28 protein-coding genes and 1 pseudogene (1 of these 29 only partly in view) are annotated in these 57,535 nt (G+C 44.2%); 6 read left to right on the forward strand and 23 right to left on the reverse strand.

Translation table 11 applies throughout. The annotated features are described in order from the left end of the window. The 11 genes from tssE to NB463_RS11780 all read right to left on the reverse strand — a co-directional run. Positions 1 to 120: the beginning of a type VI secretion system baseplate subunit TssE gene (gene tssE / locus NB463_RS11730; RefSeq protein ID WP_258515995.1), read on the reverse strand. The gene continues 291 nt to the left of window position 1, outside the view; 120 of the gene's 411 nt are visible here — the first part of the coding sequence; its start codon is at positions 118 to 120; the stop codon falls past the left edge of the window. 61 nt (positions 121 to 181) lie between these two features. Next, positions 182 to 1,657, reverse strand: a complete 1,476-nt coding sequence (gene tssC, locus NB463_RS11735) for a type VI secretion system contractile sheath large subunit (RefSeq protein ID WP_005392635.1) — start codon at positions 1,655 to 1,657, stop codon at positions 182 to 184. An 8-nt stretch (positions 1,658 to 1,665) separates the two neighbouring features. Then, a complete protein-coding gene (gene tssB / locus NB463_RS11740) occupies positions 1,666 to 2,172 on the reverse strand; it encodes a type VI secretion system contractile sheath small subunit (protein WP_006741091.1) in 507 nt (168 codons plus the stop codon). A gap of 26 nt (positions 2,173 to 2,198) precedes the next feature. Then, positions 2,199 to 3,767 carry a type VI secretion system protein TssA gene (tssA, locus tag NB463_RS11745; protein WP_258430849.1) on the reverse strand — a complete coding sequence of 523 codons (1,569 nt, stop codon included), beginning with the start codon at positions 3,765 to 3,767 and terminating at the stop codon, positions 2,199 to 2,201. Next, the gene (locus NB463_RS11750; RefSeq protein ID WP_258515996.1) at positions 3,754 to 5,754 is read right to left on the reverse strand and encodes a serine/threonine protein kinase; all 2,001 of its coding nucleotides are present in this window, start codon (positions 5,752 to 5,754) and stop codon (positions 3,754 to 3,756) included. The genes tssA and NB463_RS11750 overlap by 14 nt, the downstream gene beginning before the upstream one ends. A 237-nt stretch (positions 5,755 to 5,991) precedes the next feature. Then, entirely contained in the window at positions 5,992 to 6,936 is a 945-nt protein-coding gene (locus NB463_RS11755; RefSeq protein ID WP_065645835.1) for a hypothetical protein, read from the reverse strand. Beyond that, positions 6,929 to 7,921: a DUF2169 family type VI secretion system accessory protein gene (locus NB463_RS11760; protein WP_065645834.1), complete on the reverse strand. Its 993-nt coding sequence runs from the start codon at positions 7,919 to 7,921 to the stop codon at positions 6,929 to 6,931. Before NB463_RS11760 ends, NB463_RS11755 begins: the two co-directional genes overlap by 8 nt. After that, the gene (locus tag NB463_RS11765) at positions 7,902 to 9,221 is read right to left on the reverse strand and encodes a hypothetical protein (protein WP_258432235.1); all 1,320 of its coding nucleotides are present in this window, start codon (positions 9,219 to 9,221) and stop codon (positions 7,902 to 7,904) included. Before NB463_RS11765 ends, NB463_RS11760 begins: the two co-directional genes overlap by 20 nt. Positions 9,222 to 9,315: 94 nt before the next feature. Next, positions 9,316 to 9,798, reverse strand: coding sequence for a hypothetical protein (locus NB463_RS11770; protein ID WP_064376245.1), 483 nt, complete (start codon positions 9,796 to 9,798; stop codon positions 9,316 to 9,318). Positions 9,799 to 9,800: 2 nt separating this feature from the next. Then, positions 9,801 to 11,879, reverse strand: coding sequence for a type VI secretion system Vgr family protein (gene tssI / locus NB463_RS11775; RefSeq protein WP_258432234.1), 2,079 nt, complete (start codon positions 11,877 to 11,879; stop codon positions 9,801 to 9,803). A 72-nt stretch (positions 11,880 to 11,951) separates the two neighbouring features. Next, complete coding sequence (locus NB463_RS11780; RefSeq protein WP_005373415.1) at positions 11,952 to 12,470, reverse strand: Hcp family type VI secretion system effector; 519 nt, start codon at positions 12,468 to 12,470, stop codon at positions 11,952 to 11,954. Between the two features lie 456 nt (positions 12,471 to 12,926). On the opposite strand from NB463_RS11780, the gene tssH reads away from it, so the two are divergent. Both tssH and NB463_RS11790 read left to right on the forward strand, forming a co-directional pair. Then, positions 12,927 to 15,605, forward strand: coding sequence for a type VI secretion system ATPase TssH (gene tssH / locus NB463_RS11785; protein ID WP_258432236.1), 2,679 nt, complete (start codon positions 12,927 to 12,929; stop codon positions 15,603 to 15,605). Then, on the forward strand, positions 15,592 to 17,223 hold the full coding sequence (locus NB463_RS11790) for a sigma-54-dependent Fis family transcriptional regulator (RefSeq protein WP_258432232.1): 1,632 nt from the start codon (positions 15,592 to 15,594) through the stop codon (positions 17,221 to 17,223). The genes tssH and NB463_RS11790 overlap by 14 nt, the downstream gene beginning before the upstream one ends. A gap of 83 nt (positions 17,224 to 17,306) precedes the next feature. On the opposite strand, the gene NB463_RS11795 is transcribed toward NB463_RS11790, so the two are convergent. The 4 genes from NB463_RS11795 to NB463_RS11810 all read right to left on the reverse strand — a co-directional run bounded on the left by NB463_RS11795 (position 17,307) and on the right by NB463_RS11810 (position 35,598). Continuing rightward, positions 17,307 to 22,052 carry an OmpA family protein gene (locus NB463_RS11795; protein WP_053807885.1) on the reverse strand — a complete coding sequence of 1,582 codons (4,746 nt, stop codon included), beginning with the start codon at positions 22,050 to 22,052 and terminating at the stop codon, positions 17,307 to 17,309. Then, a complete protein-coding gene (locus NB463_RS11800; protein ID WP_053807886.1) occupies positions 22,049 to 23,176 on the reverse strand; it encodes a hypothetical protein in 1,128 nt (375 codons plus the stop codon). Before NB463_RS11800 ends, NB463_RS11795 begins: the two co-directional genes overlap by 4 nt. A 72-nt stretch (positions 23,177 to 23,248) precedes the next feature. Continuing rightward, positions 23,249 to 25,000 (reverse strand): hypothetical protein, encoded by a 1,752-nt coding sequence (locus tag NB463_RS11805; protein ID WP_258432230.1) that lies wholly within the window; start codon positions 24,998 to 25,000, stop codon positions 23,249 to 23,251. Between the two features lie 767 nt (positions 25,001 to 25,767). Continuing rightward, positions 25,768 to 35,598: a tandem large repeat gene (locus tag NB463_RS11810; RefSeq protein WP_258515997.1), complete on the reverse strand. Its 9,831-nt coding sequence runs from the start codon at positions 35,596 to 35,598 to the stop codon at positions 25,768 to 25,770. A 381-nt stretch (positions 35,599 to 35,979) separates the two neighbouring features. Between NB463_RS11810 and NB463_RS11815 the strand changes: the two genes are divergently transcribed. Continuing rightward, positions 35,980 to 36,957: a M23 family metallopeptidase gene (locus NB463_RS11815; protein ID WP_258431536.1), complete on the forward strand. Its 978-nt coding sequence runs from the start codon at positions 35,980 to 35,982 to the stop codon at positions 36,955 to 36,957. Between the two features lie 248 nt (positions 36,958 to 37,205). Here NB463_RS11815 and NB463_RS11820 read toward each other — a convergent pair whose 3' ends face one another. Further along, positions 37,206 to 38,135: a LysR family transcriptional regulator gene (locus NB463_RS11820; protein WP_258431526.1), complete on the reverse strand. Its 930-nt coding sequence runs from the start codon at positions 38,133 to 38,135 to the stop codon at positions 37,206 to 37,208. Positions 38,136 to 38,489: 354 nt separating this feature from the next. Between NB463_RS11820 and NB463_RS11825 the strand changes: the two genes are divergently transcribed. Together NB463_RS11825 and NB463_RS11830 are read left to right on the forward strand one after the other, a co-directional pair. Beyond that, the gene (locus NB463_RS11825) at positions 38,490 to 40,142 is read left to right on the forward strand and encodes a 2-oxoacid:acceptor oxidoreductase subunit alpha (RefSeq protein ID WP_258431527.1); all 1,653 of its coding nucleotides are present in this window, start codon (positions 38,490 to 38,492) and stop codon (positions 40,140 to 40,142) included. Continuing rightward, positions 40,132 to 41,130, forward strand: a complete 999-nt coding sequence (locus NB463_RS11830) for a 2-oxoacid:ferredoxin oxidoreductase subunit beta (RefSeq protein ID WP_258431529.1) — start codon at positions 40,132 to 40,134, stop codon at positions 41,128 to 41,130. The genes NB463_RS11825 and NB463_RS11830 overlap by 11 nt, the downstream gene beginning before the upstream one ends. Positions 41,131 to 41,313: 183 nt before the next feature. Here the strand turns inward: NB463_RS11830 and NB463_RS11835 are convergent, their stop codons facing one another. Further along, positions 41,314 to 41,958 carry a CatB-related O-acetyltransferase gene (locus tag NB463_RS11835; RefSeq protein ID WP_258431530.1) on the reverse strand — a complete coding sequence of 215 codons (645 nt, stop codon included), beginning with the start codon at positions 41,956 to 41,958 and terminating at the stop codon, positions 41,314 to 41,316. 94 nt (positions 41,959 to 42,052) lie between these two features. Next, positions 42,053 to 43,204, reverse strand: a pseudogene (ampC, locus tag NB463_RS11840) (class C beta-lactamase). Between the two features lie 359 nt (positions 43,205 to 43,563). On the opposite strand from ampC, the gene pdxR reads away from it, so the two are divergent. After that, the gene (pdxR, locus tag NB463_RS11845) at positions 43,564 to 44,967 is read left to right on the forward strand and encodes a MocR-like pyridoxine biosynthesis transcription factor PdxR (protein ID WP_258431531.1); all 1,404 of its coding nucleotides are present in this window, start codon (positions 43,564 to 43,566) and stop codon (positions 44,965 to 44,967) included. A gap of 351 nt (positions 44,968 to 45,318) precedes the next feature. On the opposite strand, the gene NB463_RS11850 is transcribed toward pdxR, so the two are convergent. From NB463_RS11850 to NB463_RS11870, 5 genes are all read right to left on the reverse strand, one after another. Further along, complete coding sequence (locus NB463_RS11850) at positions 45,319 to 54,033, reverse strand: Ig-like domain-containing protein (RefSeq protein ID WP_258431532.1); 8,715 nt, start codon at positions 54,031 to 54,033, stop codon at positions 45,319 to 45,321. 120 nt (positions 54,034 to 54,153) lie between these two features. After that, on the reverse strand, positions 54,154 to 54,768 hold the full coding sequence (locus NB463_RS11855) for a phage tail protein (protein WP_164665489.1): 615 nt from the start codon (positions 54,766 to 54,768) through the stop codon (positions 54,154 to 54,156). Positions 54,769 to 54,914: 146 nt separating this feature from the next. Further along, on the reverse strand, positions 54,915 to 55,862 hold the full coding sequence (locus tag NB463_RS11860) for a formyltransferase family protein (protein WP_258431533.1): 948 nt from the start codon (positions 55,860 to 55,862) through the stop codon (positions 54,915 to 54,917). A gap of 7 nt (positions 55,863 to 55,869) precedes the next feature. Beyond that, positions 55,870 to 57,168 carry a hypothetical protein gene (locus NB463_RS11865; RefSeq protein WP_258431534.1) on the reverse strand — a complete coding sequence of 433 codons (1,299 nt, stop codon included), beginning with the start codon at positions 57,166 to 57,168 and terminating at the stop codon, positions 55,870 to 55,872. Between the two features lie 103 nt (positions 57,169 to 57,271). Continuing rightward, on the reverse strand, positions 57,272 to 57,535 hold a 264-nt coding region (locus NB463_RS11870; RefSeq protein WP_258515998.1), incomplete at its 5' end, for a hypothetical protein.

Below are 57,535 nucleotides of genomic sequence, written 5' to 3' on the forward strand. Positions count from 1 at the left end.
CAAGTCTGCGAGATGAGAATGAATAGATTCAATCAAATGCTTGTGAGAAACGACTTTCTCGTAACAGTTTTTGGGTTCACCAAGCTCAATCCGCTCTAAAAGGCGATAACCTTTTTCCATCTTCACTCCTACGAAAAAAGCAGCCAGTCTGTACTGGCTGCTTTATGGTTTCAGCAATGGGTTATTGGTCTAACTTACCAACTAGAGACAAGTCGAAGCTTGCACCCATGTACTTGAAGTGAGGACGTACAGACATTGATACTTTGTACCAACCTGGGTCGCCTTCTACGTCTGATACTTCAACCTTAGCAGCACGAAGCGGACGGCGACCACGAACTTCCGCTGGCGGGTTTTCCTGGTCAGAAACGTATTGACGAATCCACTTGTTCAGTTCGATTTCTAGGTCAGAACGCTCTTTCCAAGAACCAATTTGCTCACGCTGTAGCACTTTGATGTAGTGTGCTAGACGGTTGATGATGAACATGTAAGGAAGCTGAGTACCTAGCTTGTAGTTCATCTCTGCTTGTTTGCCTTCTGGCGTGTTCGCAAACACTTTCGGTTTTTGAACTGAGTTTGCAGAGAAGAACGCCGCATTGTCAGAACCTTTACGCATAGTTAGCGCAATGAAGCCTTCTTCTGCTAGCTCGTACTCACGACGGTCAGAAACAAGAATCTCAGTTGGGATCTTAGTTTCGATTTGACCCATGGCTTCAAAGTTGTAAACCGGTAAGTCATGCACAGTACCACCGCTTTGAGGACCAATGATGTTTGGACACCAACGGTACTTAGCGAAAGATTCACTAATTTTTGATGCCATCGCGTACGCAGAGTTACCCCATAGGTAGTTGTCATGGCTGTCTGTTACTTGCTCATCGTAGTCAAACGCCTTAATTGGGTTATCTTCTACAGAGTAAGGTGTACGTAGCATAAAGCGAGACGTACATAGACCTAGGTAACGTGCATCTTCGTGTTCACGTAGACTACGCCATTTAGTGTATTGTGGGCCTTCAAATACTGACTTAAGATCTTTTAGATTCGGTAGCTCTTCATAGCTATCTAAACCAAAGAACTTCGCAGACGCCGATGTAATAAATGGTGCATGAGACATTGCACCCACGTTTGCCATGTACTCCATCAGTTTGATGTCTGGAGACGAAGCCGACATATCGTAGTCACAAATGACTGCGCCAACAGGTTTACCACCAAATTGGCCATATTCACGCGTATAGATTTGTTTGTACAAACCAGACTTCACCACTTCTGGTGCGTCTTCGAAGTCATCAAGAACTTCATCTTTCTTTGCAGAGATCAATTCAATTTGAATGTTCTCACGGAAGTCAGTGTGGTCAACCAGGTACTTAAGGCCACGCCACGTTGATTCAATCGCTTGAACTTCTTCGTTGTGAAGAATTGCATCAACTTGCTTAGACAGTTTTTGGTCAATTTCTGAGATCATCAGATCAACTAAAGACTGATCCACTTTCTCTGTGTTCGAGCTGCTTAGTAGCTCACTGATGAATGCTTCTACGCCGCGTTTTGCAACATCAAAACCTTCATCACTTGGCTTTAAACGAGTTTCGTTAAGAATGCTATCCAGAAGTGAGCCTGATTCAACTAAGGCTGCTTCTTGTTCTGGCGCTTGTGCTTCTGCAGACATGATATCCCTTACTCTTCTTTCGCTTCTTGGTCGTTACCAATGCTTAGTTCATCCAACAGTTTCTTTCTCGCGTCTTCATCTTGAAGTACTGATGCGATCTTCTTGCGGAATGCAGGAACATTACCTAGAGGGCCTTTCAACGCCACCAAGGCTTCGCGAAGCTCAAGTAGGCTGTTTAATTCAGGTACACTTTTCGCGATCGCTTCTGGAGAGAAGTCCTTCATGTTTTGGAACGTTAGATCAACACCGATTTGGCCGCCTTCTTCATCAGAAAGACGGTTTTCAACGTTCACTTTAACGTTTGGAGACATGCCTTCTAGCACTTCGTTAAAGTTGTCTTTATCGATATTGATTGGAGTGCGTTCTTCAATTGGCGTCTCATCTGCACGTGCAGTAAAGTCGCCAACCACCATCATGCTTAGCGGCAGCTCTACGTCTTCTTGCGTATCGCCAGTTGCTGGAACATAACGGATATTAATTCGCTCTTTAGGAGCCACCGAGCCGTCACGTGACATAATTCGTTCCTTATCTAACTCTTTAATTAGTCATAAATTGCTTTCCACTCTTCATACTTCTCAGGTAAAAGATCCTTACTTCTGAATAACTGATGGAGTGTTTTTCGAATCAGGTCTTCTAACTGCGACGATAAGTGGGGTTCCCAGCTCGCGAGATTAAACGCATTTTGTACTTCCCACCCCTTCTCAAGATACGGCAAACACAACGGGTATAATCCAACAGACTGGTAAGCTGCTATCAATTGTAAATACAGCATGAACTGTCCACGCCCTGAGCCATCCAGCTCAAGCTTGCGGGCGAGTTCTGCGGCATATTCCCCTAGATTTTCTAGAGTGATATCCTCCACCAGCAGTGAATCTTCTTCAGCGATCACAACCGTCTGTACGACAGTTTGTGCTGCCGATGAAGTAGCATCTTGAGTAGACAACCAACTCAATGTTGCTTCATCTGCAAATGGTATAGAATTCTTAAAAGAGAGGCGTTCGATGCCCTCCAGTGACTCAACAAACCGCTTTACTTCTTGTTTCACGGCAAGTGCTGCGTCATCAAAACCTAAGTTAGTAAGCATCAAATACACGAAATGGTGGCCTGTGAGCCAAAATGGCGCGTCAGTTAGCGTGCGCTCCAAACGTTTAATCGTGTCGATGTCACTTTCCTGATTGGCTTTGTCGCGGTATTCCGCTTGTTGATCGGACGATACCGCCAAGCTCAATGGCGTTTGATCGTTTTGGTGGTCAGGTAGACCATCAATGTCACCCCAAGTCAGATGACGATAAATTCGGTAAGCCAGCGGATCACTTGGATTCGCATGAAGCATGACTTCCGCGACTTTTTTTAACGTGCGTTTTGAAGCCGTAGGCGATGAGAAATCTGTATCGACATCGACTTCTTTTGCTACCGCTTTCTTAACTGGCGCAGGTTTAGGGGCCGGCGGAACCGTCTTCACCGGTGCGGTTTGCACTTCACTCTGCGCTGGCGTTTCTGCGGCAGCAGGCTGCGTAGCTGGTGCCGCTTGTTCGATGGTAGCGACTGAGTCATCGCTCTGGTCATCGGCAGCTGCTTGTTGAGATAAAACATTGAGCTGCGTGCGAATCTCAAAGAAGTCAGCTTCGGAATCTTGGTAAACATCGTCGTACTGACGCTGCACTTCTTCAATCGCCGAAATACAGCCTGAAACTAATTCCCAAGATTGCGCACTGTCCGCAAGCTTAGTGCTCATCAATTTAAATTGATGGTTCAACCACTCCACCGCACCGTCTCTACCGCGTTTCCGTGTCGGGTAAAGATCATTACCGAAGCAAGCTAACGCCTCATTAAGCAGTTTCAGACCTTGCTCAAAACCTTTGAGCCCGGATTCCTCTGCAAGCGCTCGTACTAAATAGCAAAGTGCTTTTAAATCTTTACTATGATGCTCGAGCACTTCCATCGCATTGGTTTTTACTACATTCCAGTCGACCGTTTCGCCAAATAGTGAGCCGAACTTTTTTACCTCGGCTTCCATCATTTCATAGCAAAACTCGTAACGAGCATCGTTACCCGCAGGAGATTCATCAGAAATCGGTTTAAGAAGGTGATCAGTATCAATGTTGGACAAAATTCGCATCTCCTTCAGTCAAGTAGTCTCTCAATGCACGAGCTACGGCGATGGCACCATTTGCAGGCTTAGAAAACTGATGACTCTGATTAATCGCATCCGACGCCATGCTATCTAGAATTTTTGTGATCTCTGTAAATTTTCTTGGCGCATTTCGTTCTAAATCAGCAAGGGACTCATGCAATTTCTGTTTGTCGAAAATGGATTGCTCCATCACCGTACTAAACAAAATAAATTCGCTTCTTGCGATGATTAAGTCTGTTATTTTTTTTTCTAGTTCTGGCGTATTACCAAAGTAGTCTTTGGCTAATTCAGCTTCTTCAATCGCTTTGGTATAAAAGTGAGCTTCTGCATGTCTATCAATGGAGTCATTAATATTTTCCATCACTCTCTTTGGTAAGATTTGGCTATAGAAATATGCCTGTGACTGGTTTAATAACCACGCCTCTTTCATTTCTTCTTCTGCGAGCTTAGCTTCACCATCTAAAATTAAGTGAGCAATCTGCTTATCACGACTGCCAGCAATGGCAGATACTTTCATGGAATCAACAGAGGCGACATTCAAACCCGACATCACTTTAGTCAGCGTTTCGTCCGCATCAGGAAACAATGCACCATCACGAACGAGTTCCTCTCGCAACGTGACAAGCTCCTTGCGTAAATCCACTAGTGTCTGTGGTAGTCCATCAGCTAAAGCTTGGTAAGACTTCAACTGAGTCTGTTTTTCATTATATAAACCCGAAAGGCTTAATTGCTGAACTCGATACGCTTCTCGGTAGGCTTTAGTTGTATCAACGCTCTGCTCAGTTTTTGCTAATACTTCTTTGATTTTCCATGGCGGCTCAGCCAAAAAAGAAGCAGTATCTGTGGGCGTGATTGTGTGACTGAAAGGTGTCATTTCTTTGGCAAAAATAGCATCCAATGCATCCGAATTTTGCTGATACAAATAACTTCCTGTCATTGCCACCACACTCAACACTAAACTCGCCTCCAATAGTTTGAAGCGTCCGTACGCTGTTTTATCATTCGACTTACAGTGTGTAAGCAGAAGATCCGCATTACGCAAGCTACTGAAAATTGGTGCGTTAGAATTTGAGTTAATCGATTGAGTATCGATTCGTGCTAACTGCTGGGCGAAAGAAATAGCGGTATAGCCATGCCCTCTTGGTTTATTGATGACTTGTTTCAACAACTTCCAAATATGAGCCGGGATCAATGCAGGACGCTTTCGGTCTTTTAATTGTTTATTCCAAGTATCACCAAATATTGAACCCAAAAATAAATGTCCAGCGAGCAAAGCAAGGGAGTAAACATCATCTTGCGGTTCCGCGATGCCAGTTTCGATATAAAGAGGTGAAGCGTAGTTCAAGCTTGCTTCTGCGTAAGGTTCCGTTTCTCCAATATAACGAGCAGCACCGAAATCGATGAGTTTAACGTAATCGCCTTCACTCACTAGCACGTTGGATGGCTTAATATCAAGATGGCAGATGCCTCTTGTGTGCATAAACTCTAAGGCACCAGCGAGTTGATATACCAACCAAGCGATATGGTCGTGACGGAAACCTTTAGAAGAGTGGCGCTCCATTTTTTCTGCTAGTGATTCACCTTGAATCCACTCGTACATCAAATATGGGCGTTCGAATTCGTTGCCGATTTTTATGAAGTTAGCCACGCTCGGATGTTGGGAAAGCTCTAATCGACTCGCTTCGTTAACCAACATTTTGCTCGCAAATTCTGGCGAGTCATCATTGATAACTTTGCAACAGATCTGCTTCTCTGGCTGCCCTTTTTTTGCAAGATGGTAAACCGTTGTCTTACCATTTTTAGAAGGAAGCTTGTCTAATACATCAAACTGTGAAAAAAGCACGTACTCAAGCTTCGGCTTATTTTTTTCTGCTAGCCTTTGCTCATTCAGTTTCTTTTTCTCAATAGCTTTCACAACCAACTGATCGATATATCCTTTGGCTGTACTCTGATTATTAGACACTTAGTACTCTTTCATAGAATAAATATTATTAGAGTTGAATAATATTTTCTTGAACATACTTGTATCAAGGCTAGTATTTAAAACAAACAGTAAGCCTATTATTTTAGTTATTATTACTAACTTATTAGAGTTTTTTACTTACGCTTTCACTGCATGAGTTATACGCTTTTTCATGTTACAAACGTAAACCTAATAATATGAGTGTATTTTCATTGCCATTTGATCGATGAGTGCCTACTAACATTGCAGCAACTGGAGAATCCCCTTGTCACCATGAAAGTCAAACATTAACAACGTGGTTGGTTGTCTAAAATGGCGATCTCTGACCGCAAAGGCGATTAAGGCTAGAGAAGAGCAACTGCCCAACGTGCCCCACAATTCGTTAATAAGCTGCGGTTGTTCTGGATTCGTGAACCGTTCTGCTTTAGCCCCCAGAGCAAAGCCGTAATCTTCCGTGTGCATGCGAAGGTTCGTCATATCGGAATACACTTCACCAAATAAATCGAGCTTTTTACTCGCACGTTGAACAAGTCGAAACATACCTCTTCGGTCTGAAGTATTTAATTCCGTATCAATATAGCCAAGTTGCGCTTGAGGCTTAAGTTTCAATGTCTCTATGGTATTTCTACGGCAAAGAATTAAACCTGCCCCACCCTCGCTCGGAATAACGCCCCATGGATTATTCGTACTCATTACCATCGCATCGTCGATGAGTGTTTGCATCGAATTCACCAAGGAATCGACACTGATACACATCATGGCATCGTATTTATCCAATGATTTCATGGCCTGGAGAACGAAACTAGGCCCACTGGCATGAACGGCATTCACCACAGAGACAAATTCAGCATAGTTACTTTCACCAAGCCATTCTTGCACCTTTACTAGTGAAATAGACGCAGGCACCGCTATAAGTAACGGAATCGGCTTTAAAGAACGCGGCAATTGTTCCAACAATGAATCAAGCAAGTGGGTTATTAACTCACACGTTTTCTCAAACTGCTCAATTTCTTTGGTGTATTCGATTTTTGCGTAAGTAAAACGCTCGATACCATCATCCCCTACACATTGGTCGAATCTTCCTAAATCAGCATACGAAACTGCACTGGCAATATCTAAATTCATACCGGTTGGCGTCATCACTTCCATACCTAGCACGTAACGGCCTGTTGAATTATGCATGCTCACTTACCTCTTCCAACTTAGTGATCGATGTCGACACCAACAAATGCTCTTTACCCTGACAAGGAAACGCAGCGGTGTAACTGATTGATATGGTTTTCTTTTCAGCTTCCACGAATAAGGTGTACATCGCCATATCGGCTTGGTAGCTGTTGTCTTTGAACGTCGCGATTGCGCGATATTTCTCTTTAGGAATTCGGAATGAAAGCGTGTCATCATGGCAGAAGCCACTCATCATCAAACGCTCACCACCATGAAGAAAGCCTTTGCACTGTTGATCAATAGGCGCGCTTTGGAAGAAACGCTTATCAAAATCGAGTGGCAACATTGGCTTGCGATTCTCAATCCAATCGTCATCGAACGTGCCGGCCAGCTTCTGGCGCGCCTCAAAGAACGGAGGCACGGGCCCGAACCCCGCAACGCGTAGTTTTTTCGCGGCGGCACTCCAGTCCTCTCGGGGATAAAAAACCGAGGGTACTTTCTGTTCAAGCAATTCTTTGTTGGAATCGGCAACCCCACCACCTATTCTGTTACGTAAATCACCGCCTACCGCGCAAGTGTAATCAATGTCTTTTTCAATAAATGGGATTGGATTACTCAGCGTGATACTGCCAGCATGCTCAACCCATACGCGTTCCCCGTGAATAGCGAGAGTCTTATCGATATGACCATCAATCAACACGCGACACTCTTGGTATGTCACTGGCTTTTTCGCGTAGCTGCGTGCTTTGCCGTAAACAAGTACATCTGTGTTGTCTTTGGTATACGCGAAATCGTGGTCAACTTTCATCGCAGAGAAGCCTTCTTCGCCCAAATATTGAGGATCATCGAAGATTTCACTTTCACCTAATTCGTGCCAAACCACACCATCGAATTGCCATGTGCGTTTGGCGACCACAACCCAGACTTCATAGCCGTTTTCGTCACGTTGAAAACGACCTTTAAGTGATAGCTCAGGGTGCGCCTCAATATCCCATAACTGCATTGCTATTCCTTAAGTTGAATCGTTCGCTCGCAGAAGGTGCGGCCTTTAAATTGTTGAAGTTCCAGTCTTGTTGATGAATCGGCATTGCCATATCCCAAGGCACGTAGGCTCTGGATTGAATACAGATTTGGCGCCATAGCCAATCGCGGAACAGCATATCAACGTTCGCATCTTGCATCGCCGCTAACGTAGACTCAAAACTCAATGCGTAACCCAAGCGGCTTGGTAGATTTTGGATATATTTTTCATCTTCCACCCACTCATTGAGTAGATCGACGATCTCTTCCCATTCATATTCGACACCAACATCTTGCGGAGTCAGAGGAAGAAGCTTTCCGTAGACGACATACAAAGCTTGAAGCCAAATTTCACCTTCAGCTTCCTCCAGACTTTCCAAGTGCTCGATGATTTGGGGCACCAACTTCCAATCACCACTCAGCGCAAAATCAACAGGTGCTAATGAAGAAGAGAGATCAAACGCCTCAAACTCTTTTAACTCAAGCAACTTGGCATAAGAGAGCACTTGCGCTGATGGTAATCCATTTGGTTCGATGCCAAAGCTCTGACGGAACCAAGTGCCTCTGTCACGTTTGGTAATCAAGCGTTCAAATAGATATTGTTCGCTGCCTGCATTGTCATTAAGCCAATCAATCCCCTCTTTCACGTCTTGTAAAGCGAGTAGTGGCAAAGCAACATGAGAGCTAATGATGCTGGCTTTGTTCCAGCGCTTGATGAGAGAGACGCTTAGTGTTTGACGTACACGTAAGCATTCAAAGTAAAACGCACTGGATGTCGCATTACCCTCAATAAGCTCCGAAAGCGTGCTATCCATAGATTCAACCGGAGATTGCACGGCAACGACCATTGCAGTTTTAGCGTCAATATCTTCGAGCAAACTCAGTCCACACAAAAGGTTATCAAGATCTGAACCTAGCTCTCCTTGTAACATGAGCCAGATATAGATTTCTGGCTCTTTGCTTCTTAATTGATGGAGTAAGCCCGGCGCTAATCGATAAAACGACAAGTACACCTGCTCCAGTTCTTCAATTTGGCGTTCGATCAGCTTGAGATACGCCAACTCACGACTTGGATAACCCCTTTTGTGAATTTGAACTCGCTGCCTGATTAAAAACCCGATACTTTCAGAAGCAATGGACAGCTTTTCATTACAGAAATCCAGCCATGTTACTGGCAACTGGGAAAGGTCGTTCACAGCGCGCTCAGCTTTTGCTAACGCGCCTTCGACTTCTTGATTGGTTATGGGTGCCTTTAGGTGCTCGACACCGATTCTTTGTCGCATCTAGTTATCCGTTATTAGCGTGCCATAACGCGATTGCAATTAGTTAATACAAAGTAATTAGCTAACTCGACGTAAATTAGCTAATGCTAGGTAATTAGTTAATTGCGATCGTTCCGCCTTGAATTTTTTGTGCTTTTTCTGCTTGAGAGGTGACGTACTTCGCTTTAGTGGTAATTCGTCCATCGCGCCCGCTATAGCGAGTTTCTGTCTCACCACTTTTGACTACCAACTCTTGTTCTGTCTCGATAACCATCTTCTTCGCTCGCAATACAAACTCGTCAGAGTCATCCAGAATGGAGAAGAAAATGTCCGTCACAAGAGGCAAGCTTAAGTCGTCGTTCAAAAACTCAACTCGACAACTTAATCGATTATCGATAGCCATTTGCAGTTCAGAACGACGAAAGCCACGTCCCAGTCTCGCAGTGAGTGGCTGCTTAAATGGGTTACCATCAAAATCAACTCGCACACTGCCCGTAGACTCATTGATAGCCACTATTATTCCAAAACGCGAAAAGCAAGCCGTTGATTCGGCTTGCTGCTCTGATATTACTTCTGTTGTAAGAGGTTGTTTTTCCATTGTTAGTTAACCACTACGTTGCCACCTTTCACGACGACTTTGTCACTGCCTTCGATCGTAATAGCCGAGCCTGATAACTTTATTGAACCATCACTGTTCATCACTAAAGAGGAACCACCCGTTTTCAATACAATCTTGTCGCCACTGATAATTTGCGTTGCACCATCGGCTTTATAAGCGGTGTTACCTTTCACTGATACCGTTAAGTTGCCACCAACCGTCTGGTTATCATCCGCACCAATGTCTGAACTCTTAGACGCACCGATAGTAAGGTTACTGTTTTCACCAATATCTAAGTCATCATTTTTACCGATCTTAGTCGTACGGTTATCACCAATTTCTAAGTCAGAATTGTTTTTCACATACTGGGCTTCGTTCGCGTTGTATGTGACGGTAACGTCTTGCTCGACTGTCTCGGTAAACGTACTGTTTACTTGTGTCGTTTTATGCCCATGAATGGTTTCTTTATGGTCACCATGAACTTCATTCGTTTGGTGACGTGCAACCTTCAAGAATTCATCTTGACCGATATCACGGTAACGGTTGTTGAGCACCTTGGTCGACATGTCTTTTTGAGCGTGGATATAGACTTCTTCTTGGTTCGCTTCGTCTTCAAAACTCAACTCGTTGTAACCTGTTCCTTTGTGCGTTTGCGTGCGGAACGTGGTGCGAGTTTTGTTTTCAGGTAAAGAGTACGGAGGAAAATGTAAACCGTTGTAAACTGCGCCCGTAACTAACGGACGATCTGGATCCCCCTCAAGGAAAGTCACTACGACTTCATGGCCAATACGCGGCAAGTACACTGCGCCCCAAGTTGGCGCCGCCATTGATTGGCTTACGCGGATCCAGCAACTTGAGTGTTCATCGTTATCGCCATAGCGATCCCAATGGAACTGTACTTTCACTCGACCAAGTTTGTCGGTGTAAATCTCTTCACCTTCTGGTCCTACAACAACCGCTGTTTGCGGGCCATCCACTACTGGTGCCGCTAGTTTAGGCGCTTTAAATACCACATCACGTGGAATACATGAGAACTGGTTGTAGTAAGTGGTTGGCATACCACTCGCTTCATCTTCATGCACTTGCGGATCTTGCCCTGTGTGCATTACAGACAACATAAGGTAATCGCGGTTGATCTCAGAGCGCGGATGGTCACTGACGTTAAAGCTGTAACCAGATGCTAAGCGCATTACGTCACTGGTTGCTTCCACTTGTTGATTATCGACAATGTGCTCAGACATCCATTCCGTGGTTCTCACCTGGCCCATCAGCGGGTCAACGTATCGTCCAGGATAATCAAACTGCTTGAGATCTTGGTCGAGCTCGCCAGCCTGTGTCATCTCTTGTGGAATTTTAGGGTGTTCGTAGTTGTAATCTGTGTACGTAACCTGTCCCGTTCTAACGCGGTTAACTAACTCGAGATCAGAGATATGTTCGCGATCGGCAACACCGCCACCATCGGCATGATAAACAATCGGCCCAATGTATGAAGCATTTAGTGGCGAGCTTATCAAAGACGCAATCGCGTCATTACTGTCGACAATGACCATCGTATGATTTGAATCGCTATGGTCAAAGTAATACCACATACCGTGTTCAGCCATCATGCGCTGTACGAAGTGCAAGTCAGACTCACGGTATTGCAGAACGTATTCTTTTGGAGGATAAGTACCCGACACTTCAAATCGGTAATCGGTGACTGCCCCATCATCGAGTACTTCTGTGATGATGTCTTGCGCTGACTTTTGCTGGAAAATACGACAATCTTGGCGCTGAGATAAGAACCAAGCTTGAGGAACCAAAACCAATTGATAACGCGAAAAACGACGTCCAGTCCCTAAGTAACGAACTTCATTCACCACGCCGTTGAACACACGCGCAGCCCCAACACCTTGTCCGTAAAGTGTCAATGTTCCAGCTTTACGTATTAACTCATCGAACGAGATATCTGGATCAAGTGAAAGTAATGAGAGATTGATGTGGAAAGGCTTAGATAACTCTTCATGAACATGAAAGCTCTCAACCCGAAATTCATGCCCACACCCAGGCACTTCAAATTTAAATTCTACGTCATTCACCATATCTTTTACCTGATACAAATAATCGAATTAGGGCCAACAATCGTTGGCCCTGAATCTTTACGCGACGAGCAATTAAGCTTCGCGTGGAGCACGCCAGTCGTCGTTACCCGCAGTACCACAGTTTTCGTGAGTTACTTCGATCGCACGGTAAGTGAACTTAAGCACTTCTTCTGTCACGCGGTCAGCTGTTGCTGCGTCTTGACAGTGGTTCATACGAGTTTGGATATCGACAAGTAGCGCATCAATCAATTTGATTGAGTAGTAGTGCTCTTGTTTACCTTGAACTGAAGTACGGTAGAAGCGGATCACACACTCAGGAAGTTTTTCGCCAGATACTAGTGCGTTGAATAGTAGTGGAGATGAGCGATCTTGCACTTTAGTTACAACAAGTGGACGGTGTACACGTTGACCAGTTGGCTGACCACTTTGTGGATCACGTGGAACAGTTAGCACGTGATCAAGTTCTTGTACTAGGAACTCATCAACGTGAGCTTCTTGCCATGTGTTACCTACTGAATCTGCAGAGTAAGTATCTTTAGTAATATGGCCTTGAGTCTCACCTTGGATAGACATATATGCTGGAGTTGGCATCGCTATTTCCTTTTCTAAAATCTGTTTTGTTTAAATCACCAAATCGCTTATCACCGCGACTACTTGGTACAATCAAAGTCCGTGCCAACTTTAAAAATCAAACAAAAACAACAACTTATACAGCCTTGGACATTATTCGATAATATCTTGAGTACAATTTATTGGATAAAAAACCAAAAAGTTGGATTAAGATAATAATAAATTGTTCTAATTTTAAAAAGTGAAAATAACCATATAAAACTGTGTAAATAAAGTCATTAAAACTAATAAATCCGACACTTTTACTATCAATTAATTTAGAATAACAACGCCATTAAAATAACCACAAACATTAATGTCACAATAATCATTAAAAATAACCAACAAACGATAGTCAAAATATCTTGATAAAAAAAGAACGCAATCACTTTTAGTATAATAGCCGCTACCTCTTTTCCTCTAAAGAATAAAATGGCTATGATAAATATAAACCTTTCTTCATTAATTCAGCGTCTACACCCGATTGCAAAAGTGGCATTAGAAGACGCCGCTGCACTTGCAGTCTCTGAAAAAGCAAACGAAGTTCAAATTGAGCATTATTTACTGAGTCTATTAGAAAGGCCAAATAGTGATTTTGACGTCTTATTAAGTCATTTTGATTGTTCTGAGAACTTATTGAGACAATCGGTTCGATCCACACTCGACACCAACGCCAAAGGAAATGGCAGCAAACCTGTTTTTTCTGCTTTATTAATCGAATGGTTACAAGAAAGTTGGCTGGTTTCTTCTTTAGATCTATCCGAAACACAAATCCGCTCTGGCGCCCTACTCCTTACTCTTGTTAGCAATCCTCTACGTTACGGCCAACACGGTTACGCCTCTATCCTTGAAGCCGTAAACCCTGACAGCCTTAAGCGTAATTTTGCAGAGCTAACAAGCCACTCTATTGAGGCGCAAGTCGCGACTTCCGAGAAAACGCAAGCTCGTGAAGATGGTTCAGCGCTGAGCAAGTTCACGACCGACTTTACGGGTAAAGCACGCAAAGGCGAAATCGATCCTGTCTTCTGCCGTGACCAAGAAATCCGCCAAATCGTAGACATTCTTGCTCGTCGACGTAAAAACAACCCTATTGCTGTTGGTGAGCCCGGCGTTGGTAAAACCGCAGTAGTAGAAGGCTTGGCCCTTAAGATTGTACAAGGTGACGTACCAGACAACCTCAAAGGTGTTGAGCTTTACGGCCTAGACATGGGTCTTCTACAAGCTGGTGCAAGCGTAAAAGGTGAATTCGAAAAACGCCTAAACGCGGTATTGGATGAAGTGAAAAACTCGCCAACCCCTATCATTCTTTTCATCGATGAAGCACACACCCTTGTTGGTGGTGGTAACCAAGCGGGCGGCAGCGACGCTGCAAACTTGTTAAAACCTGCCCTAGCACGTGGTGAAGTGAAAACCATCGCAGCGACAACCTGGTCGGAATACAAGAAGTACTTCGAAAAAGATCCTGCCCTCGCGCGTCGTTTCCAATTGGTAAAACTCGACGAACCGTCTCCTGAACAAGCAGCATTGATCATTCGTGGTCTTCGCCCTGCATACGAGAAGTCACACAATGTTTACGTGCGTGATGACGCCATCACTGCTGCGGCAGCACTTTCTGCGCGTTATATCTCTGGCCGTCAACTGCCAGACAAAGCGATTGATGTGCTAGATACGGCGTGTGCACGTGTGAACATCAGCCTGAATGCTATTCCTGCTTCTGTTGAGACCCTTCAGCAAGAGCTTGCAGCTCAACAGCGCGAGCTTGAAGCACTTGAGCGTGATGCTCTGCAGCAAACTGGCGACAAGCACAGCCTTGCTAATATTCCAGACCTAAAACTGGCAATGGAAACAACGAAAGAAGAGCTGGCAGAGCAAGAAGCCCAATGGCATAAAGAAAAAGAGCAGATCCAAGAGATGATTGCTCTACGCTCTCGCTTGCATGAACTGGTCTTTGGCGAAACAAATGAAGAAGAGCTTGTTGCAGACGAAGATTCAGAACAAGAGCAAGACGTTTCTCCATATGCAGAAATGGATGAAGAAGCAGTTCGCATTGCAATTTCAGCCTGCCAAGAACAGCTAGACGCAATCCGCAATGGCAACCCACTGGTTCACTTTGAAGTGGGTCCAGATGAAGTTAGCCACGTGATCTCGGACTGGACTGGTATTCCAATGGGTAAGATGCTTCAAGACGAAGCAGAAACCACGCTAAAACTGAAAGAAAGCCTAACACAGAGCATCAAAGGCCAAGAATACGCTATCGATGCACTGTCTGAAGGCATTCAAACCGCAAAAGCAGGCCTAGGCAACCCAGACGCACCGACAGGCGTATTCCTACTGGTTGGCCCAAGTGGTGTGGGTAAAACCGAAACTGCTCGTGCGATCGCTGATCAAATGTTTGGTGGTGAGCGCTTTATGACGACCATCAACATGTCTGAGTTCCAAGAGAAGCACACGGTATCTCGCCTAATCGGTTCGCCTCCGGGTTACGTAGGTTACGGTGAAGGCGGCATGCTGACAGAAGCGGTACGTCAGCGTCCATATTCTGTTGTCCTGCTTGATGAAGTAGAAAAAGCCGATCCAGAAGTGTTGAACCTGTTCTACCAAGTGTTCGACAAAGGTACGCTGAACGACGGCGAAGGTCGCACCATCGACTTCAAGAACACGCTGATCATCATGACCAGTAACCTTGCGACGCATGAGATTGAATCTTTAGTTCATCAATCCAAAGACATCGATGCAAACATCATCGCAGAAGCTATCCGCCCTACTTTGAACCAACACTTCAAACCGGCGCTGTTGGCGCGTATGTCTGTGCTTCCGTTTGTTCCGCTATCTGATGAAGCAATGACAGAAATTATTCACCACAAGTTGAACAAAGTCTCTCAGCGTCTACAGAGCCATCACAAGTTATCTCTGAGCTACGAAGAAAGCTTGGTCGAGTTCGTACTAGGTAACTGTCGCCTTGCTGAAACGGGCGCGCGTAACATCGACGCAGTTATCAACCGTCAGTTACTGCCTCAGCTATCGACACAGCTATTGGTGCATGACAAGGATGATTCACATACGCAAATCGAAGTGTCTGTCGATGAGCAAGGAACACTAACCTATGCGTTCAGCTAACCATAGCGAACTTAGCAACGCCCTACTTGCGATCAGCCAGTCTTTGGCTGATCGCAGCCAGCTTACCCAAACGTTGGATGCTGTGTTGACCGCGGCGAGGCAAATGACCCTCGCAAAGCACGGCATCATTTATGTTTTGGACCAGACTGGTCAGGCGTTGATTCCAAGTACCGCTCACCATAACGATAAAACGATTGTTTCCCACCCTTGGGAAGCATTGCAGATCGATTCCGCCAGTGAGAACGACCCATTTAACTTTGCCATTCGCAATGGTGAAGTCGTGTTGATCAACGAGCTGTATAAGTACAACGGTTACGACTGCGACAGCATTTATCAAACTGAACAGACGCTTGGATTAAAAAGCGAGAACTTACTGGCTTGGCCTTTGATTGATAGCGAAAGTAAGACTATTGGACTCTTGGTCTTGCTCGATTTAAGTGTTATTGACAATGAGGCTGCATTGACTGAGTTTTGTCGCATGGCGGCGAGTAATATTCGCCAAGCCGTTTGGTTAGAACAATATGGGCAAGTGATTAAAAGCCTCAGTGCCGATAATCAAGCCCTCGTCCGCGAGAACACTCAGCTCAAAAAGCGCACCCAAAAAACCTATCAGGGCCCTATTGCCGAAAGTGAAGAAATGCTCAATGTCTTGAATCGTCTTGATAAGGTGCTATCTCTTCCTGTCGACGTTCTGTTGCGTGGTGAAACTGGGGCCGGTAAAGAGGTGATCGCGAAATACATTCACGAAAACTCTAACCGAGCAGAACAGCCTTTGATCGTTCAAAACTGTGCGGCTATTCCAGAGCAGTTATTGGAATCTGAGCTTTTTGGGCATAAGAAAGGTTCATTCACTGGCGCAGACAAAGACAAGGTTGGTTTGTTTGAAGCAGCCAACGGCGGCACGCTTTTCCTAGATGAGATTGGTGATATGCCAATGCTACTGCAGGCAAAATTGCTGCGTGTGCTGCAAGAACGTAAGGTTCGCCCTGTCGGTGCCAGTAAAGAGATTGAAGTCGACGTGCGCGTAATCGCCGCAACCCACTGTAATCTTATGCAGCAGATCAAAGATGGCGGGTTCCGTGCTGACTTGTTCTATCGCTTGAATGTATTCCCGATTACGCTGCCACCCTTGAGAGAACGTGAATCAGATATTATTCCTCTCGCAGAACATTTCGTGCAGCACACCACCAACACGCTAGGTTTACCGCAAGCACCTGGGTTAAGTGCCAACGTCCGTAAACAGCTCCTTGCCTATCAATACCCAGGTAACGTGCGTGAGCTTAAGAACATCATTGAGCGCTCGGTGCTACTGTCCGATTTTGAAACCATTACTCACATTGAGTTTGGCGAACAAATCCCAGAAGATGTGCCAAATATCGACATGAAAGCAGCCTCACCTACCCCAGACCAACCTGCTTACGAGCGTCAGGTACAAGCGGATTTAGAAGACGCTTCAAAGAGTCTTAAGGACGTTGTCAGCCAATACGAGCGTACAGTGATCATCGATTGCTTAAATGCGTGTAATTGGCACACCAAGAAGGCCGCTGAACAATTGGCACTTCCAATGAGCACTCTCAACCATAAGATGAAGAAATACGACATTTCTGCAGCTGGTTAAGCGAGAAGCGAGAAGCGAGAAAACTTTACTTCAGTTTCCGTTGGTAAGAGAAGAAAAACCGCCCGAAGGCGGTTTTTTTGCATCTAGGAAGGGTTATCAAGTGACTTTTCCAAGGGCTTGGGTGCTTGAGTTACCGCAGGTTGTTTCTCAATCCAATTTTTCAACCATTTCTTGCGTTGAGATTCATTGTACTGCTTCCAAGTTTCAGCCGCAGACTTGTCTACGCCTTCCTCTGTCGACTCTTTCTCAATTAGCCAAGGCATATCACTAAAGAAATTACCTGCCAAAGCACTATCCGCATTTAAAGAAGGAATAGAAATTACAGCATCACGACCAATATCATAGTCATCAACTCCATTTAATCCGACTTGTTTTAGATGAGCAACCGAAAGCTCCAAGTTCGCTTTACCACCAATTACACCACCAAACGGTCTTAGGCCTTTTAACCTAACTCCCGTTGGTGCAACATATTCCAAGTTAAACCTCATGCAGTACATCGTATAGCTTTTGCTCTTAGATAGCTCATTCTCTTTAGTGAGGCTGCTTACTGCTTCACCTATAAACTCACTCATGGCATCAACTTGTTCTCGATGGTTTTCTGAAATAGATTCAGTAAACATCCACTCTTCGTTTTTATGAACAAACTCACCAATATGATACATATCGGTGAAGTAAAGAGGACCTTTAACTGGCTTACCATCATTTCCGTCGAGCGCCAGTTGAATACACATATTCACTGCTTCCCACGACATACCCAAACGTTCATAAAGTGCTTTTTCATGACTTTCACCCAAAATCAGTACATAAATACTGGCAGGATCGTCTTTCTTTTTGTTTCCCCATGAGAAACCATCACGCCAGATATTATCAGCCGATTGGTACCATTTTCTTTCACTGAAAAAGTTCAAACCAGACGCTTTGGTGTCTATAGCCACCACTTGCTGTTTAATGCCATGAAGTATAGGGATGGTATTTTTGTCTCCCTCACTTGCCATTAAGGTAAAACTCTCTACCATAAGGTCCTGTTCACGTAGACGCAGTTGCTGCTCTCCCAAATAGGTATCAAGCAAAACCAGTCTAGTTTCTGTACTTAAAGCGCCAATTTGCAACTCATCTTCGGCATCATCAAACTTCTGCCCCAGACTGTACTCTTGTGGTAAGTAAAAACTATGTTGCCCTTGATTCGTTCTAATTCCCAAGCAGTAACGCATATTTTGGAAGCCTCCGCCTTTTACATAGCGCTTAAAGGAATCCGCTTCTGCAAAATAGTCGCTTGGCTGACCCGATATCGCTGCTCCGGAAACTGCCATACTGAACATTGCATCAGAGAATATTAGCTTTGCTTTAGAGGTCATTGGTTTCATACCGTCGATCATCACATCACCGAAGCGGAATGAGGGAATATGCTCAATAGCAATCAACGTAGCGCCGTCATCAATCCCCTGTTGCTTGTAAAAAGCACTTATTCGCCCATCAGGATCAGCTTTGAAGTCACTAACCTTCATTGGCAACATCCAGTCACTGAAAGCTGGGCCTTTAATATTTTCGAGCCCGTCGACGCGATCGTAGCCAATAGTAACTGGTTTCGCATACTTGTTTTCTTTTTTAAGTACCAACTGCACTTTCACTTTATCGTATGGACCTAGACGACTGTTGCTAGATTGCTGAATCCAACTATCGTATGACATCCATTCCGGTTCATCACTTTCAGCATAGCGAGCTGACTGAACTAGTATTCGACAATAGCCGATTTCATCTTTCTTTAACTCACTTCCCTGCGGGTTAAATGACTCGGTAAAGTTATCAAACATCGTTTCATTTGGATGTTCAAACAACATAGTTTGTATCGGGAAGATTTGATTAAATGCACCTGCCGCTTTAAGGCTATCTCTGTTTTCGGTTATAGAGAGATGAGAAACTTTGCTATTAGTTGTTATTGGAGCAGGCCAATGCTGTGCGCCTTGTGGCATATTTGTCGATAACTCGATGTAGTACTCGTTATCACAACGGTTCTTCCAGTTAGCCGCTAAGGTGTTTCCTTTGATCGTATGTACAGACCAATCATCGCTCAAAATGTAATTCTCAATGTATTCCTTCACCTTGTAACGCTCAACCAAAAACCTAAACGAGATATTGGAATTCCGTTTGGTTTGAGATCCTAGGTCAGCAAGTAATAACACTAAGCCATTAATAGCAAGCGCTCGTAGTTGGTAGCGTTTTAACACCTCCTTACGAACGTCTTCGCTCTCAAGGTGAGTAATGAGTTCCTGATAAGACCTACATTCAATACCTACATCTACCTTACTGCGTCGCAAATCGTTAAGTAACTCGATATGTATTTTTGCTAGCCTTTCAAGCTCACTGACAACCTCATGGCTTTGCTTTAACTCTTCTAGGAAGGAGTCCAACATTAAACTATCAATCACTTTCACCGCAGATATTGCTGTCTTTGACCCCTCTATGGCAAGCATAAACCCTCTTGCCGCAGGAGCTATAGCAGGAATATAGGAAGCGACGTCAACGACACTGTCAAAAATCGCCATTCGCAGTGCGACTTCTGCTTTATCTTGCGCAACCATCTCAGCTTCTAGAGCAAGCCTAGAGCGTTCCATTGCATGCGAGCCATAGCGACTGGGATGAAAGAATATGTTCAGGGATTGCAGGTAAATACGGATTACAACCCGACGGTTTTGTCTTAGATTAGGGTTCTTGCGGTCGACTTTTTCACCTTGTTTGGGAACATAGACAGGTTTACTTTCACCAAAAGCGGCTACTGAAACACGACCTTCAAAAACAGGGAACTCCTTCATGAGCAGTTTTTTCGCATATTCTGCGCGCTCTGCCGAGACCTGCATATTTGCTTTCTCGGTACCGACTTGGCAAGCATGCCCTTCTATCTCTACTCTAAGGTTTGGCTCATTCTCTAAAACGTTGGCAAGAGAAGCAGCAAGCTGTTTAAATATAGATGCATGATCCTTTAACTCTTTTTCACGCGAGTTAAAGGCAAATTCTATTTTTATTCCTGCGCCTCTAGAGCTATTTACGAGAATGGCGTCAATCTGATTGCCAGATTGATCACGCGCATCTTTTAAAGCCTGTTCTAGTTTTTCTTCCTGGATATGGTTAGCTGTCTTCCAAACTGGAATTTGAGCAAGGTAGTCTTTTGTAACTTCTTCTGTTCCTTGCTCTGCTTTATCAACCTTTTTATTTTGATTAACCAGCTGTTTAGCTTTTTTATACAAACTAAGTGCTGTCAATCCTGTTCCGAAGCCATTAAAACCAACGGTTTTACCACCAGAAAGCCAAGCTTCCGCAACTCGCCCGGCAACCACACGTCGGTTACCCAGACGTGATTCTAAAGAAAGTGCTAGTGCGCTTGCCCGAGCTTCATTGGTGTTAAAAACCTTATCGTGAAATAGCGCCTTCCAACCAATACCCGCGATAGCTGGATTGTGGAGTTCCTGCAATTTATCAAGCGCTTCTTTCGTACTGTAAATACCGTAATACAATTCGCCCGCCGCTTTCATCGCAGGCGGCATCTCGGACTTAACAGCATCCCAATACAGTTTCGAAACGTTATTAAACACCGCTTGGCGGCCATCACGGTCTAAAGTGTCTTGCAAGCTACCGCTCAGCAGCCCTGCTCCTAGCTGAGCAGACACATCTCGGATATTCTTGAGTAACGCAATACTTCTTGAAGCTGGCGTATTGGCAGTTGCACCTTGTACATTACCGTGAAGGTAATGTTTCATATTTCCAAAGTACTGAGGGTATTGATAAATCAAGGATTCCTCAAGGGAGATCATATCGCCACTGACAATAGCAAATTTCCCTAACGGAGTGCTTGAAGAAAAGGTAATCTGTTCACGTAGCTCGTAAGTGTAGACTGTATCTAAGCCTTCAGAAAATTGCTGAATATGAGCGTCTTTAATGAACTGTGGAACGCCATTTTTCATCTGGCTTGGAATAAATTCAACACGGATACTGTATAAGCCTTCTTTAAAATCAGCAGGATCAACGTGAAACATCGCGCATGGGTATTGCTTAGCATTTTCTTCTGAATGCTCATCTTCAGGTAATGCTGCTTGTACTGAAGAACCTATTGTTTTGTATTCCCCACCTTCTTTGGTTGAGTCAAATTTTTGCAAAGTAACCGTCGCACTTTCATAACCTTGATCAGAAAAAACTACAGCGCAACTCGCCACAACAGGTAAAACGAAGCCTTTTAGTGTCTCTCCCGATTCACTTACATCTTCATACCACTTGTTATATTCTGCCTGTTCTTCGCTGAGCCCCCCGTTCGCAGCTGGTTCGTAAGGCTTAGCCAATTGTTCAATGCTGATCTCTGTCAAGGTCAGTTTTGCTTCGCTGTTTTCCAACTGGCTACTCAACTCTGCAACTTTTGTAGCTAACTCTTTGGGGTTTAACTCAGAAAGTGAAGCTATTAAAGGCAAGGGCGGAAAGCGGAAAGTGAAAGTCTGCTCACCCTCTTTGGGTAGATCCCTACCTAAAGCATGAATTGTGTGCTCTGGTGTCAGAACCTCAAAAGCCCCATATTGATCGGGCTTTCCGTTACCCAGTGAACATAACTTAAATTTATGGTCGGTAGCCCAAAGCTTAGGGCTATCGCTATCGGTTACGTTAAGCATCGGCACTTTCGCTAAAGGGCGAATATTAGCGATTTGTTTTCTTACCAAGCTTTCCTCTGAATGCCAAGATGGGAATTCAGTTGTTTTAGTTTGAGAGTTAAATTCCCCCTCATAATAAACACCAAACAAATAGTAATTTGCACACAAAGGTATCGCGTTACTGGTATCATGAGTGCTCACAGTTCATCCCCTTTAACAAAATCACCATTGTTGGCAAAGGCGTTGTAAAGAGAAGAGTTACTGGCACTATGGCCTGTCCCTATTTGCTCCCATTTTAAATAAGAACCAAATTCTTTATTTTCTTTTAGTTTACTGAGGATGACCCGTGCAGCTCCATCCCGAGCATAATTCGCATCTTTACTCAAAATTTCAAAATAGCGCAGCTTACCTACCGCTCGCGGTACAATTTCTTCTTGTTGAAATGAACTCTGCTCGATATCAATTAGATAACGAAACTTCCTACTTTCACCCCAAGCGTACTTACCGTCTGGACTAATACTACGTTTGTTAAACTTATAATCACCCAGATTTTGTTCATCAGGATTAATTCCCGTGCTAAAGAGAAATTCGTCTTTTGCCTCATCATAAACTGCAACGCCAAAGTCGTTTAGTACGTATCTTTTTCCTTTTTGAATCACGGAATACTCATTAAACTCTGTGTCTACTTGCTGTTTTTCGCCTGTCGCTAAGGTGTACTTCCAGTCTTTAAACTTGTCTACGTAGTAAAGGTAGCTGCTGTCTTCTGCCCATAGAAACTCTGGGTAGCCACGTGAACGACCTAGTTCAATATACTCACCCGTCTTAAGATCTTTAATTACTTTAAACATCCCTTCTGAGGCCGAATAGGCCAAAGCCAAGTAGCGATTATTTGGAGAGACACGCATTAGACGAACTTTGCCAACAAACTCATCTGCGACCAGACGCAAGTCCGTCCCATCCGTTTTGATACTCCACACTTTATCCCTTTGATCATAGTGGTCTTTCGCTTCATTTCGGGCATTATCCCAACGGAACACTACACGTGGTAAATCATAAGAGCTTTCATTGGTGAGATCTTCACGTGGCCATTCTTTAGCTTTAAAAATAAAGTGTTTAGGTTTACCCGTCTCTTTGTCATAAATAACGTAATTGTTTTCTGTAATATAAACACGACCATCTTCCCACTGTTGAGCATTTTTTTCTGCGATTCGGTCTTGAACCGTCTGTGGTTTTGGCGCGTGTTGTTCTGGTTCCTTGGCCGATTCTTGATTACAGCCAGATAAGACCGCTAAAGTAATCAAGCATAATGTATGACGTAGATTCATCTTATATTCTCTTCGTTATCTTTCTCGATCGCGTTTAATAGTGTGACAACGCAACCCGAATAAGTTGTTTTGTTAACTTGGCTGATCTTTTTTCTTATAAGCCAGTAAATCCGCAATGGGTGTTTGAGCAAAAATGACCGTTTTATTATCTCTTCCGTGATGACTATTGCCCTGATAACCACGGAGAAGATCCACTTCTTTAACCTCTGCAGGCCAACCAGTAAAACGAATCAACCTAGAACCATTCTCTTTTTTTATACATTGGCGCAAGCACACTCGCTGCGACCAATCACCATCGCTTTGCCTTAACTCAAAGTAATCATCTGACTCGTCCAGCGTCGTATAGCCCGGATATTCGAAAACTATCTCGACAGATTTAAGTAAATACACGACCGCTACATTTTTATTTACCTGGCTTCGTAACATTGCGTATTTTTCAGGTTTTGAGGTCGCAGCACTTGGTAATACTGAGAGCAGACGAACAGAACCGTCTCCAATTTTAAAGCTTTTCTCACTGCTATAATGGTTAAGATCAGTGACTTTTATGGCCTTGGTTCCGGGATCACTTTCTAGTTCAGATAGTTCACTCTCGCTCAATCGTTTACTGTTATAAGCCAAATATACTTCTTGCGGCTCACCTTTAATCTTGTAAGGAAGCCATATATGCGGGAGAGGATAACCTTGCGCGCTCCGCTCCACTGGGCTAGAAGCATTAATAGGGCTCAAATTTGTTTCAATCTTTTCTTTGATTTGTGGCTCATAGCCGGTCATGACTATCTCAACTTTTTCCTCAACTAAGTTGAACACTCGAGCCTCTCCAGAGCCATTCAAAGAGCCTTCACTTACCACCTTGCCGTTCTGCACGATTTGGAAAGGCTCATAAGCGAAAACACCGCCTGTTTCAGGATTGGTCATATAGATATCGGCGTGCCTTTTGGGTCTAGAGCCTTCACGAACACTATTAATGTCCGTATCTGAAAAGTAACCATTTTCCGTAATTGCCACTTCGCGCCAAATTTTATTGTTCCAAACAACATACACGTAGCCTAATTTAAACACTTCTGCAGCGTCATCTGATTTATCGCTACCAGGGAAGTGCAGCGGAATCACAGGCACCAACACGTTATCCCACTCATCCATCTGAGTTTCTTTATCAACGGGTTGCACGTCTTCGGCGAGTTTAAGCAAAATTGGCTGAGGCTGGTCAGTGCAAGGGATTTTGATATAGAGCGTTTTGCCCTCAGCTTCGAGATCTTTAAATGTCGCGAGGCTGCGGTGTTTGTTTTCTGTATCAGCCTTGCCTACTGTGACTTTTTCTTTTTGAGCTTCGGTTTTTCCCAACATCAAACATGCCGCGTTGCTAGACCACTGCCCTGCAAACTCGACAACGATTTTTTGATCTGGACTTGGCTCAGAGGGGACATGCGTGTAACTACGAACTAAAGCAACATCTTCGGTAACCTGCTTGTATCCTGCTTTAAAAGCTTTGCTTTCATTCGAAGCAGATACAGAGTCAACGAGAGTTTTAAGTCTAGGGAAGCTTTGCAGCTGAGAGTCCGTCAATGGCGACCGACGAGCAACGGTAGATAATGACACCCAATTGCCTTTTCCCAATTCGATTCTTATAGCAGCTAGCAATGCGCTGGTCGTTTTTTTGGCAGAGATGGAAATCTTTTGCGCCAATTCTTTAGGGAGGTTTCTAAGGATGTCATCTGAATTTCGCAAACGCGAAAGCTGTCCTATACACTCGTCCGGTGTAAGAACATAAGATAGCTCGTTGGAGGATAGCTTCGAGCTAGGTATAAATTTGCAAACTAAATGCATTTGAATTCTCCACAACCAACATCGTAAATATGGCTGCGGTGACAATTAAGCTGATAAGGCTTACAAGTACGATTTGGTCTGCGTATCCTACTTACTTAGCCATTTATTTTCAACGAGATAGAAAAATCGCCCGAAATCAAAAACACCAAAAAAATGGTAATTTTTACTATCAAAACATGCGATTTGACCACTATAAAAGCCAGTAACATCACCCACTCTGTCAAAATGGTAAAATCTTACTATCTAAAAAAATTTAATTTATGGACTGAAGTTAACAAAAATCGTAATAACGTGAGCTTGAGGTAAGCGCTCGGAAAGTCAGAAGCTGATGAGATGCCCTCCTCAGCAACAAACAACAAATTGACTGTTACTGAGGAAGTTTAAATAAAAAGGTGAGCGCATTACGCACTCACAAAAGTAACTGCTCTGAAGCTTGCTAGGATTAAATTTGCTTCATCGCGAGTTAAAGAGGCGAGGTATTACCCATCGACCTCATGCAGAACACTATACTCAGAGTATAGAAACGAGCGTAAATATATAATATTTAAAAAGATTTTCAACGCGACACATTCACCACAGCATCTACCGAGCGACCATCACAATCACGTCATACACACCTAAAAGCAACATTGGCCTAGTTATTATAGATATTCAACCTTGTATTAAGACGATTCATTAATTCGAGTAACTTATCAATAAAGGCAATTATTTTGATAAATATCACAAAAAGTCCCAAATAAATAAAGCGAGCTAAACGCTCGCTTTATTTATGCGGCATCTTTAAAGGTTCTGTTCTCGCCAAAATATCGGTTATAGACAGCTCCTAAAGAGGCCGTACTTGCGTAACGATCATAGTTAAATGTTGCTTGAGCCTCTTCAGCAGAGGCGGAAAGCTTGTTGGTACCATTCACATAAATCGTCACCACCCCGTCCTTCAGTCCTGAAAGATCTAAATCAGTTGTCCATGAGTCTGAAAACACGGTAGCCATGCCTGTGGCTTCTGTACCATCAGCGTCGACTGCTTTGATATCTATGAACTCACTATCTTCAAATCGTTCACTACTACCACTTATTGTCACGCTTTCCACTCCAGCAACATCGTTGATAGCATCTAGATGTATTGTTGGTGTGATTGGCATGGAGTAAGCAGTGTTCTGGCTACCTGTGTTTCCTGATAAGTCTTGGTAGTCACGAACTAGCAACGCCACATTGAGCTCTGACGTGCTTGGTACCACCACATCACCAGTCCAAACACTTGGGTCTGCGGTTGCCACTAACGAGGTGATCGTCGTGCCACCTAACTCCGCCACAGCACCTTGCAATGCTTTATCGAATTCCAGCGTTACCGTCACGCTTTGGCCGATGACTTGGTGCTCAGGCGTAAACGTCACGTTAGTCAGCGTTGGCAGAGACTGCGCGAGTGTAAAGCTCTGGCTTTCACTCACTTCAATGCCCGCAGAGTTCGTCCCCGTCACCATCACGGTGTAAGTGCCATTGGTTTGGTGACTCATATCCATTGCGTCACTGATCCAAGTGCCACCAGCTTGTACTGTCGCACTGCCGCTTTTTAGTACCGTCGCGCTGCCTTGGGCTTTCACTTCAAGACGCAAGGACTGACCATCAAAACGTGTCGACGTGCCTTCGAATTGTAGCGTGGCGGCATGCGTTTCATCCACATTGCCCACTTGCGTAATAGCTAAGGTTGGCGTGATCGGCATGGAGTAAGCCGTGTTCTGGCTACCTGTATTCCCTGATAAGTCTTGGTAGTCACGAACCAGCAACGCCACATTCAGCTCTGATGTGCTTGGTACCACCACATCGCCAGTCCAAACGCTTGGGTCCGCGGTTGCCATTAATGAAGTGATCGTTGTACCACCTAATTCCGCCGCTGCGGATTGCAGATCTTTATCGAATTCCAGCGTTACCGTCACGCTTTCGCCGATGGCTTGGTGCTCAGGCGTAAACGTGACGTTAGTCAACCTTGGCAGAGATTGCGCGAGTGTAAAGCTCTGGCTTTCACTCACTTCAATACCCGCTGAGTTCGTCCCTGTCACAATCACGGTATAAGTGCCGTTGGCTTGGTTACTCATATCCATTGCGTCACTGGTCCAAGTGCCACCGGCTTGTACCGTCGCACTGCTGCTTTTCAATACCGTCGCGCTGCCTTGGGCTTTTACTTCAAGACGCAGGGACTGACCGTCAAAACGTGTCGACGTGCCTTCGAATTGTAACGTGGCGGCTTGCGTTTCATCCACACTGCCAACTGGAGTGATGGCTAAGGTCGGCGTGATCGGCATGGAGTAAGCCGTGTTCTGGCTACCTGTATTCCCTGACAAGTCTTGGTAGTCACGAACCAGCAACGCCACATTGAGCTCTGACGTGCTTGGTACCACCACATCACCAGTCCAAACGCTTGGGTCCGCGGTTGGCATTAATGAAGTGATCGTTGTACCACCTAACGCCGCCGCTGCGGATTGCAGATCTTTATCGAATTCCAGCGCCACCGTCACGCTTTGGCCGATGGCTTGGTGCTCAGGAGTAAACATCACGTTAGTCAGCGTTGGCAGAGACTGCGCGAGTGTAAAGCTCTGGCTTTCACTCACTTCAATGCCCGCAGAGTTCGTCCCCGTCACCATCACGGTGTAAGTGCCATTGGTTTGGTGACTCATATCCATTGCGTCACTGATCCAAGTGCCACCAGCTTGTACTGTCGCACTGCCGCTTTTTAGTACCGTCGCGCTGCCTTGGGCTTTCACTTCAAGACGCAAGGACTGACCATCAAAACGTGTCGACGTGCCTTCGAATTGTAGCGTGGCGGCATGCGTTTCATCCACATTGCCCACTTGCGTAATAGCTAAGGTTGGCGTGATCGGTAATTCGTGAGCGGTGTTATCCTCCCCTATGTTACCAGTCAAATCTTTAAACTGACTAACAACCAAGTCGACACTTAACAGCGTAGTGCTCGGAACTTGTACATCACCAACCCAGACCTTTTTATCTGCCGTTGCGGACAGAGAACTGATGCGATTGCCGCCAAGCGTAGCGGTCGCCTCTTGGATCTCTTTATCAAACTCAAGCGAGACACTCACGCTTTGACCCACACTCTGATGCTCGGGGTTAAATGTCACATTGGTTAGTTTTGGTAAGGTTCCTTCAACCGCGATACTTAAGCTGCTTCCTTTTCCAGGAATTGTGTTGGTACTTTGATAGCTATTGTCTTCTACCTGAATAGTGATATTTTTATCTTGTTTTTCTGGGCTGACATAGTTAACCGTCCACGTAATATTGTCTGAAGTCGACCAAGTATCTTGTTTTAACGTTCCTGTTGCACCGCTATCACTAGCGACAAGATGGACATCTGAGATATCAAAGTTCGTAACTTCTTCTGTAAAGTTAAACGCAAGCGTAATCTCTTCGCCTCCAAAAAGAGGGGCGCTTGAGGCGGTAGAGATACTTAGCCCGGGAACGGTTGCCGCTTCCACATGCGCGTCAATAGAACTTTCGCTCTTGTTATCCACCTTGTCTGTTGCTGCCACCGTGATCGTATGATCGCCTTTAGGTAACAAATAGCTTATGACATAAGGCCCCGCTTCGGTTGTCGGCTCAGTAATCGCTTGAGGAGCCACAGTGCTGCCACCACTCACCGCTTTTGACGTGACGAGGTTTAAATTTTTATCTGTAATGTATGCGCTAATTTCTAGCTGATACTTATCATTTGTCGGTACCTTAGAAATTTGATTAGCACTTAAGCCAGAAATACTTGGAACGTCATAATCAACAATAGACTCGATAACTTGTCCATCATAACTTTTGCCTAGTAATTCAAAGCTTGTATTCTCTCTTCCAACTGAGTCCGTCACCGTCACCTTAAGGGTATATGACCCTTGGTTATCGACGGCAAAGTTCATCATTCCATTACCACTAGATGAGATAACATCACCTGAGTAACGCAAGGAATCACCGAGGCTTGGAATAAGCTCCACAGAATATTGTGAAGCTTTCACTCTTTCTCCTTCCACCGTAGATACCGTAAACGGCTGGCTCGCCTTGGTTAAAAACAGTTTCCCACCCTGCAAACTCGTAATTCCATCGAAATCAACTGTGACTTTAGGAACACTAATATCAATGACTTTTCTGATATCAGAATACAGTCCGACGCTATCTGTCGCTTTGATGTCTACTGTGATTGAACCACGCCCCTCTAACTGAGATTTCGGTAGTTCAAAGTACGTAGATGAACCATTCCCATCCTCTACTCTTTCTTCTTGATAACTCGGGTTTAAAACCGAGTAGTTTACTTTTGCGAGGCTGCTACCAGTGTCCGTTATATCAAAACGAAAACGAACATTATCAGGATTTGTTGGCGATTCGGTTACGATAATCTCATCGCCAACACTTGGAGGTGTGTTGTCAACTTTAATATCAACGGTCGCTTCACCGACTCTCGACCACACATCCGTTGCGGTAATAATTGTCCTGATCGTTTTTCCATCCGCATCGCTAGGAAGTTCACTCGTAAATGTTGAACACTTGTAGGTTGGGTCATCTGCACACACTTCCAATTGCGCAAACTTCTCCGGATTATCTTTATAGTTGTAGGATTCCGTTCCAAATCTGGCCATCACATTGTCTAGCCTAGAGTTTTCATACAACTTAATTCTGAATTTAGCGACAAGCTGCTGACCATTAATGGTTGTGTTTCCAACCGGATCAGTAATTTCAACGACTACCGAACCTTTAGGTAATTCAAGCAGTAGATCATGCTCTGGCATCAAGTTTCCTGCTAAATCAGATACGTTCTTGATTTTGTATTCTTGAGTTGTACTCAGACCATCAATAATATCGGCGTAGGATTCAGAGTACGTACACTTGATATTTCCAACACCTTTGGCACAGGTCGTTGGTGTATAAGCTTTGTTGCCAAGATTACGAACCAACTTTGGATATTCATCTGAACTTTCAGTATTCACGCCTGATAAAGCATCATTGAAAGAGAGCTCAAATGTCAGCATCTTCTTCAAAGCTTCATCAAACCAAACATCACTTCCTTTAAAACTGTATGAGTTACCATCAACGACTGTTGGTGCATCAATATCCACCATCGAAAAATTGAACTTGTTGATCGTTTCACGCCCATTTGTACCCAAGGTTTTAGTGATCAAAGTGACAGGTGCCTTTGTCATGTTTTGCCCAACATTGACACTACAACTGTAAGGTTCTTGCGATACGTTGATAACACCAGAAGTTGGTTGCTCATTAGTTGGTGGTGCATCTAGAGAGTTGTACTCTTCACGAACCCAACACTCTAACGTTTTGGCTTTGACCGCACTCAATGTAGTAAAGGTGACATCAAGAACACCATCAGATAAGTAGTTTTGAAAGTCCAGCGGACTTGCAACCGAGAGAACCACGCCTTCACGCTGTACGCTAAAGGTTTGGTTTACTTTTCCAACCTTTCTGTCTTTTTCGTCAAGGTAACGAACTTTGTTGTAAACCTTTATATCAAGTTCATAGTTACCATCTTTGGCAATTTGTGTAGAAAGCAGCGTTGCCGTCCAAGTGCCATCTGCGGTTTCTGAGAACGTAAAGTTAGTCCCGTTTTGCTCTCCAGAAAATCTATACGTTGAGTCAATTCGATCAACGCCACTATCATCAACAATATCAAGCGTAAGTACGATATTCCCATCTTGATAGATGGTGTTGTTTGTAATTGGCGTTCCATCCGTGTAACTCATCGCCAGCGTCACCTGCGGGATGGAATTGTACACTTTAACGGTAAAATCTTGCTCACCACTGGTTAAGGTTGTGTTGCCACGAACATCAGACCCTTTTAAACGAACCTTGTGTGTACCCGTACCTAAATCACCAAGGCTCACTTTGAGATCTTCATTGATTTTTTTACCTGGAGAGCCAGGTAATGGTTCCAGATCGCTAAACGTCCAATACTCTAAGCTTTCTCGGTTTACACCATTAATTGAAATATCACCGTTGGCATTTAGGTCTAACGCCGTTAGGTCAAAGACATAGTTTCCTAAGTAGTAGTCATTCGCATTGAAACCACTTAACCCTAATGTTGGCCCATCACGATCAAGAATAACCTTGCGCGTGTTAGAACTAGATTCAAAACCGTAAATATCGGTTGCTTTTACATACAGTGACGTGGTTTTTTCATCTTCAGAAATGTCTATTTTATCTGTGTCACTCTTAATGAGAGACATTACAAACTCTTTAGATGAATCCGTTGGCACAATTGTCTTAATTGGCGAATCTTTACCATTCTGATATAGAGAGACTTGCTCAATGTCTGAATCGTCTATTACGGATTTAAATCGCACGTTGAACTCACGCCCGACAACATAGTTCTCTTTGGACAATGTGTCTTCAACCCAAGGCGTATTTAGGATGATTTCTGGGCCTTTGTTATCGACTTGGAATGTGAATTTCCCTGTTGTACTAACATTGGCAGGGTAAGCGTTGTCCGTTGCAGTGACATAAAATTCATTCCATTCATCGTAATCAAATGCTTTTGAAACCAGTTGGACTTTGACGTCAGGTTGTTCACCAACTAAGTATGGTACGTCACACGTCTCTGTTAGAGGGTCACAGCTTTCTAATGTCAGTGCCTGACCAGACCCTCGGCGAAGATCTATTTTTACATTATTGCCGGGGCTTAACGTCCCCCAATCAATGACAGGTGTCCATTGGTTGTTACCGCCTAAACGGCTCTGGACCTGCTCACTTTTTACAATAGGAGCTTCAGAGTCGATACGAATATTGAATCTCGGAGCCGTGCTAGTTAACTCTGAAACGGAGTTACCTAAATTATCCTCTGCCGCTGCAACGACTAGCCAATCACCATCACCCGGGTAAATCGTCGCGCCTTGATTTGAACAAAGCTCCCCCGTACATAATTTGACTTTAAAGGCGTCTTTCGAGTTATTCGAAAAGTCCTCTGGTGTGTATGTGACTTTTTCACCCGTTTGCTGGTAGAAAACAAGACCTCTTGAAGAAAGCTTGTCACCCACAACATCTTCAACCTTGAAGGTCAATTCATGGGTATTTTTGGCATTTAAATAAATACCGTCTTCTACAGGTTTACCGTCGACGTCATTAGGTGGGAGGTAACTCGTTTTAGGGAAATCATTATCAATAAATACCGTTTCTATAAACGGAGCTTTGCCATCGTAACCATACGCATTACCATGTGGGTCCATGGCACTGGTTTCCACAGCAAACTCTACAATATCTTTTAGTTCACTAGACTGAGAGTTAAGGGTAAAGAGGTACTCTTTTCGATAAGCATTGCTGTTGCCAGGGTTCTCTACAATGTTGATGTCCAGCGGTATTTCAATGTTTGGCTCACTGGCTTGATACCACATCGTGCTAAACTTCGGACCATAAGCGTCGGTTTCTACAATACCAGAAGGATCGTCTAGGACAATTTTAGAAACAACTTCACCAGCAATATAAAGCTTATTGCCAACCATCGTCTCTCGACCGCTTTCAATCGTTAATTTTGGCTGTGGAGGCAAGATATCGATACTGCTACCCTCTGTATCAAAAATGTTCTTACCATTTAAGTTAGGATTAGCCATCGAAATATCATCAGCATAGAGCTGCGCGATATTGGTCTCAATACCGTATTTGCTCGCCATGATTTCGTAATACGATTGCGCTAAATCCTTTCGATAAGTATCGGAACCGAATTGATAAGAATCGAGCATAACCTGACGTCCACCAACACCAATACCATTCGCTTTTCCATCAAAGCTCAAATCATCGTAAATAGCGGAGGCAAAATCTAATGAGTTATTTCTTGGCATTCTCTCGGCAATACTATCAATAGCTTCAACAAGGAATCGGTGTAGATAGTCATTTGATGGCTTGTCTGGAATCGCTTTAGTCGTAAGCATTTCATTGGTTGCATAAGACACAACCGTTGGGTCAAACCCAAAGAATGAGTTGTTATTCGTACCTGATAACGCGTAGCGCACCTCATCAAGAATTTGAATCGCACGTTCTGAAGTTTTCTCTCCCGCTGTCACTTGATCCCACTGGAAATCAAACAAACCAGTCTGATATGTCGATAGTTCAGTAATATAGTAAGTTTGAGAACCTTTGAGCTTAAAATACACACCAATATTGGCCTTGTTTAAGTCAACCGTTACTTTCTTGGTCCCTGGATCTCTTTTCCATTGGTAATAATATGGCTCACTGCCTTCGATACCAATTAAACGAACACGCATGAAATCATAATTCACTACGTCAGTTGTGGTTTCACAGCTCGCTACGTCAAGAGCCATGGACTGGTCACTTTCCAGTTGCTGGATAGTGGTACAACTTGCAAGTGAAGTGAATTCACCACTTGGGCTCAACCCTTCAAGTTGAGCTCGCGCACCAATAAATGGTGTCACCACTTTTATGGTTGGTAGGTCAAAGCTACTTCTAAAATATACTTCTCTTGGAGTACTTTCGTTATCAGACTCATCGACGGTTTGAATGACTAACTTTTGACTACTGTTTTCTGATACCGATTTAAAGCTGTCACCCAAAATATCTCTTACAAATGGAATGTAATAGATGACATCTTCTACACGCCCATTGATGTCTAACAGCGTTTCGTGCGGAATTTTTGCGATGTAATCGTCATCTGATGCGGTTGTATCAATAACTTGCTGAAGTGAGTAGTTGTTATCGTTATTTTGGCTGACATAATACTTGACGACGAGCTTAAGTTTATTGGCGTTGGAGCCTAAAACCGTATCGGTATTTACGTCCGATACTTTCACACGAACATAAGGGATTTTATTCTCTTTCAATAAATTAGCGTTGAAGTTACTAAAATCCACCCCTTTTAATGAATTCTGAATCCCTATACTTGCGTACGCATAGTCAATCTTCAAGAAATCGCGGCTCGCTTGAACATTGTCTGGGGTATACGTATCTTGAGAGTAGATACCATCGTAAGTGGTTCGTTCACCATCTAAACCGACATTTACGTACGTCATTGACGCACCTTCAGGGTAAGTAATCGTTTGTGCTGGAGCTTGATCGTCACGACTTACTGCATGCTGACTAGTGCCCGTGTTACCTTTGCTATCCTTCGCTCGAACCTCAAAGACCGTCGTAGATAGGAATTCATCAGTTGGGTAAGCCTTACTAAACTCACAAGCATTTCCAGACTCTACCGTTACAGGAGAACATGTGACGTCCTCATGTAAGCCATCTTTAAATGAAATACTGACCGAACTGATCTCTTGCGAGCTTTCTTTTACAACCCCTTTCAGAACGTATTCTTTAAGTTGGTTATTAATTGCACTCGCCGATGTAATATCAATAACAGGCGCATCGTTATCCCATTCAAAGTTGATATGAAGACCCGAATGGCTGCCTGGAATTAACTCATTACCCAATACATCCGCTGTATATAAGACTAATCGTGCTGCTGTTACGTTTGAGAGCCCTGTGGCAGGGTTCATATCCACACTATCGATCTCTTTGGTATTAATGTTAACTTTAACGTTGGTCTCTCGAAGGCCAACTTCAAAATCATCAAATTCAACCGAACAGAATGTGCTTCCAAAATCTTGTATGTCGTTACATTGAAATTCACCAGACCAAGAGCCATTAACCTGATACTGAATAAAGGCGGATACGTCTTCTACGCCGATATCATCTACAATCTTTAGATCAACTTTGTCAGTGCCAGCGAGTACATCACTGTCCGTACGAGTAACTATTGGCGCATCTGTATCGATATCCGTACCATCTCGCGATGGAATGACGCCATCAGTACTGCCATATGTACCTAAGTCATTAAGCTTCTTACTAAAGTCGACATAGTCGGCAGCATCAGTACCAGAGATATTGACACTTGGATCGTTGACCACGATCAGAACATGCTGAGATAAATCACGTGTATAAATGTCGCTATTTATCTTTTTCTGTCCAAAGCTGAGGGGAGTCACTGCTCCTGAAGTCTGGCTCACTTCAAGACCATCAAGAACACCATCTGCAATAACATCCCGATATTGGATGTCAGCGAAATGCATTGAAGTGTAGACGTTATCGCTGTTGCCGTATTTTTTTATAAGATCGTAAGAGTAAGACGAGTATGCAGTTAATAAAGCGCCGTATTGATGCCCAGCACTAGCAAAACTGCTTTGCCCACCTTTGGTTATATCAATAGGTTTGGTCTCATTTACGTCAAACCCATACATGCTATTGATACTATCCAAAGCGGTTGAAAAGGCACTCTCATCTGCAGCTCCTTGAGAAATTTTGTACTTTGCCAAGCCTGCTGCCAAGTTCGACAGCGGAGTAAGCATTAACTTTTGCTCACTCCCCTCTTTAAAGTTCACAACACCTTCAAATTTAAGTGTCTTCGCATTGCTCACTGATACCGTTTCATTCGTAAACGGGTCGGTATAACTCCCCTCTTTTGCAACAACAAAAAGAGGCATTGAAGACGATTCAAACTCTAGCAGATAGTTTCCGAACGCATCAGACGTCGTGTTAGCCAACTTCCGGCCTAAGTTTCCATTTTTGAACTCGAAAACCTCAATCTTTGCGCCATTTACAGGGGCGTCAAAAACCATACCGGAAATGCTTCCTTTGCTTCTAGCTGGAGGTGTGTTGTCTCCTCCATCACCACCACCACATGCACTCAATAAAAGAGATGTAAGCGTAAGACCTAATGTTAATTTCAGCGTATTTTTAGCGAACATAGTAATTTGGCAAAATATATTTTGCCGAGATTATATTATTGTAAAATATTTTCTCAACGTGACAATAACACCATTTAAAAAGCCAAAAACACCAGACCAACCGTCACTTTTACTAAATTATTAAATTAAAATCATCACCTATAATTATTCACTTAGTTAAAACGGAGGAATTAGCCATACTTTAATGCTAGGTTTTATTTAAAATATTATACTCTACGCACAACTGTCAGCCTTGATAAACCACCAAAACTAATGACTATTTTAATAATAAAAAGGAGTGTGCGAACTCCTACCGCAACCCTTCTCACCATTGCCTTACTCATTTTTATTAGCGTGTCGCTTTCTCACCACATCCTCACTCCCATGGATAGACTGCCTACCGTTAAGCCTTTGGAGTTCAAGAATGAGGGAGTTCAAGCACCTTTTGAGGGGGGGACTCTTAGACAAAAAATCACCATAGGTGTGGTTGAGTACTCGTTTGTCGCTTCATTGTTAAAATCAGGAATAAGTCAAAAAGAGATTAATTTGCTATTGGCCCTTATTAAAAGTAACTTTAATATTATTGATTCAGTTAAGAGAGATGACCATTTTATCTTAAGAACTAAGTTAAATAGTAGAAATGAAACCTATATTAGTTCTTTTTACTATTTAGGTAGTAAAACCGATTTATTTATTATCAATGATGGGCAAGGTAACATATTTGATGAACATGGCGTGTCAATAAAAAATAAACTCCGATTTTCAGATCCCTTTGATAAAAGCTACAGAGTAAGCTCTGGCTATGACTTAAAACGAACACACCCAGTAACTAATATAACGACTCCGCACTTAGGCACTGACTATGCAACACCAGTAGGTACACCGATTCGTAGTATTGCTGATGGTATCGTTTTAAAGTCTCGTTACAACCGTTTTGCGGGCAACTACATTAATATCCGCCACACAAATGGTGCGGTATCACGCTACCTACACTTATCTCAACGCAACGTCCACGTTGGCGAGAAGATCAGACGAGGACAAGTGATAGGAAAAACGGGTAACACAGGAAGAACAACAGGGCCGCATTTACACCTTGAACTGCACATTAATGGTATTCCGGTTGATTACGAGCGATACATTCAAAAGCACCCAAACACTGACGTTAATATAGAAATGCTGATTGCAGCGAGAAAAGAAAAAGCTGAATTAACAACGGAATGGCAACGGTATAGGCAGTCAAATCGGCAATAAAATACTTCGGTTCGATCTTTCTTCATTTATCTGAAGCGAGTCCTCGTAACCCTCTGAGCGCTTCAAGTCCTGTCGCCACTTTCCAAGTTCAGGACAAAAAAGAGCTGCTATATGCGGCTCTTAATGATGCAAATCTTTGTTTGCAGCCCATGAGTTAATATTTTTGTGGGCACAACTGAATGTAGCAAACTTACTGGCACGTAACACGCTTAAACTTCAGAAAAAGCTAGCGTCCTCCAGCAAGAGCTTTAATGGTTCAGCATCCAACTGCTGTTGATCGCCTCTCCCTGCTCATCAAGTTTATGAATAATATAGTCGATAAACACTTTTACTTTCGCGGGCACAAACTTACGACTTGGATAGTATATATAGACACCCTGACCTTCGGTTCTTTGAGGTTCAGAAACCAACATCAGTTTACCTTGCTGTACTAAGTCTCGAGCAAGATATTGGGGCATCAGTGCAATCCCTGCTCCTAAACTCGCTAAAGAGGCCATCGCATAACCATTGTCTACTGTCACTTGATGTGTAGGACTAAATTCTACTAATTGCCCATCTAAAGGCATCGTCAAGGTAAGCAAGCGCCCCGATTGTTTATAGCGGTACATTATCCATTTGTGCTGGTTAAGCGCTTCAACACTCTGAGGCTGACCAAACTTCTTTATGTACTCCGGACTGGCAAACATACCCATATCAATAGGACATAATCGCCTCGCAATCAGGTTGCTGTCATTTAGTCTCCCGCTTCGAATAGCAACGTCCATCCCACTCTCCAATATACTGGTGTATTCATCGGAAAAGCTAAGATCCAACTTCACTTCAGGGTAACGTTCGCAAAACTCTGGAATCAGCGGAGTTATATAGTTTTGCCCGAACGATAAAGGAAGGCTGACACGAAGTTTACCAAACGGAGATGCAATACTTTGATGAAGCTGCTCTTCACTACTTTTGAGCAAGTTGATCACTTCTCTTGCCGTCTCAAGGTAGTTAAACCCCGCTTCAGTGAGCTGGAGTTGACGTGTTGTACGGTGAACTAAACGAGCACCCAAATCCTGTTCTAGGCGAGCAATCGCTTTACTAACAGTAGAAGGCGACTGCCCTAATTGATTCGCGACTGCTGTAAAGTTCCCTAAGTCCACAACAGATACAAACAACTTTATTAATGACAGCTTATCCATAACGCTCACAATTAATGAAAAATAATCACATCTAATATGACAGAAAAAGTATTTTTGTGTCATGCAAACTTTTCTAGTATTTCGGAAAAGCATACCTAGCTATGGATATTTCTACTGACCTCAGAGACGACAAATAAAGCCAACACCATTAACTCTACATTCAGAATGCTCGGGCCTACGGCATTTTCTCCAACCTTTAATTCCATTGCATCTCATTAAGTGCAATGAAACATACTGAACTTGCTCTAACACGGTAAGAGGTTTTAATGACAATAATTCAACTTAAACGCGAAGTGATCTGTTTTGCTGGCGATTCTGGAGATGGTATCCAATTACTTGGAGAACGCTTTTCAGATGCAATTTGCCTCAACAGAGATTTATACTCCTGGCGACGATTTTTCAGTCTTAATCGCTCTGAATGCCGCTGCATTAAAAACCAAAATCTCACAACTCGTTGAAGGCGGTTTGGTGCTTATTGATCTCGATGGTTTTAATAAAAAAAACCTTGAGCTTGCTGGCTATGAATCGAACCCATTGAGCGATGGTAGCCTCGCAGGTTATCGAGTGATTAGTGACAGTTTTACGCGTTTAACCGTTCAATCTCTTTCTGAGTTAAACATAGCGCCTAAAGTAGTGAAGCGAAGCAAAAACTTTTTTATGCTTGGTATTGTTTTATGGATTTACAGCCGTCCGCTAGAACCGACCATTGAATGGCTAAATAATAAATTCGCTGACAATTCGCAAGTGAGAGAGGCAAACACTTTAGCCATAAAGTCGGGATTTAATTATGCTGAAACAACCGAAATATTCAGTGACTGTTTTCAGGTTGCTCCCGTAGCAGATAAAACTGGCTTGTATCGTACTGTTTCAGGGAACGAAGCATTATCGCTTGGATTAATATGCGCAGCAGAAAAACTCCAACGCCAGCTATTTTTGGGCTCTTACCCCATAACACCCGCCTCAGATATTCTACACACACTATCAACCTATCAACACTTTGGGGTCACGACATTCCAAGCAGAAGATGAGATTGCAGCTGCTTGTTCAGCTTTAGGTGCATCTTATGCTGGAGGTTTAGGAGTCACATCAACGTCCGGCCCTGGATTATGTTTGAAAGCAGAGACCATTAACCTTGCCGTAATGGCGGAGTTGCCAATGGTTGTTATCAACGTACAACGTGGAGGCCCCTCAACTGGTCTACCGACTAAAACAGAGCAATCAGACTTGCTTTTGTCTTTGTATGGTAGAAATGGGGATTCACCACTCCCAGTGTTGGCTCCTGCTTCTCCCGCAGACTGCTTTGACATGGCAATCGAGGCCTGTCGAATTGCCACTACATTTATGACGCCAGTGATCTTATTGAGTGACGGTTACTTAGCAAACGGCTCCGAATCTTGGCTCGTGCCCAACCCTGATGAGATTAAGCTCACTGTCGAGACAGCAAAAGAAAACGTAAGCTCGTTTTATCCCTATGCCCGTGATGACGTGTATTACAGCAGAGAGTGGGTCACGCCTGGTACAAAAGAGAAAGTGCACCGCATTGGAGGGTTAGAAAAGCAAGCGATTACTGGCAACCCTTCTCATGATCCTGAAAACCACCAGCGCATGACTGATGAAAGAGCAAAAAAAATAAATAACATCTGCCATTTCATCCCTAAACAAACGCTAACAGGCAGTACTCAAGACTCACTGCTAGTGCTAAGTTGGGGAGGCACGCAAGGTTCTGTATCGACCGCAATTGAGCATCTGAGAAAGCAAGGCGCATCGGTTGCTCACGCCCATATTAAGTATCTAAACCCGTTTCCAATCAATTTGGAAGAGATCATTAGCCAATTCAAGCATGTGCTTGTTTTTGAGTTGAATAACCAGCAACTCGTTAAAGTGATTCGCTCACAATATGCCATTTCGGCACGCTCCGTAACCCAAGTTAAGGGGTTACCATTCAAAGTTCACGAGGTCATTGAGTCTATCTACCACCACCTGAAGGAAATTAAAAATGACGACTAAGGTACTCAACCGCAAAGATTTCGCTTCTGATGTTGAAGTCAAATGGTGTCGAGGCTGTGGTGATTTTAACGTATTAAAAACGATGCAGTCCGTTCTAGCACGATTAGGTCGAACTAAAGAGAACACCGTATTCATCTCAGGGATCGGCTGCTCATCTCGTTTTCCTTATTATCTCGATACTTATGGATTTCATACGATTCACGGCCGTGCCCCTGCCATCGCTACTGGTGTAAAAGCGAGCAACCCAGAGTTAGATGTTTGGGTTGTAACTGGCGATGGTGACGCACTGAGTATTGGCGGAAATCACTTTATTCACGCGATTCGACGCAACCAAGACATTAAAATTTTGCTTTTTAATAATGCTGTCTATGGACTGACCAAAGGCCAATTTTCCCCGACAAGCGAACAGGGCTTCATTTCTAAGTCGAGTCCTGAAGGTTCTCCCGATCAAGCGCTTAAACCTTTGGCATTGGCAGCATCCGCAGGTGCTACGTTCATAGCACGAACATCAGACAATGATCCTACACACATGACGATGGTGTTAGAGGCTGCTGCCGCGCATTCGGGCACGGCTGTGGTTGAAATCCTGCAAAACTGCGTCATTTTTAACGATAAAGTGCACGAACCTTACAACGGCCCAACTAATAGAAACGAACATCTACTTTATCTCTCAGATAATGAACCGTTATTGTTTGGTAAAACACACTCAAAAGCGTTGATCAATAGAGGGTTTGGTTTCGAGATTGTCGAATCAGAGGCCCCGAACCTTTTGCTCCACTCCAGTCAATGCGAGGAGTCATACTATGCTTATGCGCTTGCTAACTTGAGCTATCCAGACTTTCCCGTACCCGTGGGCGTTTTTCGTTCAGTGACTCGACCTACTTTTGATCAGGTCATTCGACATCAAAAACACCAAGCAACTCTAAAATATGGTCAGGGCGACTTAACCGAATTGCTCAAACAAAACAGTTATGAGCGTCTCTGCTAACAATTGAAAGAGCCAACTATTGAGGTAACCTTTCCTGCAAAGATGAAACTAAAAGGTTTCCGATTCTAGTTGGCGACTTGCTGAATGATGAATTGATAAGGAAGTGTGGTGGATGCAGATATCCATCACACTAAAAAGAGGCTCTATAATGAGCCTCTTCTGTTTTTTAAAATAGTGACATCGTCACTCTTCTGAATGGTTTCTATCGTATTCAGCGCTTGCCTTTTTCAGCCCTTCTAAATCGTCTGAACATAACAATCTCTTCAGGCTGTCGATTTTCTTATCAGGCCAATCATATATCCTAAGAGCGAGCAGTTCTTCTATCGTCTCTCGAGAAAAGCGATATTTGACATGCTTAGCTGGTGAGCCTGCAACCATGCTGTAAGGCTCAACATCTTTCGTCACCACGCTGTTTGCCGCAACGATTGCTCCTTCTCCGATAGTCACACCCGGCATTATCATGGATCGCATACCGAGCCAGGCGCCATCGCCAATGTGAGTATCTCCTTTCCCGACATACGCTTCTTCAATAAAGTCCATAAATGGGTACAAGGAGAACCAATCAGCTCTATGTGTACTATTTCCCCCCATAACAATCACAACTTCCGCTGCAATACAGACAAAGTCACCTATATGTAACTTATCAATCTTCCATTTTGGTTCCCAATATCGGCTGAACTCATCGCCTTGTAGATATCTTACAACGGACTCCTCAAAACCGGCGTCCCAACAATCACTGTAATAACTATGTTTACCTTTAATCGTTATATTTGGATTCGTAACAACTTCATGCAGCAAAGTCACCTTAGACCAATGCTTAGTTTTCATGAATACTCCTATAAATACTATCTAATAAAACACTGTAGATAGTATGTATCTAAATAAACTCTAATAATTACGTAGTTCCTAGTACCACTAAAATTCACTTCACCACTGAGCTAATAATATGGTAAGCAGCCTCTACTCTTTCGGTATTAGGGTAGTTTTTATTCGCTAGAATCACTATGCCTATTTTTTCAGAGGGTACATACGCGACATATGCCCCAAAGCCACCTGTTGAGCCCGTTTTGTTATACCAAATGTCACGACCGAGAGTACCGGATTCACTTGCTTGAACCAGTTTAGCGTTGAGAATTACGTCGCTGGAGTTACCCTTCAATAATTGTGAAAGTTAGACGGGATAATCATAACCTTCCCACCCTACTGCTTGCGTAAACGTATCGGTATTAAAATACTTAATGTGAGTTCGCTCTAGCGCATTCTCCATATCATTATTCAGTTGCGCTTGCCCCATATTTGCTTCGATATATTGAAGCATATCTGAGCTCGTTGATTTAATACCATAGGCTTGTGCATCAAGAATACCTGGATTAACTCTAACTGGGTTTCCCTCAGAACTATAACCAAAAGCATAGTTATTAAGCTTATCCTTTGGTACATCGACAAAGGTATTGGTCATACCGAGCCCAGGCAGGATGACGGTTTCCATCATTTCCGTATAGTCTGACCTCATACTCAAGGCACCGATGTAGCCAAATAGACCAATACTAGGGTTTGAGTACTTCCTCTTAGTACCGGCTTCGTACTCCGGTTTCCACGTTTTGTAGTACTGCATCATTTCAGCGTCGTTCGTTACTTCGCTAGGAAATTGCAATGGTAGACCACCCGCAGTGTAGGTGGCGACATGAACTAGCTTGGTATTACCCAGAGCACTATTCTCTAATTCTGGAATATAATCTTTGACCTTGTCATCCATGTCTAGCTTACCTTTTTCTTGGGCATACCCAGTCAAAGTAGCGGCAAAAGTTTTACTGATAGAGCCGAGTTCAAAAATTGTGTCGTTGGTGACTAAACTCCCCTTACTTTCGTCAGCAAAACCGTAATTATAAAAATAACGCTTGCCATCAATCGTTACTGCAACAGCCAACCCCGGAATATCGTATTCGTTCATTAATCCTTTAGCACATTCATCAACTACGCTCTTTAATTGACTGCTAACCGTTAACTCCATTGTCGCAAACGTGACGAAAGAAGTGAGCGATAAAATAGCCACCAAGGCATTGTTTAATTTCATTGAACCCTCTATTTTTAATTTTCACTTATAATTAATTTCTAGTTTATTCCAAGGCTTTTAACTTTTTATATAAAAGTAATCCTGACTTGAAGAACTCCAATCGTTAACCCCCGTTGAATAACACTGTGTCTTCAAATTTTTAGCGCGATATAAACAGGTTTAAACCTGATCACCGTTGATAGGTAGGCCGATTAGATACGAATGTGAGTAACATCCGTTTGCAAAATGGGGAAATAGTGTACTCAAATGCGCTTTTTCCATACCAAGATAACGGTATACTAGGCAGATATACTTGGTATATACAGATCCACATCCTCACAACGCTTTAGAACCACTTTTCAACGTCTACAGAGAAAACGATGCCATTTTCACTACACTTCGAAACTGGAAAAGTCACCAGCCAACAGCTTTATTCCGAGATATACCAAGGGATATTAGAAGGCAGATTACGCTCAAATGAGAGATTACCGTCGACTCGCATGTTGTCTAAAAAGTTAGGCATAGCAAGAAACACTGTCATTTCGGTGTATGAGCGACTTCAGTTCGAGGGGTGGATAGTAAAAAAGGCAGGGTCTGGCACGTACGTAAGTAATGTTCTAGAACAAACGGTGAATCAAGATAAGAGACCAATAAAACACTACCAACTAGGGGTGTTTGGCACTAACGCAGCGAAGAAGCCAGAGATCATCGCACCAAAGAATCTAGACTATGACTTCACTTTAGGCGTTCCTGATCATCAGAGAATAGCAAAGCATATTTGGCGACACTCAAGACTGAGTAGGCTCAATGCATTAACTCCAGAGTTTGCACATGGTGGTGATTTGCAAGGGTTAGCTTGTTTACGAGAGTCTATCTGCGAGTATGTAAGACATTCGAGAGGAGTAATCTGTGATCCTGAAGACATCATCATTACGCAAGGGTGCCAGCAGGCAATAATGACGACTCTCCTTACATTACTCTCTCCGGGGGACCTCGTGTCGACGGAAGATCCAGGATATCCTGTTTTTCGAAATCAAGCTCAATTACTTGGCGCGCAAATAGGCACCGTGCCGATGGACGACCAAGGCGTTGTCGTTGAATCAATCCCTTCTAATACCAAAATTATTTATACAACGCCTAGTCATCAGTTCCCTTTAGGCTTTAGCTACTCCGTCGAAAGAAAGTTAGAACTGTTGAGGTGGGCAGAAGTTAATAACGCAATCATTATCGAAGATGATTATGATGCGGAATATCACTATCTCAATACCAGTAAGCAAGCTCTCAAGTCACAAGACAAAAATGACTGCGTCATAATGATAGGCAGTTTCTCTAAAATACTATTTCCCGGCATACGCATTGGATATATGATTCCACCAAAGTCTTTAATAGAGCCAATTTCAAATATGTTATGGCACTTGGGAAGAAGTACATCTGTAGTGTCTCAAATCCTACTTGACGAATTCATGCGTGACGGTCATTTCTCTCACCATTTACTCAATATGAATAAAATTTACAGCGAAAGGTACCATAAACTCACTCAATTAATTGACAACGTAGATTGCTTACAACGTATTCCGAGCCAAGGTGGGTTACATATAGCAGCTGAAGTATCGGGGTGCGCGACACAAATGGTGAATAAGCTTGCTTCATCCAATGTAGCGGTTTATCCATCATCGCATTTTTCTATCAACAATCATTCTAATGCCCTCTTATTTGGGTTTGGCATTATCCCTACCCCAAAAATAGAAAAAGCATTTGATATTATTCAATCAGTATTGGATTAAAGCAGATATAAAATTGCCTCTTCAAAAATGTCATAAACCTAAAAAGCAATAAACTTATGAAGAGGCAATATCAAACTATCGTCTTGATAGGTATCAATTTATCGTCGTGTTATCACCAGCAGAGTCAGAGCAACTGCGAGCTTGGAACGCTTTTCAACTCAATAAGGGTTCACTACGAATTGTGTCGCTCTAACCCGCTTGTTTTGCTTCAGCCCCAACACTATATTTCTTCGACTGTAAACGTACTAGGTTCAAAGTAAAGCGACGTATCACGCATTAATCTCCAGTGATTTACCATACCGCTTCATGAGCAATTGGGATATAAATTATCGAAAAATACCAAACCATAAGTTAATACGCTGCTAACGGCTCAAAAAAATAACGAAGTTGTAGCGCAATTATATCAACATCATTTTCATGTAAAAAATAACGAGCGCCTTGGACACCGATCTCCCAATTATCTGAGAGGTTGTAGCCAACTTCTGCACCAATATATCCATCAAAACCATCCACTTCCGTCGTTATCTTGCTGCCTTGATACGTACTTTCAATATCGGTATCCCAGAACAAGCCCCCCAAACTCAGTTTTGCGGACCATGAATTGTATTGCCAGAACTTATAACCGATGTCGAAGCCTATGCCCTTTACAAGGAGCGGTGCTATAGATGCGACACTGGTGTGATAGTCTTCTGGTGAAGTAGTCGCACTGCGCAATGTTGCACTGCCTTCACCCATATCAATATAACGGATAGTTCCTGACCATTGCTCAGAAAAAGCATATCCAAACCCGATAGAACGGTAGAGCCCGGTGTTGTCAGTAGAGATTACGTTATCACCTTTAACAGCATCACGCTCATCTGCATGGCTTGACCCCATTTGAACATCAACATACCAACCAGCTTGACTACTAAAACTAAACACAGCAATTAGTGCTAGAGCACTGTTTCTTCCATAACGTTTCATGGCTCCTAACAAAATCAAAAGCATCAACACCATGCCACCCAATGATCCTGCTGAAGTATTTTCAACCTTTACATCTCTTACCAACTTAACTGTCACTATAACTTTCCCTGTGTCTTGCAGGCCTTGGCTATCTTGAATGATATATGTCAACACATCATTGCCTTCAAACCCTGAGGTAGGGGTATAGGTCACGCTCTGATCTGCATTCATGACCACCTGCCCATACTGCGCTTGGACTGAAACCAACTTCAATGTGTCGTTATCCGGATCGGTATCGTTAGCAAGGACATAAACCGTGACAGGGGTACGATCATCGGTGGTAATATTATCGTCCACCGCATTCGGATTCTGACTGTTTACCACATTCACCGTCACCTTCGCCGATCCCGTTCCACCATTACCATCCGTTACGCTATAAGTGATCAAAGCCTCCCCGTAGTACTGTGGTTGAGTGACATAACTTAGTTTATTATCAACCACACTAACACTACCAATATCTACAGAAGCGCGACTTACCTTCAGCCCATCACCATCAGCATCGGTATCATTGCTCAATACATCGAGCGTCACCGTACCATTGAGACTAACAAACGCATTGTCGTCAATCGCTTGAGGGAGTGCATTATTGTTTACACGAGCGGCAACGACGCCAGGGTCAACGACACTGCCATTAGCCAATCCGTCATCATCGTTCGGACCACCGTCTTCAATGGTAAGTTGTACACACCAGTCACCTTCAGTCAGACCCTGTGACCATGAACTGTGCCCTGGTGGCGGACAATAACCAGCCTCGCCAGCACTAGAAGAAACTGTGTTTTGAGCATCCTCAATAAAGTCTATCCACCCCTGTTCAGCGTTATACTTTCGGTACACTGCATTTGCTGGAACAGGTAAACGCTGAGGCAAAACTAATTGATAGCTTTGGCCGGGCAGCGGCAAATTAGTTACTACAAAATCAAAGATTCCCCCGATGCTCTTCATGTTGATATCTTTAGGAAGCTCCTCATCTAGCAATAAAGCTCCTCCTGTTGTGTTAGTCAGAATGGTTATTCCTTTGCGTAAACAGACACCTGGCTGCCCCTCAATGAGGAAGCGATCTTTTTCTGACACAACCTGTTGAATTACGTTACAGTCAGAAATTGCGTCAAGATAGTCAGGAATGCCATCACCATCACTATCATTATGACCTTCTTGATCATCCGGGATTAAGTCGCCATCACTATCTTCACTTCCGAGCTCCGCCAATGTTTGTACCACTTCTAAATAGACATTCCGTGTCACTGATAATGGTGGAGTGCCATTGTCAGTAACTGTCAATTGCAAATTGTAAATCGCTGAACTCAGTAATTGCGGAGAGAAAGTCAATGTTTCGCTGTACATCTGCCCCGCAATCGCTTGGTTAAGTACATCGCTATCACTAGTCCATCTGAAACTGTGTATATCTGACATATTTGCATCATTAACACTGCTTGTGATTGTGACCGGTTCAACACCATTTTCAATTTGGCTCCGCTGCTCCCCCGCCTGAGATACACTTACCGAGACCTTCGGAGCCACATTCTCTTCAAAGATTGTCAAGGTGTAACGACGCTTACTACCTAGATTAAGGGTGCTGTCCAAATCAATCACTAAGGTTTCAACGCCTTCACTTTGTCCATCATTAAGTAGTTCGAACGAAAGTTTGCCTTCGGTACCACTAGTTATCACCACTTCGCCAGAGGTGAGTGTGTGGTCATCACTGTCTGTGCTTCCTGAAACCGTGTAAGGTACGACTACTGGGTAACTCGGCGAAGGGCCGTTAAGGTGTATCGTTACGCTATGGTTGGTGCCTTCCGTGGTTTGCGCATCTTTGGAGATACTTATCAGTGGATACACTGTTACCGTTTGACTAGCCTCAGCGACGTTTCCATCAGAGTCTTGAGTACGCCAATAGACCGTATTAGTTCCAGGTCGGAAGAAGGTCGTGCTGTCGACCAATGAAACAGGTAATAGCTTGCCTGTACTATCTCGGGCCACGGCAGAGCCTAATGCAACTTTAGTAAAGAGCGAACTTGCGTTCACTTCGATATCTGAAGGTGCGGTTATTGTTGGTGCGTCCAATTTCGCACTTTTAATTGTCACGATTGCTTTCGCGGTGGCCTTTCCTCCATTACCATCTTTCACACTGTATTGCACTGTCACTGTACCAATTGAGGTCGTTGCCAATTGGATTTGACTGCCCACAATCGTTGCCGTTCCAGATGTAGGTTTAACCCATTCCAGTTGTAATGTGTCTAGATCAATATCGCTGTCGTTGCTGAGTACATCCAATAAGTAGCTACCATCGTTACTCTCGGTAAAGACATAGGTATCATTAACTGCCATTGGTTCATCATTGACGTTGATTACCGTGATGCTAAACGCTGCTAGAGAAGCGCTTAACTCACCGTCAGAGACACTAATAACAATATTATTGGTGCTGCCAACATGCTCATTTTCCGGCGTACCACTTAGCAACCCAGTAGCTCTATCAAAGGTTGCCCATGATGGTTTATTGCGGATTGAAAAGCTCAAGCTACTACTATCAACATCCGATGCCTGCAGCGCAAAGCGATACGTACTGCCTTCGTTGACAATAAGAGCAGGAGTGCCACTGATCACTGGCGCGTCATTGATATTGTTAACAACAATACTGAATCTATTGAGCATTGTGGTCGTGAGACCATCAGAAACCGAGATAACAATGCCCTGATATTTGCCAACATCACCATTATCTGGTGTACCACTGAGCGTGCCTGTTGATGCATCAAAGCTAGCCCAAGATGGCTTGTTCACGATACTGAAGGTGAAGGCTTGGCTGTCAACATCTGACACTTGTGGCGTGAACAGATAGGTGCTGTCTTCATTCACTTGTGTTGCTGGTGAGCCAGATATAACGGGTGCATCATTCACGTTATTCACAGTAATCGAAAACGCTGACAATGAGGAAGAAATTGTGCCATCGGATACGCTAATCACGATATCTGGATAAGTCCCCACATCACTGTTACTTGGCGTGCCAGAAAGTGCTCCTGTTGTCTTGTCAAATGTAGCCCAAGGTGGCTTGTTAGCTATCAAGTAGGTCAGAGTATCCGCTGGGTCATCGTCCAATGCCGCGGGCACAAACTGATACACACTATCTTCATCAACTTGCGCCGATGGGGTACCCGTAATCACTGGCGAGTCATTAACGTTATTCACCGTGATGGTCACTAACGCCACTCCAGAGGTAAGTTCTCCGTCACTTACGCTGTAAGTGAAACTGTCCTGACCAAAGAAGTTACTGTTACCCGTATAAACCGCGTGATTGCCTGTGACGGTAACATTACCGTTGACTGGCGATGTTACAATTTGATAGCTCAAAGATGAGCCTTCTGCATCGTTACCATTTAAAGTAATGGTCAGCGGTATCTCTTCCTCTCCCGTAGCACTGATATCGGTCGCGGTTGGTGTATCGTTGACTGGATTAACCGTCAAATCGACACGAACCTCTGTCGAGTCTAGATCACCGTCGTTGACCTTGAACAAGAAGAAGTCGGAGCCATTGAAGTTCGCTTCTGGTGTATAGCGCCAACCATTATTGGTCAACTGCTCTAGCACGCCATGACTGACTTGCTCAGTGATAAGATACTGCAGAGTGTCATCATCGTTATCAATATCTGAACCAACCAGCGTGATCACCAAACTATTGTCTTCATCAAGCGTTTGTGACTGTGCTTGCGCCATTGGTGCGTCGTTGACTGGTGTTACCGTCATGGTCACTGTTGCGACGTTAGATACAGCACCTGCTAAGTCTGCCACCGTATAGGTGAAGCTGTCTTCACCGAAGTAGTTCTCATTGGGGTTGTAAACAATCGCTCCTGACGCCGTCACGTTCACACTGCCATATGCTGGCGTATCGACGACTGTGACACTAGTGAGTTCAAAACTGTCTCCAGCATCGGCATCACTATCATTGCCTAATACGTTGACTTCAAAGGAGCCTCCCTCCAGTAGTTGTGCACTGTTATCAACAGCAACGGGGGCATCATTCACTGGCGTAATATTGAGCGTGACGGTTGCTGGCACGGAGACAGCTTGACCACTATCGGTTAACGTGTAGGTAAAGCTATGTTGACCATTAACGTTCGCTGTTGGCACAATCTTTAGGGTCCCATCGGCATTAACACTGACCGAGGCAAAACTGTATCCCCCCTCTCCTTGACCAAGATCTTGCAGGGTAATACTACTCGCGGTGAATGACCCATCTTCAATATCACTGTCGTTACTTAAAACATCGAGTATCGATGTGACATCTTCATCAAAGGTAAAACTGTCTGCCTCCGCCACTGGTGAGTCATTGACGGAACCGATATTGACGCTGACTGTGGCCGCAAGAGAAACGCCGCCTTCACTGTCTGCGATCGTGTAAGTAAAACTGTCGCTACCATTTTCATTCGCATTCGGCGTATATACAAAAGTGCCTACAGCTTGATCAATGGCGACTTGTCCTTTTTGAGGCAAACTAACTAACGCTAAATCACCCGCTGGGATGCCATCTTCAACATCCTTCGCTTGACTACGCGCGGTGACTGCTGCGCTTGCGGTATCTTCGTCAGTGTTAATGGTCAGCGCTTTCGCGACTGGCGCATCATTTATAGCCATGATAGTGACGGTCACTGTCGCGTCTTGTGACTCCTGCAACAGGGCATCTTTCACGGTATAGGTAAAGCTATCCGTGCCTGTCTCATTACTATTTGGCGTATAGGTAACAACACCATTACTGATCGACACCTGACCTTTAATTGGTTGCGTTTTAACCGTTGCAGAAGAAGCGACCATGTCATCATTAATATCGGAATCGTTGGCTAACAGATCAAATTGTTTCGCCGTATCTTCCTCAGTCGAGAAGCTATCATCAACTGCCGTTGGCGCGACATCGTAGCGTTTAGTCACCGTATCCGTCACTGCATCAGATGCATTGCCTGCGGCATCGGTTACCACCACGCTTACTGTCAACGTCCCCTCTTGCAAACCAGTGACGTCAATGCCCGTTACTTGCATGGTCTCCGAGGAGATTGTTTGACTAGCGCCGTCAATGGTCGTGGTACCGTCGGTCACGCGATAAGTGAACATCGCGTTCACTTCAGCTGCTGCGAAGGTAAAGCTCATCGCTTGTTCGTTGGTTTTGTTAATGCTCTCCTGATCAATGCTGATGCTATGTCCAGTCGGGATCCCCGTATCCACTGAAATCAACAACTGAGTCGCTGCAGTATTGAGGTTACCTGCAGCGTCGCTAAATTGCTCTGCTGCAACATTAATAGTTGCATCCTCAGTGCTTTCTTCTGCAGGTGTAAAGGTAGCCGTGTAACTGGCGCCACTGCCCGCAAAGTTAGAAAGAGTTCCGCCAGCAACGGTCACATCGGCTTCGGCAAAATCAGTTGCGGCTTCACTCAAGGTAAACGTGAGTGTTGTCGTTTCACCCGCTTTCAGCGCAGCGCTGGAGCTAGTGATACTGACGGTTGGAAGCATAGTATCGACGCTGATGGAAAGTGGTGTTGCTGCACTATTGCTGTTACCAGAGGCATCGGTAAATGTGCCGGTGGCAACATCAATGGTGCCGCTCGCCACACTCTCTTCCGTTGGTGTAAAGGTCGCCGTGTAACTGCTACCACTGCCTGCAAAGTTGGACAAACTGCCGCCAGTGACGGTGACATCTGACTCAGCAAAGTCACTTGATGACTCACTTAAGGTGAACGTGACACTCGCCATTTCGCCAGAGATCAAATCGAGGTCTGAGCTGCTCAAAGAAACAGTTGGCTGCACGTTATCTAACGTAAATGTTTTACTATCTGCACTGGAGGTGTTGCCCGCAGCATCGCTCTGGCTAGCCGCGACCGTCAGGGTGCCGTTGTTAAACGCACTTACATCAAGCTCACTGCCGCTCAACGTCCAGTTGCCTGAGTTGTCGGCCGTCACCGTACGACTGGCATAATTGCTGTAGTCCGTGATGGTCACGGTCACGCTATTGCCTGCTTCCGCGCCGGAGCCAGCAATCAGCACGTCGTTGTCTTCTGCCGCATTGACGATGCCATCAGTTTCAATCGGCGTGGTGATTGTCACAGCTGATGGTGCAGCGTTATCCAGGGTAATGCTCTGGGTGGCGGCGGTGGAAGTATTACCTGCTATATCTGCTTGGGTTGCAGACACCGTCAGGGTGCCGTTGTTAAACGCACTTACATCAAGCTCGCTGCCGCTCAACGTCCAGTTGCCTGAGTTGTCGGCCGTCACCGTACGACTGACAAAGCTGTTATTGTCCGTGATGGTCACGGTCACGCTGTTGCCTGCTTCCGCGCCGGAGCCAGCGATCAACACATCGTTATCTTCTGTCGCATTGACGATACCGTCGGTTTCAATCGGCGTGGTGATGGTCACTGCTGATGGGGCAGCATTGTCCAGGGTAATGCTCTGTGTGGCTGCGGTGGAGATATTACCTGCTATATCAGCTTGGGTTGCAGACACCGTCAGGGTACCATTGTTCAGGCCACTGATATCCAGCTCGCTGCCGCTCAGCGTCCAGTTGCCTGAGTTGTCGGCCGTCACCGTACGACTGACAGAGCTGTTATTGTCTGTGATAGTCACGGTCACGCTGTTGCCTGCTTCCGCGCCGGAGCCAGCGATAAGCACATCGTTGTCTTCTGCAGCGTTGACGATACTATCAGCCTCAATCGGCGTGGTAATGCTCACTACGGATGGTGCTACTGTATCAATGGTGACACTTAACGCGTTGGATGCCGAGCTAACATTATCATCGCTATCAGACGCTTTAGCACTTATTGCATGTGTAATACCAGACGCCAACTCATTGATTGTTATCTTCCAGTTTCCTCCAGTAGCAGTGCCTGTGCCAATAACCGTTGCACCTCCACCGACTTGATCACTGTATAAAGTAACGATCGATCCACTCTCAGAAATCCCACTAAACGTTGGAGTAGCGTCACTGGTAATATTATCAGTATTTAATGATCCGGTATCCGAACTAGCATCTAAATCGGGTGTAGATGGCGTATTTGGCGTGGTATCGACTGTAGTAAAGTTAAATGTGGCATCATCGCTGATCCCAGCAAAGCTATTATTTGCGGTGTCAGCCACGGCACTGGATTCAATATGAATGGCGTAAGTCCGGTTTCCTATCAGATCACTGGTTGGGTTTAAATAAACTTTATCGTTGGTAACACTGATGCGGCCAGCGCCTGGTGAAGTTGTTGTGCCATCGCTTTCGGTGGCAACATTAAATACTTCAAAATCGCGACTGTCTGTAACATTACGAATGGTAATATTGCCGCTCTTCAGCTCAATATTCTCATCAAAGGCAATCTCGATGTTGTTGCTAACAGAAACATTGGTTGCATCATCAGTGGGGGTTGAGCTCGCACTGACAAAAGTAGGCGCGGTTGAGTCTGAAACCGCAGCGTCATCAATCTTGATACTTTTGATAAGATAACGAGAGTCAGCACCCGGACTTCGGATAAACGCCATAGTCACTGTATCAACGTCCTGCCATGCAGAATCAGTAAAGTCTGTACCACGGGTCAGGGTAAACAAATCCTGTAACCCTGAGTTTGCTTCACCACCTTTTGGCAAGGTGACAGTTTCGGTCACTGTTTGAGTATTATTAGAGAAGCCAGTTAACACAAGTTGATACGTTTTATCTGAGTCTCGGGCCGACCCCTGCATAAAGGTAATTTCGTCGAAACTGAAGTTAGTACTTGATCTCTCAAAAAAGCGGAAGCCACGATTGTTGAACTCATTAATCATGGTATTTGAGAAAAAAACACCAGCTACAAACCCGAGGTCATTTAGGCCAGTAAACCGAGTGCTATCAGTGCTATTGCCGGCATCTAATACCATAGACACAGCACCTGTATTGGTAAGAGTGACCGAGGGCATACCCCCAGTGACGCCTGTCTCCACCTCACTAAAATTGGAACCTGAACCATTAGAGTAGTTAATCGTTTGCTGTGCAGCCCAGGCTTCACCGGAAAAAAACGCTGAGGACACCCATGCTGTTGTAATTGCGATCACTACCTGACGACGTAATCTCATTTTCCTCTCCTGAAGATGACGGCCTTATCAACATAGCCGGGTTATCATAATCAACTTAAATATTTAATTTTTTTATAGGAAAGGATTAGCGAAAGTTTCAGCCAATTCTTTCTTGGTTGATTAGCTACGCGGTGGGTATACTCCCGCAGTGGCAATTAACCAATTAATCGGCAATACCGGGCTCAAAATATTAAGTGGCTCTGAACCGCCTGTTTCAGTCACAGTTACAGTACCTCCTTCCGAGCCACCACCAGACACACTTAAGCCTTCGATCTCAGTCAAATCTGGTTGCTGAAACGTCGGTTTATAGAACCCGGGGGTAGAGTTTTGCGCTATATACGAATTACTTTCGGGTACCTGCGTATTTGCAGCATTGGTAGCAACCTGCATCCTGCCTGTTACAGGTGCAGAAGTGCCAAGAGGGGTAAAAATTGCCGTATGTAAGTGTGCTGGCATTTGGGTTATATCAATAGTTACCAGTTCAGTACCCAATCTTTCTCCCTGATGATAATCCATCCCCCCAGGTCGTGTGCCTACACCAACTGGACTGCGGCCACGCAAATCAGGTAAACCAAAGGTAGTTCGGGCGTCACCTCCGTATAGAGTGCTAACTAGAGAGAAGAGTGCTGGATTATCTTCAATTGCCTGCATTTGCCCCGAGCACATTGCCCAATTTCTAATTGCAAAATTGCCGCCAAATGCGGTTAGTGTCCCAAGATACGGTTCTGTAGCCATACTGTTCTTCCTTTTAACGTATACACTTAAGTTAAAACCAACCCATAACGTAATTGGTGTGGTTGGGTAAAACTTTCCAATCTCGCATTACTAAATACCGTTGCGGGCTTCATTAATGCCGCAAAGAGCCGTATTGAGATATTTCTTTACTCGCAGGCTGAAGCGTGCTGAAGCAATGACATCCCAGCGTCCAGCCCGGCCATTTGCGCGTAGCGATAACCCGAAAACACGCCTTGCTGTGTAGCAATAACATCTATTGATATTGCGCTATCTAACGTTTTCACTTGTAACCCATGTTGTGGGCTGATCTCGAGAATGCTCCCCGCCTCAACACCGGCTAAAGAAGTCTCCATTGCGCTTGCTTGCAAAACATTGGCGACACCATTTGGCAAGCTCAACATCGCACCTCCGAAGTCATGATTGCCTGCTCGCACTAAGTTGACGATTTCGCGACTCGTTTGCACGTTCCAACGAATGTGCAGATCATGTTGGTTTACTGCTCGTGCCACTTCGTTGGGGTTTGATACTTGCTTATGCCAAACCAGCCCTTGCTTTTGTTGCGCGATGAGGAAGTCATACATCAGCTTAGCCGTCATTTGTGACGCTTTTTGCTGAGCACTGGTTAAGGTCTCAAACGGGTGAAATGGTACCTCTAACTCCATTCCTATAGCGCCGGAATCAGCCGATGCCTCAAGACGATGCAGGGTGAGGCTAAAGGTGTCTAAACCCTCTCTTAATTGCCAATAGAGAGGCATCGGGCCTCGATACTCGGGCAGCTTTCCCGGATGAATGTTGTACAAGTTTCCGTTGAAAAACTGACACAGCGAGGAATGAACTATGTGCCTGAACAAATAGATGACGCCATCCGTGACTCGCCAAGCATCGAGTTGCGCTATCAAAGCACTGCTGTCATTGGCGGTATACTGAGCAATATGAATCGATTGAACGCTCAGATAGCTCTGTAGCTGCTGTAAGTCAGGATTTAGTTCTCCTTCCGGTACTACCACGCCCGCCAATTTATGCTGTTGTGCCAACAACTGAATGATGGGCAAGGCGTAACAACTTCCTGTAAAAACGACGTATTTTTGCTGCATATCGAAATCATCCATGGGTGGCGACAAAACCTGGCAATCCGGTTAACTGATAATAGAAACTGACCTTACCCCCTCCCTTCGCTTCAAAGTAATGGTGTTCAACAGCTTTGGGCTTGGCATCCACATAAAAAGTCATGTCGGGTTTAGGATGGGTAATACCAGAGTCGTATTGTCCGACCATCGCATCTCCGTAAGTATCGATATGGCTGTAAATGGCCAGGATACGTTTTGCCATATCTGGCACATCTTTCGGCAGCTCAATGGTGTTGCCTTGCAGCATTTTTATTCCACCATCTAGCTCAAAAATCTCGCTTCTGAGCAACATGGCTTTATTGACGTTAAGAATTTCTCCCAGATCAATTCGATCATCTATCGCTTCCGGCTGGCAATGGTTGGAATGTGCATACTCTGCTTTTTCCCATTGTCGATTAAATTCCGTCTCCCCGATGACCATCATGGCGCGCACAGATACCTGCTTGGGGATCATTTCGCCTTGAATATGTAAATATTGAACCAAATGTTTCGCGATGCTGAAGAACCCTTCCCGACTAAAGCCATGCTGCATCGCTTCAAGTATCAGGAGATCAAACGTTTGAGTTGGCGAAAATTGGGTAGCATCTTCTTCCACTAAGGCTTCAATGTAGTCTGCGATATCGAGATCCGCGATCAATTGATTGAGTGCTTTAATCGCTCCGGGGTGAATATCTACTAATGTCACCTGAAGCTGCTCTGCGCTAATCCGATCACTTTGTTTGTAGTGAGCAAGTAAAGGCAGCAGCAATGGTGCAAAGGGGCCGCAAGCTGGATAAAGCACTTTAACCTGTGGCTTGTTGGCAAGCATTTGTTGGATAGCTTTGTTTGTACCACACGCAAAGCCTTTAATTCGGTACACATCTTTGATGGTGTGTTTACAGTTAAGTGGAGACATCACCAGCCCAGATGTGGAAATGTACTGTCGGGTCAGTTCCTCTTGAGTGAGTTTAGCCAGAGAAAGAGATTGGCAAGCGTTGCCATACATGCTCTGAAAGGCTTGCACCAGTGTTCGGTGCTCAACTTTCGTCTCCTTCAATACGAGCTCAACTGCCGCAGCGAAACTCTCTTTCAGTTGCCGTTGGCGTTCAGCCGTGCTGAGTTGGTTTTGGAGCATAGCCTCAAGTTGAGTCCGTAATGAGTACTTAAGCAGCTCATCCATTTCGGGTTCAGCAAAACCAAACTGTTGAGTTTGTTGCTGCACTTCTTCAACACCGACCGTCTCACGAGATTGAGGACGTTGCTGGTAGAATTCTATAGGTGAGCCCTTTTGCATAATTCATGAACCTCAATTGCCGCTGTAGCAGTAGTTAATGATGTAAACAAGCCTGTACTTGAGAAAAACATACGCCATAAGCTCGGCGTTATAATATCTGATCTCACGGATCCAATTTCATAAACCGTACTGACAAAATTGGGCAGTAAAATTGAGATAAAAACAGTTCCAATTCTGGAAATTCAGAGAGTAGTAAACAGTTAGGGTAATAGGCCTTTCGATAGGATTCTTCTAAAGCAAGCGCTTGCCAATCCCCTCGATAACAAGATCGTTTGACATGTGGCAGCCACGCAGTCTCCTTGATAGAGGTAAGCGCGGCATTCAAGTGTGGTGTAATATGACATCCTTTTAACAGGCATAAAAAGCC

The sequence above is a fragment of the Vibrio sp. RM-41-2B genome, assembly GCF_024744415.1.
Classification (GTDB): domain Bacteria; phylum Pseudomonadota; class Gammaproteobacteria; order Enterobacterales; family Vibrionaceae; genus Vibrio; species Vibrio diabolicus.

Coding starts and splice junctions, on each gene's coding strand:
- tssC (WP_005392635.1), bottom strand. CDS start 1,657: ATGTCTGCAGAAGCACAAGCGCCAGAACAAGAAGCAGCCTTAGTTGAA.
- tssB (WP_006741091.1), bottom strand. CDS start 2,172: ATGTCACGTGACGGCTCGGTGGCTCCTAAAGAGCGAATTAATATCCGT.
- NB463_RS11755 (WP_065645835.1), bottom strand. CDS start 6,936: ATGCATAATTCAACAGGCCGTTACGTGCTAGGTATGGAAGTGATGACG.
- NB463_RS11760 (WP_065645834.1), bottom strand. CDS start 7,921: ATGCAGTTATGGGATATTGAGGCGCACCCTGAGCTATCACTTAAAGGT.
- NB463_RS11765 (WP_258432235.1), bottom strand. CDS start 9,221: ATGCGACAAAGAATCGGTGTCGAGCACCTAAAGGCACCCATAACCAAT.
- NB463_RS11770 (WP_064376245.1), bottom strand. CDS start 9,798: ATGGAAAAACAACCTCTTACAACAGAAGTAATATCAGAGCAGCAAGCC.
- tssI (WP_258432234.1), bottom strand. CDS start 11,879: ATGGTGAATGACGTAGAATTTAAATTTGAAGTGCCTGGGTGTGGGCAT.
- NB463_RS11780 (WP_005373415.1), bottom strand. CDS start 12,470: ATGCCAACTCCAGCATATATGTCTATCCAAGGTGAGACTCAAGGCCAT.
- tssH (WP_258432236.1), top strand. CDS start 12,927: ATGATAAATATAAACCTTTCTTCATTAATTCAGCGTCTACACCCGATT.
- NB463_RS11790 (WP_258432232.1), top strand. CDS start 15,592: ATGCGTTCAGCTAACCATAGCGAACTTAGCAACGCCCTACTTGCGATC.
- NB463_RS11800 (WP_053807886.1), bottom strand. CDS start 23,176: ATGAATCTACGTCATACATTATGCTTGATTACTTTAGCGGTCTTATCT.
- NB463_RS11805 (WP_258432230.1), bottom strand. CDS start 25,000: ATGCATTTAGTTTGCAAATTTATACCTAGCTCGAAGCTATCCTCCAAC.
- NB463_RS11810 (WP_258515997.1), bottom strand. CDS start 35,598: ATGGTTTTTGACGCCCCTGTAAATGGCGCAAAGATTGAGGTTTTCGAG.
- NB463_RS11815 (WP_258431536.1), top strand. CDS start 35,980: ATGACTATTTTAATAATAAAAAGGAGTGTGCGAACTCCTACCGCAACC.
- NB463_RS11820 (WP_258431526.1), bottom strand. CDS start 38,135: ATGGATAAGCTGTCATTAATAAAGTTGTTTGTATCTGTTGTGGACTTA.
- NB463_RS11825 (WP_258431527.1), top strand. CDS start 38,490: ATGCAATTTGCCTCAACAGAGATTTATACTCCTGGCGACGATTTTTCA.
- NB463_RS11830 (WP_258431529.1), top strand. CDS start 40,132: ATGACGACTAAGGTACTCAACCGCAAAGATTTCGCTTCTGATGTTGAA.
- NB463_RS11835 (WP_258431530.1), bottom strand. CDS start 41,958: ATGAAAACTAAGCATTGGTCTAAGGTGACTTTGCTGCATGAAGTTGTT.
- pdxR (WP_258431531.1), top strand. CDS start 43,564: ATGCCATTTTCACTACACTTCGAAACTGGAAAAGTCACCAGCCAACAG.
- NB463_RS11850 (WP_258431532.1), bottom strand. CDS start 54,033: ATGAGATTACGTCGTCAGGTAGTGATCGCAATTACAACAGCATGGGTG.
- NB463_RS11855 (WP_164665489.1), bottom strand. CDS start 54,768: ATGGCTACAGAACCGTATCTTGGGACACTAACCGCATTTGGCGGCAAT.
- NB463_RS11860 (WP_258431533.1), bottom strand. CDS start 55,862: ATGCAGCAAAAATACGTCGTTTTTACAGGAAGTTGTTACGCCTTGCCC.
- NB463_RS11865 (WP_258431534.1), bottom strand. CDS start 57,168: ATGCAAAAGGGCTCACCTATAGAATTCTACCAGCAACGTCCTCAATCT.